53 protein-coding genes and 1 rRNA gene (1 of these 54 only partly in view) are annotated in these 53702 nt (G+C 41.5%); 18 read left to right on the top strand and 36 right to left on the bottom strand.

Annotated elements, in window-relative coordinates; genetic code table 11:
* From OFO10_RS07315 to nspC, 5 genes are all read right to left on the bottom strand, one after another.
* Positions 1-126: ribosomal RNA gene (locus OFO10_RS07315) — 16S ribosomal RNA — on the bottom strand; the annotation flags it as partial.
* Between the two features lie 300 nt (positions 127-426).
* Positions 427-1452, bottom strand: coding sequence for a selenide, water dikinase SelD (selD, locus tag OFO10_RS07310; RefSeq protein ID WP_270866679.1), 1026 nt, complete (start codon positions 1450-1452; stop codon positions 427-429).
* On the bottom strand, positions 1449-2045 hold the full coding sequence (yedF, locus tag OFO10_RS07305) for a sulfurtransferase-like selenium metabolism protein YedF (protein WP_270866678.1): 597 nt from the start codon (positions 2043-2045) through the stop codon (positions 1449-1451). The genes selD and yedF overlap by 4 nt, the downstream gene beginning before the upstream one ends.
* 64 nt (positions 2046-2109) lie before the next feature.
* Positions 2110-3063, bottom strand: a complete 954-nt coding sequence (locus OFO10_RS07300) for a formate dehydrogenase subunit gamma (protein WP_270865263.1) — start codon at positions 3061-3063, stop codon at positions 2110-2112.
* Between the two features lie 68 nt (positions 3064-3131).
* Entirely contained in the window at positions 3132-4289 is a 1158-nt protein-coding gene (gene nspC / locus OFO10_RS07295; RefSeq protein WP_270866677.1) for a carboxynorspermidine decarboxylase, read from the bottom strand.
* 86 nt (positions 4290-4375) lie between these two features.
* On the opposite strand from nspC, the gene OFO10_RS07290 reads away from it, so the two are divergent.
* A complete protein-coding gene (locus OFO10_RS07290) occupies positions 4376-4597 on the top strand; it encodes a MoaD/ThiS family protein (protein ID WP_270858133.1) in 222 nt (73 codons plus the stop codon).
* Between the two features lies 1 nt (position 4598).
* Positions 4599-5051: a molybdopterin synthase catalytic subunit gene (locus OFO10_RS07285; protein WP_270866676.1), complete on the top strand. Its 453-nt coding sequence runs from the start codon at positions 4599-4601 to the stop codon at positions 5049-5051.
* An 83-nt stretch (positions 5052-5134) separates the two neighbouring features.
* Here the strand turns inward: OFO10_RS07285 and OFO10_RS07280 are convergent, their stop codons facing one another.
* The 6 genes from OFO10_RS07280 to OFO10_RS07255 all read right to left on the bottom strand — a co-directional run bounded on the left by OFO10_RS07280 (position 5135) and on the right by OFO10_RS07255 (position 11886).
* On the bottom strand, positions 5135-6934 hold the full coding sequence (locus OFO10_RS07280) for a hypothetical protein (RefSeq protein ID WP_270866675.1): 1800 nt from the start codon (positions 6932-6934) through the stop codon (positions 5135-5137).
* A gap of 68 nt (positions 6935-7002) precedes the next feature.
* Complete coding sequence (locus OFO10_RS07275) at positions 7003-7638, bottom strand: protein-L-isoaspartate(D-aspartate) O-methyltransferase (RefSeq protein WP_270866674.1); 636 nt, start codon at positions 7636-7638, stop codon at positions 7003-7005.
* Between the two features lie 132 nt (positions 7639-7770).
* Positions 7771-8793 (bottom strand): ribonucleotide-diphosphate reductase subunit beta, encoded by a 1023-nt coding sequence (locus OFO10_RS07270; RefSeq protein WP_270862616.1) that lies wholly within the window; start codon positions 8791-8793, stop codon positions 7771-7773.
* A 49-nt stretch (positions 8794-8842) separates the two neighbouring features.
* A complete protein-coding gene (locus tag OFO10_RS07265; RefSeq protein ID WP_270866680.1) occupies positions 8843-9523 on the bottom strand; it encodes an anaerobic ribonucleoside-triphosphate reductase activating protein in 681 nt (226 codons plus the stop codon).
* A gap of 63 nt (positions 9524-9586) precedes the next feature.
* Complete coding sequence (nrdD, locus tag OFO10_RS07260) at positions 9587-9751, bottom strand: anaerobic ribonucleoside-triphosphate reductase (protein WP_270858139.1); 165 nt, start codon at positions 9749-9751, stop codon at positions 9587-9589.
* Positions 9752-9786: 35 nt separating this feature from the next.
* Positions 9787-11886 (bottom strand): ribonucleoside triphosphate reductase, encoded by a 2100-nt coding sequence (locus OFO10_RS07255; protein WP_270862615.1) that lies wholly within the window; start codon positions 11884-11886, stop codon positions 9787-9789.
* Between the two features lie 140 nt (positions 11887-12026).
* Between OFO10_RS07255 and OFO10_RS07250 the strand changes: the two genes are divergently transcribed.
* From OFO10_RS07250 to OFO10_RS07235, 4 genes are all read left to right on the top strand, one after another.
* Positions 12027-12560, top strand: coding sequence for a hypothetical protein (locus tag OFO10_RS07250; protein ID WP_270866673.1), 534 nt, complete (start codon positions 12027-12029; stop codon positions 12558-12560).
* Positions 12561-12625: 65 nt separating this feature from the next.
* Positions 12626-12838, top strand: coding sequence for a 30S ribosomal protein S21 (gene rpsU, locus OFO10_RS07245; protein ID WP_270858142.1), 213 nt, complete (start codon positions 12626-12628; stop codon positions 12836-12838).
* Between the two features lie 134 nt (positions 12839-12972).
* Positions 12973-14337, top strand: a complete 1365-nt coding sequence (locus OFO10_RS07240; RefSeq protein WP_270858143.1) for a sodium-dependent transporter — start codon at positions 12973-12975, stop codon at positions 14335-14337.
* Between the two features lie 8 nt (positions 14338-14345).
* Complete coding sequence (locus tag OFO10_RS07235; protein ID WP_270866672.1) at positions 14346-14729, top strand: hypothetical protein; 384 nt, start codon at positions 14346-14348, stop codon at positions 14727-14729.
* 219 nt (positions 14730-14948) lie between these two features.
* Here OFO10_RS07235 and OFO10_RS07230 read toward each other — a convergent pair whose 3' ends face one another.
* Together OFO10_RS07230 and OFO10_RS07225 are read right to left on the bottom strand one after the other, a co-directional pair.
* Positions 14949-15701 (bottom strand): sulfite exporter TauE/SafE family protein, encoded by a 753-nt coding sequence (locus OFO10_RS07230; protein ID WP_270862611.1) that lies wholly within the window; start codon positions 15699-15701, stop codon positions 14949-14951.
* A 9-nt stretch (positions 15702-15710) separates the two neighbouring features.
* Positions 15711-16463: a YaaA family protein gene (locus OFO10_RS07225; protein WP_270866671.1), complete on the bottom strand. Its 753-nt coding sequence runs from the start codon at positions 16461-16463 to the stop codon at positions 15711-15713.
* Positions 16464-16533: 70 nt separating this feature from the next.
* Between OFO10_RS07225 and OFO10_RS07220 the strand changes: the two genes are divergently transcribed.
* Together OFO10_RS07220 and trpD are read left to right on the top strand one after the other, a co-directional pair.
* Positions 16534-17796: an anthranilate synthase component I family protein gene (locus tag OFO10_RS07220; protein ID WP_270866670.1), complete on the top strand. Its 1263-nt coding sequence runs from the start codon at positions 16534-16536 to the stop codon at positions 17794-17796.
* Entirely contained in the window at positions 17793-19394 is a 1602-nt protein-coding gene (gene trpD, locus OFO10_RS07215) for an anthranilate phosphoribosyltransferase (RefSeq protein ID WP_270866669.1), read from the top strand. The genes OFO10_RS07220 and trpD overlap by 4 nt, the downstream gene beginning before the upstream one ends.
* Before the next feature lie 61 nt (positions 19395-19455).
* Here the strand turns inward: trpD and OFO10_RS07210 are convergent, their stop codons facing one another.
* Positions 19456-20202, bottom strand: coding sequence for a hypothetical protein (locus OFO10_RS07210; RefSeq protein WP_270866668.1), 747 nt, complete (start codon positions 20200-20202; stop codon positions 19456-19458).
* A gap of 9 nt (positions 20203-20211) precedes the next feature.
* Positions 20212-21627: an HsdM family class I SAM-dependent methyltransferase gene (locus OFO10_RS07205; protein ID WP_270866667.1), complete on the bottom strand. Its 1416-nt coding sequence runs from the start codon at positions 21625-21627 to the stop codon at positions 20212-20214.
* Positions 21628-21757: 130 nt separating this feature from the next.
* Here OFO10_RS07205 and OFO10_RS07200 point away from each other — a divergent pair, with 130 nt between their 5' ends.
* Both OFO10_RS07200 and OFO10_RS07195 read left to right on the top strand, forming a co-directional pair.
* Complete coding sequence (locus tag OFO10_RS07200) at positions 21758-22855, top strand: DNA adenine methylase (RefSeq protein ID WP_270866666.1); 1098 nt, start codon at positions 21758-21760, stop codon at positions 22853-22855.
* A gap of 2 nt (positions 22856-22857) precedes the next feature.
* Positions 22858-23484 carry a phosphoribosylanthranilate isomerase gene (locus OFO10_RS07195; RefSeq protein ID WP_270866665.1) on the top strand — a complete coding sequence of 209 codons (627 nt, stop codon included), beginning with the start codon at positions 22858-22860 and terminating at the stop codon, positions 23482-23484.
* 32 nt (positions 23485-23516) lie between these two features.
* Here OFO10_RS07195 and sodB read toward each other — a convergent pair whose 3' ends face one another.
* Positions 23517-24140, bottom strand: coding sequence for a superoxide dismutase [Fe] (sodB, locus tag OFO10_RS07190; RefSeq protein WP_270858153.1), 624 nt, complete (start codon positions 24138-24140; stop codon positions 23517-23519).
* A gap of 149 nt (positions 24141-24289) precedes the next feature.
* Here sodB and ribH point away from each other — a divergent pair, with 149 nt between their 5' ends.
* The 4 genes from ribH to OFO10_RS07170 are packed head-to-tail and all read left to right on the top strand — an operon-like array spanning position 24290 to position 26572.
* A complete protein-coding gene (gene ribH, locus OFO10_RS07185) occupies positions 24290-24760 on the top strand; it encodes a 6,7-dimethyl-8-ribityllumazine synthase (RefSeq protein WP_270865282.1) in 471 nt (156 codons plus the stop codon).
* Positions 24761-24762: 2 nt separating this feature from the next.
* The gene (gene nusB / locus OFO10_RS07180; protein WP_270866664.1) at positions 24763-25152 is read left to right on the top strand and encodes a transcription antitermination factor NusB; all 390 of its coding nucleotides are present in this window, start codon (positions 24763-24765) and stop codon (positions 25150-25152) included.
* Positions 25149-25835 (top strand): orotidine-5'-phosphate decarboxylase, encoded by a 687-nt coding sequence (gene pyrF / locus OFO10_RS07175; RefSeq protein ID WP_270866663.1) that lies wholly within the window; start codon positions 25149-25151, stop codon positions 25833-25835. Before nusB ends, pyrF begins: the two co-directional genes overlap by 4 nt.
* The gene (locus OFO10_RS07170; protein WP_270866662.1) at positions 25832-26572 is read left to right on the top strand and encodes a DUF3108 domain-containing protein; all 741 of its coding nucleotides are present in this window, start codon (positions 25832-25834) and stop codon (positions 26570-26572) included. The genes pyrF and OFO10_RS07170 overlap by 4 nt, the downstream gene beginning before the upstream one ends.
* A 1-nt stretch (position 26573) precedes the next feature.
* On the opposite strand, the gene OFO10_RS07165 is transcribed toward OFO10_RS07170, so the two are convergent.
* The 20 genes from OFO10_RS07165 to yajC all read right to left on the bottom strand — a co-directional run bounded on the left by OFO10_RS07165 (position 26574) and on the right by yajC (position 49719).
* A complete protein-coding gene (locus OFO10_RS07165) occupies positions 26574-27029 on the bottom strand; it encodes a hypothetical protein (protein WP_270866661.1) in 456 nt (151 codons plus the stop codon).
* Between the two features lie 9 nt (positions 27030-27038).
* Entirely contained in the window at positions 27039-27755 is a 717-nt protein-coding gene (locus OFO10_RS07160) for a DUF4230 domain-containing protein (RefSeq protein ID WP_270866660.1), read from the bottom strand.
* Between the two features lie 22 nt (positions 27756-27777).
* Entirely contained in the window at positions 27778-28989 is a 1212-nt protein-coding gene (ilvA, locus tag OFO10_RS07155; protein ID WP_270866659.1) for a threonine ammonia-lyase, read from the bottom strand.
* 2 nt (positions 28990-28991) lie between these two features.
* Positions 28992-29381: a CoA-binding protein gene (locus OFO10_RS07150; protein WP_270858161.1), complete on the bottom strand. Its 390-nt coding sequence runs from the start codon at positions 29379-29381 to the stop codon at positions 28992-28994.
* Complete coding sequence (gene trmA / locus OFO10_RS07145) at positions 29378-30487, bottom strand: tRNA (uridine(54)-C5)-methyltransferase TrmA (RefSeq protein WP_270866658.1); 1110 nt, start codon at positions 30485-30487, stop codon at positions 29378-29380. Before trmA ends, OFO10_RS07150 begins: the two co-directional genes overlap by 4 nt.
* On the bottom strand, positions 30474-32177 hold the full coding sequence (locus OFO10_RS07140; RefSeq protein ID WP_270866657.1) for a Na+/H+ antiporter NhaC family protein: 1704 nt from the start codon (positions 32175-32177) through the stop codon (positions 30474-30476). Before OFO10_RS07140 ends, trmA begins: the two co-directional genes overlap by 14 nt.
* A 21-nt stretch (positions 32178-32198) precedes the next feature.
* Positions 32199-33443 carry an ankyrin repeat domain-containing protein gene (locus OFO10_RS07135; protein WP_270866656.1) on the bottom strand — a complete coding sequence of 415 codons (1245 nt, stop codon included), beginning with the start codon at positions 33441-33443 and terminating at the stop codon, positions 32199-32201.
* An 85-nt stretch (positions 33444-33528) separates the two neighbouring features.
* Positions 33529-36078 (bottom strand): bifunctional aconitate hydratase 2/2-methylisocitrate dehydratase, encoded by a 2550-nt coding sequence (locus OFO10_RS07130; RefSeq protein ID WP_270866655.1) that lies wholly within the window; start codon positions 36076-36078, stop codon positions 33529-33531.
* A gap of 282 nt (positions 36079-36360) precedes the next feature.
* Complete coding sequence (locus OFO10_RS07125; protein WP_270866654.1) at positions 36361-36861, bottom strand: hypothetical protein; 501 nt, start codon at positions 36859-36861, stop codon at positions 36361-36363.
* A gap of 125 nt (positions 36862-36986) precedes the next feature.
* Positions 36987-37667 (bottom strand): 3-methyladenine DNA glycosylase, encoded by a 681-nt coding sequence (locus OFO10_RS07120; RefSeq protein WP_270866653.1) that lies wholly within the window; start codon positions 37665-37667, stop codon positions 36987-36989.
* Complete coding sequence (locus tag OFO10_RS07115; RefSeq protein ID WP_270866652.1) at positions 37654-38502, bottom strand: ATP-binding protein; 849 nt, start codon at positions 38500-38502, stop codon at positions 37654-37656. Before OFO10_RS07115 ends, OFO10_RS07120 begins: the two co-directional genes overlap by 14 nt.
* Positions 38495-41470, bottom strand: coding sequence for a DEAD/DEAH box helicase (locus OFO10_RS07110; protein ID WP_270866651.1), 2976 nt, complete (start codon positions 41468-41470; stop codon positions 38495-38497). The genes OFO10_RS07115 and OFO10_RS07110 overlap by 8 nt, the downstream gene beginning before the upstream one ends.
* Complete coding sequence (locus OFO10_RS07105; protein ID WP_270866650.1) at positions 41470-42360, bottom strand: M23 family metallopeptidase; 891 nt, start codon at positions 42358-42360, stop codon at positions 41470-41472. Before OFO10_RS07105 ends, OFO10_RS07110 begins: the two co-directional genes overlap by 1 nt.
* Positions 42347-43570 carry a Mur ligase family protein gene (locus OFO10_RS07100; protein ID WP_270866649.1) on the bottom strand — a complete coding sequence of 408 codons (1224 nt, stop codon included), beginning with the start codon at positions 43568-43570 and terminating at the stop codon, positions 42347-42349. The genes OFO10_RS07105 and OFO10_RS07100 overlap by 14 nt, the downstream gene beginning before the upstream one ends.
* Complete coding sequence (gene lptE, locus OFO10_RS07095) at positions 43551-44102, bottom strand: LPS assembly lipoprotein LptE (protein ID WP_270859283.1); 552 nt, start codon at positions 44100-44102, stop codon at positions 43551-43553. Before lptE ends, OFO10_RS07100 begins: the two co-directional genes overlap by 20 nt.
* Before the next feature lie 6 nt (positions 44103-44108).
* Positions 44109-46541 carry a leucine--tRNA ligase gene (gene leuS, locus OFO10_RS07090; RefSeq protein ID WP_270866648.1) on the bottom strand — a complete coding sequence of 811 codons (2433 nt, stop codon included), beginning with the start codon at positions 46539-46541 and terminating at the stop codon, positions 44109-44111.
* An 8-nt stretch (positions 46542-46549) separates the two neighbouring features.
* Positions 46550-46891 carry a DUF6394 family protein gene (locus tag OFO10_RS07085; protein WP_270859281.1) on the bottom strand — a complete coding sequence of 114 codons (342 nt, stop codon included), beginning with the start codon at positions 46889-46891 and terminating at the stop codon, positions 46550-46552.
* A 9-nt stretch (positions 46892-46900) separates the two neighbouring features.
* Positions 46901-47869 (bottom strand): protein translocase subunit SecF, encoded by a 969-nt coding sequence (gene secF, locus OFO10_RS07080; protein ID WP_270866647.1) that lies wholly within the window; start codon positions 47867-47869, stop codon positions 46901-46903.
* Positions 47856-49457: a protein translocase subunit SecD gene (gene secD / locus OFO10_RS07075; protein WP_270866646.1), complete on the bottom strand. Its 1602-nt coding sequence runs from the start codon at positions 49455-49457 to the stop codon at positions 47856-47858. Before secD ends, secF begins: the two co-directional genes overlap by 14 nt.
* The gene (gene yajC / locus OFO10_RS07070) at positions 49450-49719 is read right to left on the bottom strand and encodes a preprotein translocase subunit YajC (RefSeq protein ID WP_270862572.1); all 270 of its coding nucleotides are present in this window, start codon (positions 49717-49719) and stop codon (positions 49450-49452) included. The genes secD and yajC overlap by 8 nt, the downstream gene beginning before the upstream one ends.
* Here yajC and OFO10_RS07065 point away from each other — a divergent pair.
* The 4 genes in view from OFO10_RS07065 to OFO10_RS07050 are tightly spaced (at most 59 nt apart) and all read left to right on the top strand, a layout consistent with a single transcriptional unit that may run on beyond the window.
* Positions 49692-51029 (top strand): apolipoprotein N-acyltransferase, encoded by a 1338-nt coding sequence (locus OFO10_RS07065; protein WP_270866645.1) that lies wholly within the window; start codon positions 49692-49694, stop codon positions 51027-51029. The genes yajC and OFO10_RS07065 overlap by 28 nt on opposite strands.
* 59 nt (positions 51030-51088) lie before the next feature.
* Positions 51089-51808 (top strand): UMP kinase, encoded by a 720-nt coding sequence (pyrH, locus tag OFO10_RS07060; RefSeq protein WP_270859276.1) that lies wholly within the window; start codon positions 51089-51091, stop codon positions 51806-51808.
* A gap of 13 nt (positions 51809-51821) precedes the next feature.
* Positions 51822-52040 (top strand): DNA-directed RNA polymerase subunit omega, encoded by a 219-nt coding sequence (locus tag OFO10_RS07055; RefSeq protein ID WP_270859275.1) that lies wholly within the window; start codon positions 51822-51824, stop codon positions 52038-52040.
* On the top strand, positions 52018-53702 hold the 5' portion of the coding sequence (locus OFO10_RS07050) for a RelA/SpoT family protein (protein ID WP_270866644.1). It continues 508 nt past the right edge of the window; 1685 of the gene's 2193 nt are visible here — the first part of the coding sequence; it begins with the start codon at positions 52018-52020; the stop codon falls past the right edge of the window. The genes OFO10_RS07055 and OFO10_RS07050 overlap by 23 nt, the downstream gene beginning before the upstream one ends.

Here is a 53702-nt window from a genome sequence, read left to right as displayed (position 1 = left end):
TAACTATACATTACTCACCCGTGCGCCACTAACTCATAAGAGCAAGCTCTTACTTGTCCGTTCGACTTGCATGTATTAGGCACGCCGCCAGCGTTCACTCTGAGCCAGGATCAAACTCTCCATAAAAAACATATCAAAGATAAAAAGAAACTTTTTATCTTTTAAATTCAATTTATGAAGTTTTTAATCTAAAAACTTAATTGTTTGTAACTTTTAAATTTGACAATTATAAAAATTGTCCCCAGCTCAATCGATCACTTGTTTAGATTTCAAAGATTGACTAAAAGATAGTTTTTGACAATAATAAATAAAATAACACGCATTGGAAAATAACAGAAGTTAGATTTCAAAAACGGAAAGTGGATTATATTCAAGGGTTGCTTAAAAAGAGATTAAAACTAGAAAAAATTTTTGAAATTTTAAAATTTAATCTTTAATCAAAATTTTATTTTCTGCCCGTTTTACGATGCGACCCACGATAGTGGCACTTTCATATCCTGCATTTTTTAAATTTCGCACTGCCACGGCAACATCTTTTTCACTTATAGCGAGCAAAAGCCCGCCACTAGTTTGCGCATCGGCTAAAATCACTTGCGCTTCTTTATCACAAAACGGAGCGATAAATTTCAAATTTCTATAACTTCCGCCAGGGATTAGCCCCTCATCTAGGCACTTTTGCACGCTTGCAAAAAGCGGAATTTCACGCACAAAAATTTCAAAACTGATATTTTCATTTATCATTTCTAGCGCGTGTCCTAAAAGCCCAAAGCCGGTAATATCGGTCGCAGCGTGTATTTCTAGCCCACTAAGCGCACCCAGAGCGTATGAATTTAGCCTAATCATACTCTCGATTGCGTCGCGAAATTCAGCGAATTTTAAAAATTTCGCCTTTATCGCCGTCGAAATTATGCCAGTGCCAATAGCCTTTGTCAGCACGAGCAAATCGCCTTCACGCGCAGTGTTATTCGACCAAAATTTCCCCGGCTCAACCACGCCAGTAGCGCTTAATCCATAATAAATTTCTTTCGTTTTTATCGTGTGTCCGCCCACTAGCACGCCACCGCACTCGCTGATTTTGCTCTTGCCCCCAGCTAAAATTTCTTGCAAAATTTCATCACCAAAATGACAATCATCAAATCCAACGATATTTAGAGCGTTTATCACTTTTGCGCCCATTGCGAAGATGTCGCTGAGCGAATTTGCCGCGGCGATTTGGCCGAAAATATATGGATCATCGACAATCGGCGTGATGAAATCGAGCGTCTGCACGAGCGCCAAGCTCTCGCTTATGCGAAAGACGCTTGCGTCCTCATTACTATCAATCGACGATAGTAAATTTGCATCGGGCGCGATTAGGCTTCCAAGGTTTTTCGTTAGACCCGCCGGGTCCAGCTTGGCTGCTCAACCCGCTGCGCTGATAAATTTCGTAAGGTTAAAATCACGATAAATCATAGTTTTATAGCTTCGTATTTTGATAAAATTTCCATAATCTCATAAGCGTTTGAAATTTCGCCAATAGCTAACTTATCGACTAATTTATAGCTTTCCAAACAGCTTCCGCAGCTTAGTATTTCCACGCCCGCCTCGCTTAAATTTTTTAATGCTTCAAAGCTTGGGTGAGCGCGATTCGTGGTGATAAATACGGCGTTATTTACGCAAATGACTTTGGCTGGTTTTTGCTCTAAATTTAATAACGCGCCCAAAAATTTAGCCAAAAGCGCCTTGCCGACTGCGCCAGAACCGCAACTTTCTTCGTTTAAAAACACTACCTTTGGCTTAGCGAAATTTGGCGTATCACAAAAAATATCGTCCAAACTCTCATCTTTTAGCTCATCGGTTTTGGTAAGCGAAATCGTGGCTTCACCGCCATTTTCGCTGATTTGCGCGTCAAATCCGTTTTTTTGCAAAAATCGTTTTATGTTTTCTTTGGGTGCGATATCATTAACCAAAATTTCCAAATTTTCGCCGATTTTTAGCGAATTTAGGGCTTTTTTGGTAAGCAAAAGTGGCTCGGGGCACGATAAATTTCGACAATCTAGTTGCAAATTAAATCCTTAAAAAAATATCTTTGACACGCAAAGCTAGCGAGGAAAAATCCTCGCTCAAATTTTATAAACGAGGATATTTTTCCTCAAACTGCGATTTCGCCACGCTTCCTTTATCCAAAAGCTCGCGATACCAGTAGTGGTGGAGCACATAAACTTCTTCTTCTGGTTTGTGTCCATCAATCATAGAGTGGATTGCTCCGCTGATCGCAAACACAGCCATATAAATATGCACACACAAAAACACAGCACAAACTGCACCAAGCACATTATGCACGATGACACTAGCACGCAAAACTTCGATTTGGCTCACGCCACCCATTGCGCCATTTACAACAGGGGCATTAAAATCCAGAAAATACATAGCTGCGCCAGTAGCTATCATAACCATACCACCAAGTGTAGCGACCCAAAACCACGATTTTTGTCCAGCGTTAAATTTGCCAGCAGGGATTGTGCGTTTGTTTTTGCTCAAATATCCACCTACAATAAGCATCCATTTAATATCATAAAATCTAGGAAGCATACGCCAAAACCATGATAAAAACATCGGAATTACAGCAATTGCAAAAGCTATGGTAGCAATACCATGAGCGTTTTTACATAATCTCACAAAAGTTCCACCACCAAAACTCTCACCAAACATCATAATCAGTCCAGTTGGAACCAAAATCACCCACGAAATTGCTGCAATAAAATGAAATCCACGCTCAAATAAACTAAAAGCATAAACTGGCTTACCAGCGTGATGATCAAAGTGTTTTGCGCCTACAATCAAATAATGTCCAACAAACGCCACCAAAACACCAAGCACAGCCCCAAAAGCTAGCCATGCAAAAAATCCTGAACTTTGTAATTGCACAAAAAGCGGTGCTAGGCCGTCTTCGTATAAATTTATGTTTTCTAGTCGGGCTTTCCCCCACACATTATTCCCACTAGTTTGCACAACCTGTGCATATGGTCGGTCCTCGGCATACGCGCCCAAACAGGCGCAAAGCACACAAAAGAACTTCTTCATATATTTCCTTGACACAAAAATTTAGGGATTATAGCGTTTTAAGCCAAATTATGGCTTAGAAAATTTTATTAGTTTCTTCGCCTAAATTCCTCATAACCAAACTCTATCATATCCTCGACATTTCCGCTCTCATCTACCATTATTAAATTTGGCAATTTTATACCGTTAAAGGTCGTGTTTTTGACTATCGTGTAGTGAATTTGGTCTTCAAATATCACCCTATCGCCGATTTGTAAAGGTTTGTCAAATTTATACTCTGGCTCACCTGCTTCCAAGCCTACAATATCGCCAGCTAGGCAGGTATTTCCACCGAAACGATAGACGAATTTGCCCTCTTTGCTCTCATTACGCACCGCAGGACGATATGGCATAAGCACGGTATCTGGCATGTGCGCCTCAGCCGAAGTATCCAAAATCGCGATGTTTGCGTCGTTTTCAACGATATCAAGCACGCTAGCGACTAGATATCCGCACTCCCAGCCCACAGCCTCGCCCGGCTCTAAAAATACCTCCACGCCGTATTTTTCGCGGAATTTTTTGATTAAGCTAATTAGCAATTCGACATTGTATCCCTCGCGCGTGATATGGTGTCCGCCACCGAAATTTAGCCATTTAATCACACCAAAATATTTGCTAAATTTCGCCTCAAACGCCTCTAAAACGCGCTCTAAATTCTCCGCACCCTCCTCGCAAAGTGCATGAAAATGAAATCCACTAATCCCCTCTAAAAACCCGCTCTCTTCGCTAATAGCGCGGTTTAGTGCGTCCAGTGTCATACCCAAACGGCTAAATTTACCGCACGGATTGTAAGCGTCTTTGGGTGCAAAAGAAGTTTGCGGATTTAGGCGAAGCCCGCATTGCACGCCCGCACTCATCGCCTGCGCGCGGTATTTTCGCCACTGAGAGGCACTATTGAAAACCACATGATCGCTAAGGGATAAAATTTCAGCCATATCGCACTCTTTAAAAGCTGGCGAGTATGTATGCACCTGCGCGCCCGCTCCAAGCATTTGCCTAGCGAATTTCGCCTCGTGCAGACCACTGCAAGTAGCCCCTGAAAGGTATTTTTTCACCAAAGGCATACTAAGGCTAAACGCAAAGCCCTTTAACGCACACAAAACCACTGCCCCACTTCGCTCGCCCACGCTTTGCAAAAGGGCTAAATTTGCCCGCAATTTCGATTTTTCGCACACATACGCTGGGGTTTGAATTTCATCAATTTTCATAAAAATCCTTTTGTAAAATTTTTTAATTATATAAAATTTTATAAAATTTTGGCTAAAATCGCCGAATTTTAAATCAAAGGAAAGATATGGTAGAAGTGGAATTTTTAGGTCCAATCGGCAAAGAGCCGATGAAATTTGACGCCAAAACGCTAAGCGAAGTAAAAGAGATTTTAAGCAAAGATAGCTCGCTAAAAGAGTGGCTATCTAGCTGCGCCGTGGCTGTAAATGACAAAATGGTCTATGAACTAAATACCGCGCTTAAAGACGGCGATAAAATCAGCCTTTTGCCACCGGTTTGTGGGGGTTGAGATGAAATTTGCTGGCAATTTTTCTTTGCACGATGGCGCGCTTGATATCCCTGCGATTTCGAATTCATGGTATGAGCGTTACAAAGGCGCAAACTGCGGTGCGCTGATTACTTTTATCGGCATTGTGCGCGATGAAGACGGCATTAGCGGACTTAGTTTTGATATATACGAGCCGATTTTGCGCTCGTGGTTTCAATCGTGGCAAACAAAGGCGCAACAATCTGGCGCGCAGGTCTTTTTCGCGCACTCAAAAGGCGATGTGAGCGTGCATGAAAGCTCATATATCGCGGGCGTGCTAAGCCCACAGCGCAAGTTCGCTCTTGCTTTAATAAACGATTTTGTCGAGGATTTTAAGGCAAATGCGCCGATTTGGAAATACGATTTGATAAAGGGCGAGCGAATTTACGCTGCTTCTCGCTCGCAAAAACTGCGCGGCGCAGGTATTTTGGGGTGAAATTTATTTTGAAAATTTTGCTTTAAATTTAAACTACTAAATTTTATAAAAACACTCAAATTTACGGGTTTTACCCCGTAAATTTAAAATTTAAACACATCTTTTGCAGATGAAATTTGTTTTGCCATTGCAATATCGATTTTTTGATAACCGCATTTATAAATCGGCTCCAAAACCTCGGTAAAAAAGGCGTTTAAGCCCTCTTGGGTGATCTGCTCATTGCTCGCATACCTTGCTAGCCCCATGAAAATACCATGTCCGATTTCGTTGCCAAAGCGTGCTTCCTTGCCCATGAAATCGTTTAGCGCGTGGCACACAGCCACTGTGGCTTTGGCGTTAGCGACATGGTTGTCGTTTAAAAAGTCTTCGAGCACGCCATAATCGCACTCGCATTTGATCCAGCGAAATGCTTTCGCGCTGGACGGGGAAATTTGGGTGTCATTGACATTTGCTGCGCAGATGATAAAGAGGTTTTTTGGCACGGCGAAATAGGATTTATTGTCTTTAACGATCACGCTGAATTTTTCCATTTCCGCCTCATCAAGGGTGTCGATGAAGTGCGAGTTTTTGGTGCGGATGATAGAGAGCGGGTCGTTTTCGTCATATCTGCGCTCCAAAAGCGCAATGCTCTCGCCAAAAATTTCATCGAAATTTCCACTATCAATGGAATCGATTATCAAATAATACTCGCCTTTTGGATCTTTTAGCGCCTTTTTGCAAAGCGCCTTAAATTCGCCATTTACTAGCCTATCTCCCACGAAACCATCGATAAAATCGCTATATGAGAAGCTCTCATGGAAGCTAAGGTAGCAAAAATGGCTAGGGCTTAATTTTTTATCCTTGATTAATGCGCGAATTCTTCTAGTTTTTCCTGAGCCGATTGCGCCGAAAAATATAGTATTTTTGGCGACTTCCTCGCTTTTGTAATTTTGCAAATACTCGAAAAATAGCGAAGCATAGACCGGTTTGGCGTTATATGGAGCTTGGGCAGGGTATGGTTCGAACTCGCTCATAAATTTCGCGCTAGCCTCGTAAAAATCGGAGAAATTCTCGATTTGCATGGTGTAGAGCGAATTTAGCAAATTCACGCTTTCATTTGTGTATAAAAATGTCGGAAGCTCGTCGTTAGCCTGAGTGAAAATACTAGCTAGCAAGTAGAGTTTTTCTGGGCTTGCCTGCTCTAAGTCCGCGCCCGCACCCACGCCTAAATTCAGCGAACCCTCGTCGCCTAAATAATGCTCTAATAAGAAAAAATTGTCCGCCTTCATCGTGGCTTTTAAAAACTCAATTACGACAAAAGGCTGATTATGCAAGCAAATATCAAAAAATTCGCTGGCTAAATTCGCATCGATGCTGATAAATAGCCTATACATCGTGTCGTAAAAATTTATGATTTTTTGCTTAAATTCGTTTCGTTGAAGGCGTTCTTGCGTCGCCATATTGAAATTTTTGATTATATTTTCTATGAAAATGTAGAGTGAGACGACATCTTTATCCTCACCGCTAAGCACGCTCTCGACGCTAGTCGCGGCTGTTTTTGGGAAAAGGTCTTTTTTGGCTGCAATGCGATCTTTGAAAACAAAATCGTAATAAAACGCACCGATATTCGCGTCAAAAAACTGCTCCATAAAAAAATACTCAGCATGCGGGAATTTCTCACCGAAGCTTAAAATTTTGTCGCTTCTTAAATTTCCGTCGCTGAAATTTATGTATAAATTCGACAAAAAATCGCTCTCAAAATCATCGAAACTATTTAAATTGTGCTTTAAAGTTTGCAAATATTTTGAAATGGCTAGGTGTTTTTTGACCCAATACTGGTTTTTGCTATGATTTTTCCAATCGCTAGCAAGCGCGGTAATTTGCTCTTTTGTGAAATCTTGCATGGACTTTTCCTTTTAAGATAAATAAAACCTCGCAAGATACCTAAATTTAAATAAATAATAAATAAAACTTATTGTATGCCCGAAATCAGCGGGACAAATTCGCACGCACCCAAATTTTCTTGGCTTATCTCGCTAGGCGAAATTTTATGAAATTTAATGATATATTGCGCTCCGTCAATACTCATGGGAGCCACCAAAATACCGCCAATTTTAAGCTGAGCGAAGAGCCTGTCGCTAATTTTGGACGCGCAGGCTGAGAGCAGTATCCTATCATAAGGCGCAAACTCGCGCCAGCCCACATTGCCGTCATCGTGGCGGAGATTTATGTTGCGAATACCCAAATTTGCGAAGTGTTTTTTCGCCTCGCCCACTAGCCTCTCTACGCGCTCCACGGCAAAAACCCTACGCACCATATATGCCAAAATCGCAGACTGATACCCGCTCCCACAGCCGATTTCTAGGACATTTTCTACGCTCTCATCAATGTCAAGCGCCATACTCATTCTAGCCACAGTTAGCGGAGAGCTAATCCACTGAGACGCCAAAATCGGTTGCGCATTTAAGCTAAAAGCATGCGCGCTAAATGGGGCAAACTCGCTACGAGATACGCTTTTTAATGCGTCATAAAGCGCTGGCGAAATCGCGATTTTATCAGCGATTTCCTCCGCCATTTTTTCGCAACGAAGTTTTTCTAAACTATCCAAAATTTTCTCCATTATTTTAAAATGAACTACGAATGCCGACGATTTTTTGCGGGGCGGACGAAGGGCTAGACTAAGTCGTCTGCCCGAGTTCGCAACGCAAAAAAGCTAGGCTGGGTTCAACCGCCAAACTCCCTAGAAATCGTCGAAACTCAAACTTCCTTTTGAATAATTCGTAACCTTACTTTCAAAGAAATTTGACTTTTGATCGTTAAATTTAGAGAAATCATCGACCCATTTTATCGGGTGAGAGGCGCCGTATTTTTTCTCTAAACCAATCGCAAGCAATCGTTGATCGACTAGGTAGTGTATGTATTCTTCGATGATATCGTCTGTAAAGCCCATGATTTGGTTATCTGTGATATATTTGCCCCATTTGATTTCCAAATTTCCAGCTGTTTCAAACATTTCGTAAATTTTGCTGATATTTTTCTCGTGGAAAAGATCAGGTCGTTCCTTGCGCACAGAGTTTATCATGTTTTGGAAAAGTAGTAGGTGCGTGATTTCATCTCTTTGGATAAATCTAATCATCTGCGCTGAACCAAGCATTTTGCCAGCACGCGCCAAGGCATAAATCGAAGTAAATCCGCTGTAAAAATAAATGCCCTCTAAAATTTGATTCGCAACCATGGCTAAAAGCAGTTTATCGTCCGTAACCTCGCCTGCTAGCTCCTCATACACGCTCGAAATATAGGCGTTTTTCTCGCGCAAAACATCATCGTGTTTTTCCATTTCATAAATCAAATCAGTATTTTCGCAAATCGCCTCGACCATTACCGCGTAACTTTTGCTGTGATTTGCCTCTTCGTAGGCTTGGCGAGCTAGCACAGCGTTGATTTCAGGGGCTGTTATATAAGGATTTATGTTATCAGCTAGATTATTTGTCTGGAAGCTATCCATGGAGATTAGCTGACTCCATACCAAATCATACATGCGTTTTTCGGCGGTTGTGAGATTGAAGTTATAATCCCTCACATCATCAGTCGTATCAACCTCTTTTGGAAACCAGGTGTTTGCCTCCATAATGTCCCAGAGTTTGAGCGCCCATTGGTATTTTGCCTTGGTGAAATTTAGTATTCCGTGCGGATTGCCGTTGAAGACCTTGCGATTGGTGAGAGTTTCGTCTGAAAAAGGGTTGTAGATTTTTTTTCTATCCATAATTTTGCCTTTTTTTGAAATTTAACTCGCAATTCTAGCAAAATACAAATTAGAAATTTCTAAGAGAGATTTTTAGAGGCGAGATTATCTTAGAGGGGTCGAAATTTTGCTTTGGCGCGCCAAGACCGCCCAAATTTTCGCCAGTATCAAGGAAATTTTGCAAAAAATACTCGCCCGTGTATCCCTGCTCGTGCAAAATTTGCGCCATTTGCGAAATGTCGCTTGCGCTTAAAAGATCGCTATGCACAGTAGTTCGCACCTCAAAAGCAAAATTTGTGGATAATAAAAATTTCAAAGTTTGAAGGAAATTTTCGTAAAAATTTGATTTTGTGATAAAGCTAAATTTAGCCTCATGCGCCTTAAAATCGAGCGAGACAAAATCGACTAAGCCCAAATTTACGGCGTTTTGTATGATTTGTGGATTTGAGCCGTTTGTGTCGATTTTGACCTCAAAACCCAAATTTTTCGTTTTTTGCAAAATTTGCATAAATCCCTTAGCGCAGGTGCATTCGCCCCCGCTAAACACCACGGCTTCTAGCTTACCTACGCGCGAGCGCAAAAACGCGAATAGCTCATCTTCGCTGATTTTGCCCTCGCCACGCACGACGCTCGGGTTGTAGCAATACCGGCATCGCATATTACACCCCGCAAACCACACAATAGCCGAGAGCCGCTCAGGGAAATCTGTCATCGTAAATGGCGTGATATGGTAAATTTCAGAATTTTGCATAATTGTGAATTTTAAAATTTCGCCAAATTTAAACACGCTAAATTTGGCGAAATTTAGCAAATTTTATTTTTCTTCGAATTTTACCTTATTTTCGTCGAAAAACACTCTCTCTTTGTGTTCGCCCTTTTTGCCTACATTGAAGCTCTCCACAGGGCGCAAATACCCCATTACACGGGTATAAACTACACATTTTGTGCGTTTTTTTTCTAACTCTTTTGGGAATTCCATCTTTTGCTCCTTATTTAAATTTCAAATTTCAAATTTCAAGCACCCTTGCTCTCATACTCCGCCATTAACTCAGCGTCGCATTTCGGGCAGTATTCGTGCTCGCCTGCGATATATCCATGCTTCGTGCAGACGCTAAATACAGGCGAAATCGTAATGTATGGGAGTTTGTAGTTGCTAATAACATTTTTGATAAATTTCTTGCACGCTGTGCCTGAACTAATGCGCTCTTTCATATACAAATGAAGCACCGTGCCCCCTGTGTAGCTACTTTGTAGCTCGTCTTGCATATCCAGCGCCGCGAACGGATCGTCGCTAAAACTTGCTGGGACTTGGGTCGAGTTTGTGTAGTAGATATTTTCGCCAAAGCCCGCTTGTATGATATCTGGGTAGCGTTTTTTATCCTCTTTGGCGAAGCGATATGTGGTGCCTTCCGCTGGCGTTGCTTCGAGGTTGTATAGATTTCCTGTGTTTTCTTGGAAAAGGCGAATTTTATGGCGCAAATACTCGATCAATTCTAGCGCAAATTCACGGCCAAATTTGGTCGTAATATCCTCTTTATCATCTGTGAAATTTCTAATCATTTCGTTTGCGCCGTTAATGCCAATGGTGCTAAAATGGTTGTTAAAGCCCGGCAAATAGCGCTTGGTGTATGGATACAATCCGCGTTCGAACATCTCTTTTACAAACACACGCTTTTTCTCCAAAGTGCTTTTTGCTAACTGCAAAAGCGTTTCGAGCCTAGCGTAAAGCGCCTCTTTATCGCCTTTGTAAAGGTATCCAAGGCGGGCTAAATTTATCGTTACCACGCCGATACTTCCAGTCATCTCAGCACTGCCAAAAAGCCCGCCACCGCGCTTTAAAAGCTCTCTAAGATCTAGTTGCAGTCTGCAACACATCGAGCGAACTGCGCCCGGTTTGTAGGCTTTTGGATTTTCGACTTTGTTGCCGTTTTCGTCCGTGATATACTGGCTTCCGACGAAATTTTGAAAATAGCTTGATCCGATTTTGGCTGTGTTTTCAAACACTGCATTTGCTGCGTCGCTGTCCCAGTCGAAATCCTGGGTGATATTTACGGTAGGAATCGGGAAGGTAAATGGCTGACCGCATTTATCGCCAGCTGTCAAAACCTCGTAAAATGCGATAACAATGCGTCTCATCTCTGGCTCAAAATCGCCGTAAGTAAGCTCGATAAGTGAGTTTTTGCCACGCTCTTTTGCCCTTTGCAACAGCTCCTCATCATCGATTCCCTCAAAAAGGTGGTGTTGGTTTGAGGTAGGGATTTGCGCCTTTAAATCCTCTGGGCAGGTCATATCAATTGTAACATTTGTAAATGGGCTCTGACCCCAGCGCGCTGGGACATTTAGGTTATAAACGAAGCTTGTGATTGCCTTTTTGATCTCTTTGTCGCTTAATTTATCCTTAAAAACATAAGGGGCGAGATAGGTATCAAAGCTAGAAAACGCCTGCGCTCCCGCCCACTCGCTTTGCAAAATTCCTAAGAAATTCGCCATTTGATGAAGCGCCTCTCTAAAATGCTTCGGAGCCTTGCTCTCTACGCGACCCCTAACGCCGTTAAATCCCTCATCGAGCAATACCCTTAGGCTCCAACCAGCGCAGTATGCGGTTAGGCAGTCTAAATCGTGGATATGATAATCGCCGTTTCTATGCGCAGCGCCTTCTTCGCGCGAATACACCTTGTCTAGCCAGTAGTTTGCGATAACCTTGCCAGCGGTGTTGTTGATCAATCCTGCGTTTGAATAGCTTGTGTTTGAGTTGGCTAAAATTCGCCAATCTGATTTGCCGATATATTCATTAACGGTTTGGGTGCAGTTTATGTAGGTGGTGTCTTCTTCTAGCCCATAGACATGCTCTCTTTGCATTTTGTGCGTGTGGCGATAGATCATAAAGCTTTTTAAAACATCGAAATTTCCGCTTTCAAACAGCTTTTTTTCTATTATGTCTTGGACATCTTCGACGCTTAGGCTATCTTTGAAAACAATCGTTTTTAGGACATTTTCGAAGACTTTTTCATCAAAATTTGCGCCTACGCTTTCATAGGCTTTTTTGATAGCGTCTTTTATTTTGTAATCTTTGAATTCTTGAAAACTACCATCTCTTTTAATAATTTTTATCATTAACTCCCCCTAAAAAAGAAACGCGAAAGTATAGCAAGATATAGTTAAAATTTATTGAATTTTGTAGTTTTAAAAACAAAGTTAAATTTAACCAAGGCTTAGTATAATTTCGGATAAAATTTATTTTGTAGGACGAATTTATGAAGGGTTTGAAATTTGCGATTTTAGCTGTTTTTATAGCTATGTTTTTGGGTGGCTGTATCGCCAAAAAGTCCCCAACTAGCGCGCAAAGTAGCAGTAGCGAGCAAAATTTAAAAAGCGCTAAAATTTCAGAAGCTACGCTTAAAAAGCTAGCAAGCGATAGCACAAAAAAACTCCTTGCTTCCAAAAAAATTTCAAAGCAAAAAAACCGCTTCGCAATCGTGGGAATTAGCGAAATTTCATGCGAAAAAAAATGCGATTTCAACACCGATTTTTTGAGAAAAAAACTCAAAGTAGGTCTGATACACTCGGGCAAAGTCGTAGTCATCGACGCGCCTAGCACCGATGAGCTAGTTTTTAGCAATGACGGGCTTAAAAAATCCAACGCCTCGCACGCAAATTCGATTTATTCGCCAGATTTCCTTCTGCTTCCTAGCGTCAAATTTAGTGGCGAGAAAAATGGTATTTTCGAGGTTTCGCTAAAAGACGCAGAGAAAAAAAGCGAAATTTGGAGTTATAAAAACAAATTTTAATGCCAAATTTAAGCTTATTTTGGCTAAAATCACGGCTTAATTTTTTTCGAAAGGTGGTGAGGAGCGTGCCAGGAGTTAAGGTGCATCCGAACGAATCATTTGATGAAGCTTACAGACGCTTCAAAAAACAGACAGATCGTAACCTTATCGTTACCGAAGTCCGTGCTAGAAAGTATTTCGAGCCTATGACTGAGATCCGCAAAAAACAAAAAATTGCGGCTCGCAAAAAAATGCTTAAAAGACTTTACACACTTCGCAGATACGAATCTCGTTTGTAATTCTCGGGCGAATTTCGCCCGAATTTCTCTCTTAAATTTTCGCTTAACCGAATTTTAAATCTTAATCAAAATTTAAATTAATTAAATTTTAAATTTGCTATAATCCCTGAATTTTTCGCAAAAAGGAAACCATAATGAGCAAAAATAAAATTTTTTCATCTCGTTGGGCTTTTATTTTAGCCTGTGTCGGCTCGGCTGTGGGCATGGCCAATGTCTGGGGCTTCCCGTATAAACTCGGTGCCAACGGCGGTGGCGCGTTTTTACTCATTTACATTTTTTTCATCGCACTTTTTGCCTATGTCGCGCTCTCAGCCGAATACGCTATCGGCAGACGGGCCAAAACTGGCACTCTTGGCTCTTATGAGCTTGCGTGGAAATCGCGAAATTTAGGCTTCATTGGCAAAATTTTAGGCTGGCTTCCACTAGCAGGGTCGATGTGTATCGCTATCGGATACGCTGTCATCATTGCTTATGTGCTAAAAGCCCTATTTCAGGCGCTCAACGGATCACTTATGAGCGTGGATACATCGACTTGGTTTGGCTCGTTTGCCTTCACGCCATATTCTGTGGTGCCATTTCACTTCATCATCGTTGCCGGCACGCTTTTTAGCATATTTTTGGGCGCGAAAAGTATCGAGCGCACAAACAAAATCATGATGCCACTATTTTTCGTGCTTTTTGCCATTTTAGCGGTGCGCGTGGCACTTTTAGACGGAGCTGGGGCTGGGTATAAATTTATGTTTAGCGCGGATTGGAGCAAGCTAAGCGATGCCAATGTCTGGATCACGGCCATGGGACAAGCGCTCTTTTCGCTCTCTATCACAGGCTCAGGAATGCTCGTATATGGCGCGTATCTGCACAAGGACGAGGATATCGTCGATGCGGCGAAAAAAACCGCATTTTTCGACACAATCGCTGCTTTTGTGGCGGCTTTGGTAATGATACCTGCGCTTTTTGCTTACGGCGAGGACCAAACAGCGGGCCCTGGACTGCTTTTCGTAACACTGCCAAAAATTTTGCAAGACATGCCAGGTGGCGGAATTTTTGCGATTATTTTATTCACAGCAGTTATTTTTGGTGGAATTTCATCTTTGCAAAATATGTTCGAGGCCGTAACTGAGTCGCTTTTGCATAAATTTCCAAGCTTAAATAGGGCTTTGGTTTTGGTGATTTTGTGTGTGGTCTGCTTCGGAATCGGCGTAAATATGGAGACAATCGCGCCAAGCGACACAAACCCAGCGACCACATTTTACGAAGTTCATCTACACAACTGGGGTCCGTGGATGGATCTAGTATCTATCTATATAATCCCAATCGGCGCGGTTTTGGGCGCGATTTCGTGGTTTTGGATTTTGCGCAAGGACGAGCTTTTGGACGAAATCAACACAGGCTCGGCTAAAACATACTCAAACGCCTGGTATTATATCGGCAAATTTATCTATGTGCCAATCGTGCTTGTTTTGTGCGGTATCGCATTGATAAACAAAGTCGCGTTTTAAGTAAAATAATGTATAAACAATGCGAAGTTTGTAACGAAAAAGTAAATAAATTGCAAAATTTATTTACTTTTAAATTCGATGAGTATATAAAATGCAAAAATTGTGGAACAATATATGAAATATCAAATATAAAATTTTGCAATTTTTTATCAAATATAGTCGAAACTTTTTATGCTCTTTTTTGTATATTTTTTTCTATTGGATTTGCAATATATATAGATGAAAATTTTGATACATATTGGTTGATTTCCGTGTTTATTTTTGTATTTTCTTGGTTTTTATTATCTTTTATTTGTATGTTTTTGGAGTGGTTAATTTTACTTTTATTTGTCACTAAATTTGAAATTTCAAAAGATGATAAAAGAGATAAAAAAACGAAATATATTCACTAATTTGTTTGGCAAACAATTAGGTAAATTTAAAAATTGAAGTAATTTTATGAGAAATTTATTTTTACCACCAAAAGTAGCTATGAAATTTAAATTTCGCAGAATTTTGCCATTTACTCTGCTTTTAATTTGAGCTTTGTAGATTGCTTCGGAAGCCACTTCGCGCTTCCTCGCAATGACACTTAAAAGCAAAATTTCGCCAAATTTTAAAATTCCGAAATTTTACAAAATCCCAAAATCAACCCCGAGCGTCTTTTTAAGGGCCAACAAAAACATCACCACATACATCACCAAAAGGCATTTTTTCTGCGTGCTTTTAGCCACTTTGTGCGAAATCTTCGTGCCAAAATACACGCCCACAAGGCCACCAAGCCCCATTAACACGCCCTCTAAATACTGCACATTGCCATTATACGCCATGCTTAAAAATCCGCTAAACGAGCTAAAAATCACGAAAAATAGCCCCATTGATACGGCTTTTTTGATATCCACGCCTAAAAATCCCACCAAAATAGGCGTCAAAAAAATCGCCCCGCCAACGCCCATACTAATGGCGATTGCGCCGATTGCAAAGCCTACGGCAAAAAGCAAAATTTTGGCTGGTTCTTTGGGAGCTTGATTTTCGACATTTGTCATCAAAACCCTGCAAAACGCGATTGTCAAAGTCAGCAAAAGTCCGATTTCTAGGACGATTGAAGCCACATTTGCGACGATGAAGCCAGAAAGCGACGCGCCACAAAGTCCGCCAAGCCCCACAATCACGCCACTATCGAGGCGGAGTTTGCCTGCTTTGTAGTTTAGATATGACCCAAAAATCGCGCTAAAAAGCATTTGCAAAATCGAAATCCCCACGGCTTCTTTGATATCATATCCTAGCGCCATCATTATCGGCACGACGATTGTGCCGCCACCAATGCCGAAAAACCCGGAAATACAACCTACCAAAATCCCTAAAAATGGTATTATAAAAAGCATTTTCTCCCCTTAGTTTTCGCAAATTTCCAAAACTATCTCTTTTTTAAGCGAAATTTCTCTGATTTCGGCTAATTTTACACCACTAAAATTTAAATTTAAAATTTCTCGTTCGGTTTTGGCTAAATTTCGTGCGATTTCGCGTAATACTTTCCCGCGATACGCCTTGGCGTAGTGACTGAGCACCTTGCCATTTTTGATAAATTTAAAGCTTAGATGCGGGACTTTTAACTCGTAAAATTTCTCATAAAACCCAGCGCGCAGATCCACCACGCACTCGCCGTTCCCCACTTCGCTCTCCAAAATTTCATCAATTTTCGCGCTAAAATTTTCCCTATAAATTTTTGGCAAATCAAGCCCAGCGAATTTCTCGCCTTGTTTAAGCTTGTATTCAGGGAGCTGGTCGCGCCCCAAAATCGGCCCAAAAAGATTTGAAAAAATTATCACATTGGCGCCCAAAAATTCGCGCGCAGTATTTTCAAGCTTAGCGTAAGCTAGTGCCTCATACGCCACGCCAGTGTAACGCTCCAATGCGCTCACACAGCCTTTTTTAAAGATACTCTCCCGCAAACTTTCATCAATTTGTTTAAGCCCAAAAAGCTTAGCCAACTCCGCTTCACTAGCATTTGCGACAAATTTTGCATACTCTTTGACAGCGTTTTCTCGCACCCCACTCTCATCGCAAAATTCGAAATTTGACAAATCCAAAATTTTATCCGAGCCGATTTTCGACTTCATCTCGCTTGGCGAAAACAGAACTTTCATCACAATCCTTATACAAAATTTAAGCCCATTTTACTATAATTTAAGTTACAAAAAAATACAAAGAGGGCACATGTTTTTAAAAGATCCGATTTTTTATTTCAAAAATATTTTATCTAGGTTTCCAAATTCCTATCTCGCCGAAGACGGCGGGCAAATCATCATCGGCATTGACTGCGAATATTTGCAAGGCGATGACTTAGATAAGCTCAAATTTGCCCTACAAAACACCACGCAAATTTGCGAATTTGCAGGGCTTTTTGGAGTGCTAAGCTACGAAGCGGTTTATAAATTTGAACGACTTGGCGATATTAAGCCACGCCTTTATGATTTTCCGACATATTTTTACGCTAACGCAAGGGCGTATTTGCACTACGACAAACAAAGCAAAATTTACAGCTTTTATGGCGAAGGAAAATATTTTGAAAATTTGGAAAATTCCAGCGATACTGCGTCAAATTTTGAAAAACTCTATAAAATCAAAACCGATTTAAACGCCGAAAAAAGCGACGCCGAGCGTATTTTTAAAAAAGCAAAAGAGTATATCAAAAGTGGCGATATTTTTCAGGTCGTGCCGTCTCAAACACTGCAAATTTATTCGAATTTAGACCCTTTGGAGTTTTATGAAATTTTAAAACGCCAAAATCCAAGCCACTATATGTATTTTTTCCCGACACCTTACGGCGTGGTAGCTGGAAGCTCCCCTGAGCTCGTGCTTCAAATCAGAAATAACGAAATTTTTGTCGCTCCCATAGCAGGAACTAGACCTCGTGGCAAGGACGCAAACGAAGATGAAGCCCTAAAAAATGAGTTACTTGGCGATGAAAAAGAGATGAGCGAACATAAAATGCTAGTTGATTTGGCGCGAAACGACATTGGCAAATTTGCCAAAAAAGGAAGCGTGAAAGTGCGAAATTTAGCCCATGTGCAGTTTTTTGAAAGCGTTATGCATATCGTCAGCGATGTGCGTGGCGTAAAAGATGAAAGCAAGGATAATTTTGATGTTTTGGGTGTGGTTTTTCCTGCCGGCACACTTAGCGGAAGCCCAAAAATTCGCGCTATGCAAATTATAAACGAATTAGAAAGCCACGCGCGTGGGATTTACGGCGGCGGGATTGGGTTTTGGCATTTTAACGGTGATTTGCAAATGGCGATTTTAATCCGTTCTGCGATTTTCGTGCGCGACAGGGCAAACCCTGAATTTAGTGATATTTTCGTGGGCGCAGGATACGGGCAGGTGTTTGATAGCGTGTTTGAAAACGAATACGCCGAAATCTGCAACAAACGCAAATCTTGCCTAAAAATTTTTGAAAAAACCTGCAAGGAAATGCAATGATTTTAATGATTGATAATTACGATAGTTTCGTATTTAACATATATCAATATGTGCTTGAAACTACTGATGAAGAAATAGTTTGCAAACGAAATGATGAAATCACGCTTGAAGCGATTAAATTTTTATCGCCAAGCAAAATTATTTTAAGCCCTGGTCCAAAACACCCAAAAGACAGCGGAATTTGCCTAGAAATTTTAAAGGCAAATTTAGGCATTCCGATTCTTGGCGTGTGTCTTGGTCATCAAGCCATAGGATTAAGCTTTGGTGCGAAAATAAAAACGCTAGAAGTGCCAAAACACGGCAAAACTAGCGAAATTCGCGTAGTGGGCGAAAATGCTGTTTTAGCTGGACTTCCAGCTAAATTTGAAGTTATGCGTTATCACTCGCTTTATGTAGATGAATTGCCTGAGTGTTTGGAGATTTCAGCCGTGAGCGAAGATGGCGTCATAATGGCGATGAAGCACAAAGAGCGCGAAATTTACGGCATTCAGTTTCACCCTGAGAGCTATTTCACGCAGTATGGCAAAAAAATCATTGAAAATTTTGTAAATTTAAACAAACCAAAAACACAGGAGAAAAAAATGAGCAATTTCGCCCCATTTATGATAAAGCTACAAAAGGGCTATCCGCTTGAAAGTGGCGATTATGAAGAGATTTTTAGTGCCGTTATGGCAAAGGATTATGACATTGTCCAACTAGCTGGTTTGCTCGTGCTAATTAGCGAAAAATCGCTCTACCCTGATAGTCTAAGCGCGCTTGTGCGAAGCGTTTTGAAATACTCCAAAACTTACAGCGACGAAAGAGCTATGCTTGACATCGTAGGCACCGGCGGAGACGCGCTAAAAACGATAAATATCTCCACGACCTGCGCGTTTATACTCGCTTCTCTTGGCGTCAGGGTCGGCAAACACGGCAACAGCGCAGTATCAAGCAAGAGCGGATCGAGCAATATCTTTGAAGCCTTAGGAGTGCCGTTAAATAGCGATCTTGGCGAACTTAGAGCGCTTATGGATAAGACAAATTTGGCGTTTTTCCATGCGCCGTTTTTTCACAAGGTTACAGCCGAAGTCAAAGAAGCACGAACTCGCCTTAAAATCGGCACTTTCTTTAATATTTTAGGACCTTTGCTAAATCCAAATTTGACCCTTTCGAACCAAGTCGTAGGCAACTACCACGAAGAAGTAAATGAGCTTATAGCGCAAACTCTGCAAAAACTAGGTCGAAAGCACGCCCTAGTCGTGCATGGCATGGACGGCATGGACGAGATCACGCTGTGCGACGAGACGCTCGTGCATGAAGTGCGGGGCGAGAAAATCATCGAGTATAAAATCACGCCTGAGCAATTTGGCTTTAACCGCGCCTTTCACACCGACATCGAGGGCGGGGATAGTAAATTTAATGCTGAAATTTTTAAAAGCACGATTAAAGGCGAGTTAAAGGGATCTAAACGCGACATAGTCGTGCTAAATGCGATGTTTGCTTTGTATGCAGCTGACTTTGCCAAAAGCCCAACCGAGGCCAAAGAGATAATCGAAAACGCCATTGATAGCGGCAAAGTGTGGGAATTTTATCAAAATTATATTAAGAATTTTGGGTAAATTTCCAAAAAATAAATTTAAATTCTCGGATGAAATTTATAAAATCCGAGAATTTTATACACTATTTTAAACTTCCAGTAATCAGCGAACAAGTTCTTTCTAAGAAATTTTCGTAATCATTTAAAATTACGCCATTATCAAAATTATCTGATATTTTATTGCTATATTGCATTAAATTTTTATCATTAATTATGCTTTTGTAAAATTCAATATACTCATTTTTATCTTTGAATTTATAATTTTCTTCTTTTTCTTTTAATTTTACGACAACAAAAAGCATTTTATTTGGCGTATGAAAATAAATATCGGCATTATCTTGCGATAGTTTTATATATTTGTCTAAATTATGTTGTGAAATAATATCATAGTTTTTAAAGGCTTTCTTATCATCATAATGCGGAACTTTCTCAAAAATAATAAAAATTTGAAAATATGGAATTTTATTTGTCCTTATGTTTGCTGTTTCACCAAGCATATTTTCAAAGTAATTATTGCTATTTTGAGAATAATTTTGCATTACAAATTTTATACCATAACTTGCCACATCTTTTTTATTTTTTGTTATTGAAATATCAACGGTTTTTTCATAATATCTACCAAATATTTTACTCTCTTTTCCATTGCCATATCCGAGAGATTTTATTTTGAAAGTTTTGCCCAAATATTCTTGCAAATCTTTTGCTATTTGCCCATGTAAAGGTTTTAATTTTTCATTACTCCTAGAACCTTTCCCAAACTTTTCACTTTCTAAATTTAAAAAAATTTTAAAAGAATTTTTTATAATTTCCAAAAATTCCACATTATTCATCTAAAACTCCTAATTTGCAAATTTGTAATCCAAGTAAGCTTTTACATCTTTTGATGAAAAAGTATAATAACCGCCACTTTTATATTTCCCAAGTAATTCCACAAAATTTATAAAATCATTACTTGATAGCGTGTTTTGAATATCATCAAAATTTATTTTTTCGCTAGTTATATAAAGTCCGCCATATACGCCATATCCGCTAGGTGCAAGAGTAAATTTTATATCGTTTTTATTTCGTATCAACGAATTTATGGTTAATTTATCTTTGTAAGTATCATTTATCGCTTGGCTACGCCCAAAGGCAAACCAAAAATTTTCACTCTTTTTTTCGTTCGCTCTTTTTAACAATCTCTCTTTTTGTTCGGATAAATATCGATATATTTTATTATCTGATGAAAGTTCTTGTTCTGATATAAGTTTTCCTTTTTTATTATACGGATAAAAAATATATTGCATAATGCCTTTTGAAGCCTTGATAACTGGTATTATAAATTTATCAAATTTGGGACTATCGAAAATAAATACGCTATCGCATAGTGTAGCATAACCATTTTTTATACTAATATCACTCTGTTTTTTATTTGATAAAATTTGTTTGAAATTTTTCAATTTTTCTTTTTTTGAAAAATAAAAATTTTCAGATAAATAGCAATCCTGCAATGCGATATTATCTACAAATTTTGGTAGCAATTTTTTTTCATCATATTCATAATATTCTATTTTTTCGTTTTGATTTTTTTTATCCAAAATCATTATGGCTGTATAAGTCGTAGCATTAAAAGCCTGAAAATGCTTTAAATCAACTACTTTTGATATTAGTTTGTTTGAAGCTAAAAAACTGCGAATTTCCACACCAGCCGAGCTATTAAAAATAGAGCTTGGGGTAATATAGCCTAATACGCCACTATTATTTAGCATTTTGATACCAATTTCGTAAAATACGATAAATAAATCCGTCATACCCTTTTTAGCAAATTTAAATTCTTTGATTTCATTTAAGTTGTTTAAATTATGAATTCTAACATAAGGTGGATTTCCGACAACAAAATCCATTTTATTATCAAATTTTTCTATTTGCAAGGTATCGGCGCAGATTATGTCCCATTTGACATTTGATATACCGAATTTTTCCACTATATTATCAAGGTTACAGATACAAAATTTATAGTTATTTTTGTCTATTTCGATACCGTGAATATATTGTTCTAAATCATCTTTTATTTTTTTTGTATTTGTTTGATTTTTTATCGCTTCGTTGCAATATCTAAGAACTATTTCACATAAAAAAGCACCTTGTCCGCAACTATTATCTATAATATGCTTTTTTAAAATATCTTTGCCGTAATAATTACACAAATCTAATATATTTCTTACTATAAATTCTGGCGTGTATATTTGTCCGGTAGATTTTTCAATTTGTTTCATAAAGGCTCACTTTAATTACTTTGCAACTATAAAATGGACTTTAATTATACCTTAAATAGTCTGTAAAAATCTTTATATTTAAGCGATTTGCGTGTATAATACAATTTTAATATAGAAATGAGTTTATTAAATGCAAAAAGAAAACGAAAGCTATCTGGGCGAACAACTTATTAGCTATTTGGGAAACAAACGCTCACTTTTGGGGGCGATAAATGGCGTTATAACGGACATTAAGGCAAATTTGGGCGCCGAAAAAATCGCTTTTGCCGATGTTTTTAGTGGCAGCGGCGTGGTGGCGAGATTTGCCAAAGCGCACTCAAATTTGGTTTTGGCAAATGATTTGGAAAAATACTCGTTCATCATAAATTCGTGTTATTTGGAGAATTTAACGCCTGAATTGAAAGCAAATTTAGCTAAATTTCACAGCATGATTTTAACGAATTTTAAGCCGCGTGAAAGCTTTATCAGCGAACTTTATGCGCCAAAAGACGATGAAAAAATCAAAAAAGGCGAAAGGGTTTTTTACTCACGCCAAAACGCCCTTATTTTGGGGGGACTACGCACGGCGATTAGCCAAATTCCAAATGAGTTTCAAAAATATTTCATCGCTCCACTTCTAAGCGAAGCTTCTATCCACTCAAACACAGGCGGCGTTTTTAAGGGCTTTTACAAGGACAAAAACGGCGTGGGAAAATTTGGCGGCAGCGGCGAAAACGCGCTATCTCGCATTTTGGGCGAGATTTCACTTCCAATGCCAGTTTTTTCAAATTTCACAAGCGATTTTCAGGTTTTCCAAAATGATGCTTACGAGTTTAGCAAACTTGCTCCAAGCGTGGATATAGCGTATTTTGACCCGCCGTATAACCAGCACCCTTACGGCTCGAATTATTTTATGCTAAATTTAATCGCTGATTTTAAAGCTCCAAATTTAGGGGATTTAAGCGAAGTTAGCGGTATCCCAAACGGCTGGAACCGCTCAAACTACAACAAAAAATCTCGTGCCGCAGATGAATTTTTCACGCTTTTGGCTGAATTTAGAGCAAAATATTTGATAATCTCGTTCAACTCAGAAGGCTTCATCAGCGAAGATGAGTTTTTAAAAAACCTAGCTCTCATCGGTAAAGTGGGAAAAATCGAGATAAAATACCCTGCGTATCGTGCAAGTAGAAATTTGCGAAACCGAAATTTGCATGTAACAGAGTATCTGTATATCGTCAAAAAGGCGTGAAAATGGGCACTATAAAACCAAAAATCAAAATTTGCGGGATTAAAAATTTAGCCGAAGCAAAAAGCGTTTTAGAGTGCGATTTTAATGGCGTTAGAGTGGATTTTTTGGGTTTAATTTTTGCCCAGAGCAAGCGAAAAGTAACGCCCGAAATAGCAAAAGAAATTTCAAATTTGGTGAGTGAATTTGGTCGCAAAAGCGTCGGCGTTTTTACCGATACGAGCGATGATGAAATTTTGCAAATTTGCAAATTTGTAAATTTAAGCGTGGCGCAAATTTATAAAGAAATTTCGCCAAATTTAAAGCAAAATTTAGCAAATTTGGGTGTCGAAGCGTGGCAGGTCGTGCGCGTAAAAGATAAAATTCCAAATTTAAAAAATTTAAACTATGACAAAATTTTATTTGATTACAAAGGCGAAAAAATGGGCGGAAACGGCGAAAGCTTCGAGTGGAAAATGCTAAAAAATCTGCAAATTCCATTTATCCTAGCAGGCGGTATCGGCGCGCAAAACCTCGCAAACGCCCTAAAAATAAAGCCATTTTGCCTCGATATTAATAGTAAAGTAGAAAACGAAAACGGCATAAAAAACCCAGCAAAAATAATGGAAATTTTAAAGATTTGCGCGCAGTAAATCCACGCGCAAAATAAGAAGCGAAATCAAAATCAGTCGTTGCCGTGAAGCTCATCTATGTAGAATTTCACCGAGCCCATACCCTCTTTCAGAGCCCACTCGTAGGCACTTGATACGAACTCCCAGTTGATTCCAGCATAAAATTTCTCCAAATATGCTGGGCGCGCATTGCAAACATCGATATAGTATGCGTGCTCCCACACATCGACTACTAGAAGCGGCACAAGCCCATCGCGCGCAGGTGTGTCGGCGTTTTTCGTAGCGACAATCGAAAGCTTTTTAGTAGATGGATCGCACACTAGCCACACCCAGCCAGAGCCAAAGTGAGCCGTCGCTGCCGCGATAAACTCAGCTTTAAAATCAGCGAAATTTTCAGCCAATGCCGATTTTAGCGCCTCGCTTGGCTCGCTAACTTTTGCGATACAATCCCAATAAAAGTCGTGGTTATACACCTGCGCCGCGTTGTTAAAAACCCCGCCAGTAGCGTTCATTACGATATCATAAAGCCCCTTGCCCGCAAACTCGCCACTTTCGGTCATTTTATTCAAATTTGCCACATAAGTTGCGTGGTGTTTGCCATGGTGATACTCACAGGTTTTTGCGCTCACTACGGCGTTTTTCTCTGCCTCGAAAGGTAAATTTCTAAGTTTAAACATATTCTCTCCTTTAAAAAATTATCCTCTATGATACAAAACTCTCTTAAACAAAAGATAAATTTTATCCTTTAATTGAAATTTATAAATTTATTAAAAATTTTGCCTAATTTGGCTAAACTTAGCGAATTTTGAAATTTAAAGGATATAAAATGAACATTATCGAAGGAAATTTGACCCTAAACGGCGATGAAAAAATCCTAATCATCAACGCCAGATTTAACCACATCATCACAGATCGCCTAGTAGAAGGCGCTCACGACGCATTTTTGCGACATGGCGGCAAAGAGGAAAATTTAAGCCTAATGCTAGTCCCTGGCGCATTTGAAATCCCGCTCGCCCTAGAAAAGGCACTTTTATCGAAAAAATACGACGCCGTCGTCTGCGTAGGCGCAGTCATCAGAGGCAGCACACCGCATTTTGACTATGTCAGCGCAGAGGTCAGCAAGGGTATCGCAAACACCATGCTTCGCCACGGCGCGCCAGTTACCTTTGGCGTGCTCACCACAGATACTATCGAGCAAGCGATTGAGCGCGCAGGCTCAAAAGCCGGCAACAAGGGCTTTGAAGCGATGACAGGCGTAATCGAAATGCTAAGCTTATTTCGCGAAATAAAGGCGTAATCATGGCGACAAGACACCAAGCGCGATTGGCGGTGATTTCGCTACTTTACGCAAAAGATATGAACGAAGAAAAGCCCGAGTTTGAAAACGAGTATTTAGAAGAAAAAAAGATTAGAAACGAGCAGAGAAACTGGACGCTGGGCCTGCTTCACAGCGTGCGCGATAATACAGAGACAATTGACGCGCTTTTAAACGAGTATTTGAAGGAATTTAAACTGCATGAAATTTCGGCGGTTGAGCGCGCTATTTTGCGACTTGGCGCGTATGAGTTGCGTTTCAGTGATACAGACGCTGGTATCATCATAAACGAAGCCGTAACCGCAGCCAAGGAGCTTGGCGCGTCCTCGAAGCTAATAAACGGCGTTTTAGACGCTATTAAGGTCGTAAAATGAAGCTTTGCGTAGCCTTAGATATGGCTAGCAAAGAACAAAATTTAGCTTTGAGTGCGAATTTAGCGCAATTTGGGGATCAAATTTGGCTCAAAGTCGGCCTGCGCTCGTATCTGCGAGACGGGGCAAAATTTATCGAAGAACTCAAAAAAATCGCAAATTTTAAAATTTTCTTAGATCTTAAATTTTACGATATCCCAAACACCATGGCTGACGCCGCGCAGGTCGTCGCAGGTCTTGGCGTAGATATGATAAACCTGCACGCAAGCGCTGGAAAGCGCGCTATGAGCGAGGTTATGAACCGCTTAGACGCGCTAAATACCCGCCCGCTCGTGCTTGGCGTATCGGCTCTGACAAGCTTTAACGAGAGCGAATTTAGCGAAATTTACAACGATGAAATTGCGCCAAGCGTGGTGAAATTTTCGCGTTTTGCGCATGAGTGTGGGCTAGATGGCATGGTCTGCTCGGTTTTTGAATCAAACGCGATTAAAAATGCCACAAGCGACGAATTTATCACGCTTTGCCCTGGCGTACGACCTTTTGGCGAGAGCGCAAACGATCAAGCGCGCGTGGCAAATTTAAGCGACGCTAAAAGCGCAAACGCCGATTTTATCGTGGTTGGTCGCCCGATTTATCAAGCGCAAAATCCAGAACAAATCGTAAATCAAATTTTGGCTAGCTTATGAGAGTTTTAGCATTTCTTTTTTTCTTTTTCGGCGCAGTGTTTGGCGAAACTATCGAGGCGCACTACGATATTTCTTACGGCGTTTTTGGCGTCGTGGGGCATGCTGATGCTAAATTAGTCAAAACAGCTAAAACCTACGAAATCACGCTAAATGCGAGAGCTTATGGGATCGCTGGCTCGCTAAGCGGGGATAGAAGGGAGAAATTTTACTCCAAAGGAAGCGTTGTGGGCGAGATTTTAAAACCCAAAATTTATCGCCACGAAGTCGAGCGCAAAAAGGGCAAAAAAACCATAAACACGCGCCAAATTTTCACATTTGATTACAACAACAAACGCATTAGAGAGCAGAAATTTAAGGGCGAAAACGGCGATTTGCGTCCTAGTAGCGACAAAATTTTGCCATATTTTGCGACAAACGACCTGCTAAGCGTGTTTTTTAATTTTGGCAAAATTCCGCACAAAGGTGATATGTTTTTCATAACCGCAGCCGGAGCCAAAAACGAAACTGGGCGCATAGATGTGCAAATCCCGCGTGGCAAACACGCCAAAGCTATCCAAAATGCCTTGCAGACGAGCTCGAACCCATTTATCGTTTTTATAAATCAAAAGATTTTTTCTAGCAAAAAGGGCGAACTCTACCTCTCGCTAAATCGCCAAGAAATCGCAGAAAATGTGATTTTAAAAGATGTTTTGTTTTTCGGCGATATCCATGCTAAGCTAACTGAGGCCAAATTTTAGCCTAAAATTCATATCCGAAAATTTTAATGCCCTCTTCCAGCTTTTCGTAGCGAATTTGCGGAAATTTTGCTAGCAAATCTAGCACCATTTCCAAATCATTTTTTTTCGTTTTATCATAGCTTTGCGGTATGAAAATCCACGCTATCTCATCGTATGCAAAAACCCCGATTTTAAAGGCGATTTGCGCGTTTTGTATCTGCCATTTGGAGCTGTTTTTGATAGCGTAAAAATTCGGAAAAAGGATTTTTTTTATGATAAAGCATTTGCAAAAGCTAAATTCGCCAAAAAAGCCCGCCCAAAGCTCATCTGGCACGAAATAGCCCTTGGCTTTGAGCCGTTTTTTCTCCCTGCTTAGGCGAATCGGAGTGATAAATCGCTCGAATTTAGCGTAAATTTTGCGCTTAAAGCTCGTATAATACGAAAAATACAGCTTAAACAGCGCCTCGTAAGCCTGCAACGCTCGCCCTTATTTCTCTTCGATTTGCGATTTTAGCGAGCTTGCGATAGAAATATCGCTTGGATTGATATCGATTGTCTCTAATGCCTTGTCTTGGAAGACAAAGCCGATTTCTTTGGCGCCAAAACTTTTTGCTATGGTTTCAAGTGTGTCGGTTGCGGATTTGTGGATTTTGCCCCCTAAATCGTTTATGATTTTAAGCGAGAGTGCCTTAACCTCGTTTTTCGCGTCGTCGATTAGGCGGTTTTTGTCGCTCTCATCAAAGCTCGACCCAAAAATACCATTTAGCGAATCAGGCAGCAAAAACGGCAAAAGTTTTGAATTTTGCTCGTCGTAAATTTTCATATCCTTAATCGAATATTTGTATTTGCAAGGTGGCATTTTGATCTCGTATTTGTCCTCGCCACGCGGAATTATGCTAAATTCAGGACTTAGCAAATCATAGACGAAATCTATCTCAAACTCAAAAATTATGGCAATCTGTTTTTTCGTCATCAGTGGCGAAACTAGCGAGCCAAAGAAGCCGTCAGCGACATTTTCTTTGCGCGTAACAATCTCTTTGGAATAAATTTTAAACACGCTTAGCTCGCCTATGCTTTTTAGGCGCGTAATATCCGTGCTAATCTCCGTTTTAGGGGCGTTTGCGCCAGATTTTTTCATACGCAAAAACATATAAACCAAAATCACAAAAATTAAAAAATTTAAGATAAAAGCCAAATTTTCCAAATTTTATCCTTTCAAATTTCGCCTAAAACAGCTCTTTGAAATCATATCCTGCGCTTTTTAACGCCCACGCAATCTCCTCTTGGTGCGCCTTGCCCTTGGTTTCTAGCGTGATTGTAATTTGCGCGTCGCCGTATTCGATCTCGGTCGAGAAGCGATCATAGTCGATTTTGACGATGTTTGCGTTCGCATCACGCAAAACATTTGTAAGCTTGGTTAGCGAGCCCGGTTTATCCACGAGCGTAACATTTATCGTCATTTTGCGGTGAGATTTGATAAGACCTTTTTCGATGATGATGTTTAGCATTTGCACATCGATATTTCCACCACTTAAAATAATGCCGATTTTAGCGCCCTCTTTGAAGCTAAATTTATGGTTCATAAGAGCTGCTACACCCACAGCTCCTGCGCCCTCGACGATGATTTTTTGATTTTCTAGCAGATACAAAATCGCGCTTGCGACCTCCTCATCATCGACTTGGACGAACTCATCGACGCTTTCTAAAATATGTTTTAGCGTGATCTCGCTAGTATCACGCACCGCGATACCATCGGCGATAGTGCGCACGCTCTGAGAGTTTATCGCCTTTTTGGCTACGAAGCTATCGTGCATAGCAGGCGCGCCCTTTGCGCCAACGGCGATGATTTTTATATCAGGATTGATTTGTTTAGCACAGCTTGCCACGCCACTAATTAGTCCGCCACCGCCCACAGGCGCTATGATATAGTCGAGATCTGCGACATCTTCTAGCATTTCAAGCGCGATTGTGCCCTGTCCTGCTTGGACTAGCTCATCATCGAAAGGATGGACAAAGGTAAGGTTGTTTTCCTTGGCGTATTCAAGCGCATAAGCGTAAGCCTCGTCGAAATTATCGCCTTTTAGGATAATCTCAGCCCCCAAAGCTTTCGTCCCACTGACCTTTAAAAGCGGTGTCGCCTCTGGCATGACGATTACGGCGCGTACGCCAAATTTTTGCGCACTCATCGCCACGCCTTGCGCATGGTTGCCCGCACTCGCTGCGATTACGCCACGGCTCTTTTCATCTTCGCTAAGATGAGCGATTTTGTTGTATGCGCCACGAATTTTATACGCGCCCGTGCGTTGTAAATTCTCATTTTTTAGATAAATTTGCGCCCCATAAATTTCGCTTAGCTTTGGTGCGAAAGCGAAGGGTGTCTTATGCACAAAAGCCGCTATTGTGCGCTTTGCTTGAACTATTTTATTTAAATCTACCATTTTTAGCCTTTCAAATTTTTATGCTCTATCATTATGCACTTGTTTTGGATAAAATTTACTCCATTTTTTTGCGCGAGAAAAGCCACGCTGTCGTTAAAAATGCCAACTTGCAACCAAAGCGTTTTGGCTTTACACGCCAAAACATCGCTAAAAAGCGCATTTGCAAACTCGCCTTTTCGAAACATAACGACAATGTCGATTTTATCATTTATTTCTTTTAAATTTCTATAAACCTTCCTACCTAAAATTTCATCAAATTTAGGATAAATCGGAAAAATTTTAAAATTTTGCGCGGCTAAATACTGCCCCACGCGGTTGCTTGGCTTGCTCTGATTTGGGCTAAGCCCCACGATAGCGATATTTTTGGCATTTCTTAAAATTTCACTTATCACGCTAACGCCTTTAAAATCACGCCGCACTCGACATGCGCAGTATGCGCGAACTGATCGAAAATCGCGAATTTCTCCACCTTGTGCGTTTTGCAAAGATAGCTTAAATTTTGCTTTAAACTTTGCGGATTGCACGAAATGTAGATTATGTTTTTGTAATCTTTGATGAAATTTAGCACGCTTGCTTCAAGCCCTGCGCGTGGCGGATCTACCAAAATATGCGAGATTTCATAACCTTGCAAATCTACCCCCTCTAAGCGGGTAAATTCGCGCTCTCCCCCAAATGCGCTCATTAGCTCGTCTGCGCTTAGGCGCACAAATTTTATGTTTTTGGCGCCGTTTTTTTGCGCGTTTAAAAGTGCGTTTTTTATGCTATTTTTGCTAATCTCATTTGCCAAAATTTGGCGAAATTTAGCACTTAGCGGGATTGTGAAATTCCCATGTCCGCAATACATTTCAAGCAGATCTTTTTTAGGTGTTTTCTCATCGCCCACTGCGCCTAGCACCCACGAAATCATCTTTTCATTAACGCCTCTGTTTGGCTGCGAAAACGCCGTAGCTTCGAAAGTGTAGCGATAAATTTGCCCCTTTATTTCAAACTCGTCTTCTAAATTTTCCCTGCCAAAAACGAGCTTTTTCCCGCGCGATCTAGCGATTAAATTTAGCCCTAAATTTCTGGCTAAATTTGCCAAATTCGGCTCTATTTCTACGACATTTCGGTGATATAAAAGCACGCATAAAAAATCATTTTTCGTAGCGATAAACTCGCACCCAAAAAGCCTAAATTTCAAAACCTCATCGCCCCGCAAAATTGGCAAAACTCTATCCATAAAGCTTTGGATTTTTTCATCTACGATAGGGCAGTTTTGCACGAAAACACGCTCTTTATCCCTGCCTCGCATGCTAAAATGAAGCTTCTCGCCCTCGTGAAAAATCCCAAATTCAGCCCGCGAGCGAAATGCGCTTTCTTTGGAGGCAAAAACCTCGATTTCGCCAGTATAAAACGGCGCAAATTCCGCGCTTATGCGCTCTTTTTTTAAATTTAACTGCTCTTTGTAAGGCAAATCATAAACGCAACTTCCACAAATGCCAAATTTATCGCACTTCACCGCTTACCTTTTTGCCTAAAATTCGTATCGCAAGCACGGTTACGCCAAGTCCAAAGGCTAGGCACACCCAGACATTTACCCCAAAGCTAGCTGGCAAAAACCCGCAAAATGTGCTGATGATACCCACTACGATAGCGTAAGGTAGCTGAGTGCTGACATGCTCGATATGATCGCAACCTGCGCCCATTGAGGAGAGGATTGTGGTATCTGAAATCGGCGAGCAGTGATCGCCAAAAATCGCCCCTGTAAAAACCGAGCTAATATTTAAACACATAAAAGCATGAAATTCATCGCCGCTAAGGCCGTATTTCGCCCCCACAGAGGCAGCTAGTGGCACAGCGAGCGGGGTTACGATACCCATAGTGCCAAAGCTAGTGCCGGTCGAAAATGAAATAATCGAGCTTAGCACGAAAATCACGAGCGCAAGTAGCGCCATAGGGGTGCTCTCGCCTAGCAAATCCACAAGGTATTTTGAGGTGCCAAGCTCTTTTATCGTAGAGCTTAGTGACCACGCAAAAAGCAGGATTAAAACGGTTGTGAGCATGGTTTTCCAGCCCCCAATCCAAATTTCAATTCCCTCTTTGATACCATAAATTTTTTGCCACAGCCCCAAAACTATACCGATTATTGACGAAAACATAGCCGCTTGAAACAGCACCACAGAAGCGTCAGCCCCGCTAAATGCCGTTCTGATAGAAACGAAGGAAAACGGATCTGCTTGCACAGCCTTTAATTCCTCTTCGCCAAGCGCGCCAAGTCCGTTTGCATAAAACCCAATCACGCTTAGCACAATCATCGCTCCAAGCGGAATTAAAGCATTAATCTTGCGTGGTTCGATACCCTCTTTTGGGCTAAATGCTTGATCTTCTAAATTTGCGATTTTAAAGTCCCGTCCGCCATTTTTGCCAGCGCGAGACGCCATTTCGGCGCGATACATAGGGCCGAATTCCCTCATCATCACAGCACTTGCCACGACAAAGAAAAGCATGTAAATATTATAAAATCTATATGGGATTGTCTCCACAAAAATCGTAAATGCGTTGATATCCTCGACGCCGATTTGCGCATACGCTTCCTTAATCGCCGAAATCTCAACCCCGACCCAAGTCGAAATCAGCGCAATTCCAGTTATCGGCGCAGCTGTCGCGTCGATGATAAAGGCAAATTTCGCACGCGAAATTTTAAATCTATCCATCAAAGGACGCATGATAGGCCCCAAAATAAGGGCGTTTGCGTAATCGTCAAAGAAAATGATAATTCCCATAAACCAAGTGTAAATTTGCGCCCTAACCCCAGTATGCGCCCTAGCCCCAAGCCACATAGCAAGGGCTTTGGTGCCGCCACTTTTGGTAACTAGCGCGATAAGGCCTCCGATACACATAACTTGAAGCAAAATTCCCGCATTCCACGCATCAGCCATGGAAGCTACCATACGCGCACAAAGATCAGTAAATGCTACAACAAAGCCCGAAAGCACACCATTATCGTTCATACCGATGAGAAATGTCCCGCTTAACACGCCCAAAAACAGCGATAAAATGACATCTTTGGTGATAAATGCAAGAGCAATCGCCACAAGTGGCGGAATCAGCGTCAGTGCGCCATAAATGCTTGCATTTTTTTCAGCTGGGCTAAGCTCCGCGCCAAAGACAAAAAACGGAAGCAAAAAAATAAATAAAATCCTAAACATAAATTTCCCTTTTGTATTAGATTAGTTCGCTATATCTTCGAAATTTTCCTCTGCCATGCTTCCCATGAAATCCCCATTATTCGCGCTTACACTAGGTTTAAGTCCGATAGATTTGAGGTATTCTTGGATCTTTTCATCGCCACCAAAAATAGCGTAATCAAGCGCATTTAGCCCGGCCTCATCTACTCTTTTTTCATCTGCGCCAGATTTGACCAAAAGCTCGGTGATTTCTTTGTTTCCATGTAGCGCCGAATACATTAGCAAACTAGCACCCAAATCATTAAACGCACACGCGTCCGAATACCCGCCAAGCGAAGCTAGCGCGCCCTTTTCGGTAGAGCCGATTTGGCGGACATTTACGCTAGCGTGGTTATAGACCATGAAATTTACCATTTCGTAGTTTTTGCTAGCCACAGCGTAGAAAATCGGGGTTTGTCCAAGTTGATTTTTGTGCGATACTTGTGCGCCTTTGGAGATTAGAAATTTAGCATTTTGTAAATTTGACATAGCGTAAAATAGCGCGCTATCGTCCCCGTCGTTAATCTTCGCCCCGCGCGTAATAAGTGCGTCGATAAATTTCGTATCATATCCTAGCAAAAGTGCCAAATTTAGCGCACCGCTAAGGTCGTTTGTGCTGTAAGTATTGCTGCTTAAAAGCACATTAAACTCATCTATATTTACCCTGTTTTTAAGGGCTAATTCTAGCTTATTATACGCGTCGATACTGCGATTTTTAGCCGCATATAGGGCAAATTCGCTCAGCACCAAATCCGCAATCTCACTAGCCTCGTTTGGGGATAAATTTACGCTAAAATGGCTTTGTAATGCCGTTTTTGCCAAATTTATCTCGGAGATAAAATTTTTGAAATTTATGAAATTTATAAATTTTTGCTCAGAGTAAAATTCTAAAATTTCTAGCGCATTTGCATACGCTGCGCCTAAATTTTTCTGCTTAGCCTCGCGCAAAAATCCATCGCTATCCATGCCAGCCTGCGCTAAGATGCGTTCGAATTTTTTCTCATTTATGCTAGCTTCGTTTCCCACACACTCGATACTCTCACTCCTAATCGTCCTAGCTAAATTTTGCAAATTTCGCAAAAATGAAGCCTCCACAAGCGAGCCCTTGCAATCATAATCACTCAGCAAAAGTTCGCTAGGGCTTGGCGTAGTGGCAAAATAGGCTTTCGGATCTGCCTCGATATCGGCGCAGGTCGCGCCAAAAGCACAGATTGCGCCAAATATCCATAAAATCAAAATTCTTTGCATAACCAACCTTGTCAAATTTAACCCGCCATTTTAGCGAAATTTTGCTTATTTAAACTTATTAGCGCAAAACGCGCTAATTCGTGGCTTAGAGCGCGAAATTTTCTTCCTCGTTAAAATTTAAATAACGATAAATTTCGCCATTTTTGCCATTTAATTTCTCGCGCACTATCTCTTTGTATTCCCTCGCGCTAGGAATTCTGCCTAGCATCGCACAAACAGCGGCTAGTTCGGCACTTGCTAAATATACCTTAGCACCCATACCCATACGATTATCGAAATTTCTAGTCGAAGTTGAGACTACGACCGCATTATCTTTTACGCGCGCTTGATTTCCCATACATAGCGAGCACCCAGGCACCTCTGTGCGCGCTCCTACCGCGCCAAATACGCTATACACGCCCTCTTCTTTGAGTTTTGCCTCGTCCATTTTCGTAGGCGGTGCTATCCAAAGGCGGGCTGGTGTTTGCGCGCTACCCTTTAAAATCTGCGCTGCGGCGCGATAATGCCCGATATTTGTCATACAGCTTCCAATGAAAACCTCATCGATATTTTTCGCCCTTCTCTCATCGGCTAAAATTTCGCTTAGCGTTGCGACATCGTCAGGGTCATTAGGGCAGGCTAAAATCGGCTCTGTAATCTCACCCAAATCTATTTCAATCACTTCTGCGTATTTTGCGTTTTCATCGGCTTTTAAAAGTGTCGGATTTTCTAGCCATTTTTTCATTTTTTCGCCCCTTCTAGCTAGCGCGTCGCTGTTTTGATAACCAGCTTTTATCATAGCGTCGATTAGAGCGATATTTGAGCGTATGTATTCACACACACTCTCGGTATTTAGCGCGATTGCACACGCCGCTGCACTTCTCTCAGCACTAGCATCGCTTAGCTCGAAAGCCTGCTCGGCCTTTAAATTTTCAAGCCCTTCAATCTCTAAAATTTTGCCTGCAAATATATTTTTTTTGCCCTTTTTCTCGACGCTCAATAAGCCTTTTTTAATCGCATAGTAAGGAATCGCATTTACCAAATCGCGCAAAGTAATTCCCTCTTGCAACTTTCCTTTAAATCTCACAAGCACAGATTCTGGCATATTTAGCGGCATACTTCCAGTAACTGCCGCAAATGCCACTAGCCCGCTACCTGCTGGAAAGCTAATGCCGATTGGAAATCTCGTGTGGCTATCTCCGCCCGTGCCTACGCTATCAGGGAGCACCATACGATTTAGCCATGAGTGGATTACTCCGTCCCCTGGGCGCAGTGCCACGCCACCACGACTACTCATAAACGGCGGAAGTGTTCGGTGCGTGATAGTATCGCTTGGCTTAGGATAGGCTGCCGTGTGGCAAAAGCTCTGCAACACGAAATCTGCGCCAAATCCAAGGCTAGCAAGCTCTTTAATCTCATCGCGCGTCATAGGGCCTGTGGTGTCTTGCGAACCCACAGTTAGCGTAAGTGGCTCGACATACATACCAGCTCTCACGCCCGCCATGCCACAGGCTTTGCCGACGATTTTTTGCGCGAGAGTGTAACCTGCGCTCTCGTCAAATTTAGGTTGCTCTGGTCTAGTAAAAATCTCATCATCGCCTAAGCCTAGCTCTTTTCTAGCCTTAGCGCAAAGCCCTCTTGCGATGATTAGTGGGATTCGCCCGCCGGCTTTGTATTCATCGAAAATCGTATTTGGGCTCAGGCTAAATTTGCAAACGACCTCGCCGTTTTTAACAATCTCGCCCTTATATGGATAAATCTCGATTTCATCGCCCATTTCGAGGTTTTCGACACTCGCTTCGATTGGCAGAGCACCGCTATCTTGGGCTGTGTTGAAAAAAATCGGCGCGATGACAGAGCCTATGATTACACCGCCTGTTTTTTTGTTTGGGATACCATAAATTTCCTCGCCGATATGCCACTGCACGGAATTCACGCCACTTTTGCGACTACTTCCAGTGCCCACGACATCGCCCACATACACAACCTGCCTACCGCTTTTTTTAAGTTCTGCGATTTTTTCTAGGCTACCGGCTTGGCGTTTGCTAAGCATGCTTAGAGCGTGAAGCGGGATATCAGAACGCGTAAAAGCCTCGCTAGCAGGGCTTAAATCATCTGTGTTTGTCTCGCCAGCGACCTTAAAAACCACGCCTTTGATACACTCACTCAGAGGTTTTTTCGCCCTAAACCACTCTATATTCGCCCACGCTTGAAGCACAATTTTTGCGTGAGCGTTGCCCTCTTTTGCCAGCCTTGCGACCTCTACAAAATAATCATGCACAAAAATCGTCCTACCAAGAGCCGCTGCTGCGCCCTTTGCAGTGGCTTCATCTGCGCTTTGCAAGGCGCGGATTAGCTCGATCACGCTGTATCCGCCAAGCATGCGCTCCAACATCGCAAAAGCCTCATTTTTGCTAATGCCAGCCACGCTACAATCGCCGTTTATGATTTCGCCCAAAAACTCCGCCTTGATTTTAGCGGCATCATCGACGCCTGGGTTAATGCGTGTTTTTAAAATTTCGATTAATTTTTCGCTTGGATTGGTTTTTAGGATTTCGCATAGCTGCTTGGTTTGCTCGGCGCTAAGTGCAAGTGGCGGAATACCTAGCTTCGCGCGCTCATTTACGCTGGATTCGTAGTTTTGTAAAAAGTCCATATTTTGCCCCTTTTTGGTAAAATTTCGGACAATTTTACAATAAATTTGATTAAATAGTTAAATTCGCAGGAATTTTAAATTTGCGTTAGAAAAATTCAAAGCAATTTATGTGTAAATAGCCAGTTTATCACACTTTGGCACGACATAGTGGAGCTGAAATTTGAGAGTGAGAAAATCAAGCATTTGTGCGTGATTTAATCTCGCTTCGCAAATTCTAAACACTGCGCCGAAATTTTAAAATTTTCAAGGGGCAAAACCATTTAAAATTTTACCATTTTGGGTTTATTTATGCTTTTTTCGTTTATTCTTGCGCGGTTTTGACTTGCCAACTTTATCACCTACCAAAATTTCATTTTTATGTGCATATTTTTGTTTTAAATAGCGCTCATAATCCACCAAATCCCCAAAACATTGTTTGCACCTTAAATTTTTTACCTCATAAAAATAAAAAGTCTTTTGGCAATTTTTGCAGAAAAATAGTTTATTTTGATTGCTTTTTTTACCAAATAAAAAAGCAAAAAGCGAGGCAAAAGCCACAATAAAAGCAAAAATTTTGCCCCTTGTGCCAAGTCTTACCCAGCCTTGGTATTTGCTCCACACTTTATATCCGTTTAGCGAAGCAAACCCATCAAAAAAAGAGATTGCAGACAACACAAAAGTGCCAGGCTTATCAGAGCGAAAAGCATAGATAAAAAAGAGCATGACACAAATAAAAATAATGTCGAAATAATCCATGCCAACACTAGATAAAAGCCCATTTATAAGGCTGTTTTGCCTAAGCATTTCTATACTAATACAGACAAAAGACAAAAAAAGAAAAATTTGAAAATAGTTTTTATTTTTTATCTGGCTAGGTAGCGATAAAAGGGCGTAAATCACGAGAAAGATTGTTAGAAAAATTTGGATTTTTAACTGCATTTTAACTCATCAAATAAATTTATCGCAAATTCATCGAATTTTTTGCCTTTTAAGTGTGCTTTGCAAAATTCCACGATTAGTCCGTGAAATAGCGCAAATGCGCCGTTTTCGTCGTTTGAAAAATTATCATAGCGAGAATTTGCTAACTTAAAAACTTCGCCAAATTCTAGCGCGCCGAGCCACTCGCTAAGCTCGTCGTAACTCTCAAACTCATATCCAAGCGCGCCTAGAAAACGCACAGAGTAGCTATCTGCGACCATTACGGCTCTTCCGCACGCATAGCACAAAATCGCGTCGCAGGTTTCCGCGCCTATGCCTTTTTGGCTTATCAGCCACTCACGGCTTACGGCGTGCGCGAAATTTTCAAAATCGCCAAATTCTGCCGCAATCGCCCTGCAAAGCGAGTTTAGCCGTTTTGCTTTTTGGTTATAAAATCCGCTTGGTTTGATAATTTCGGCTAAATTTTCCACGCTTAAATTTGCTAAATTTTGCAAATCCAAAAGCCCGGATTTCCTCAAATTTTCAAGTGCAAGTTCAGCATTTTTCCAGTTTGTGTTTTGGATCAGTATCGCGCCGACAATCACTTCAAATTCGCCATATCTCGGCCACCAGCGAAAATCATCAAATTTAGTCGCGCCAAAAAGTGCGCGAAATAGCTCAGTCGCGCTCATTTTCGGGGCTAAATTTCGCAAAAAACTCGCTTGCATAGCTTAGCGCAAACTGCTTTGCAATCCGCCCGCTTCGGCTCGCCCTTAGCCTCGCAAACTCGCTAGCTTTGGCGCGTAACTCATCAAGTGCGTGCGCGAAACTCTGCCTAAACTCATCAACGCTCATAAATCTAAATGCCGCGAAATAGCTCTCCACCACGCCCAAATACTCGCTCATATTGCCACTATAAAAGCTAAGTTGCAAGCCAAATCGCTCACTAAGGCTAATGCGCTCGTTTTTGGCGTCGCTTAAATGAAGCTCGTCGGTGCCCACCTGCGCGCCCATGTTGTCGCTGGCTAGCTCGCTTAAAATGTGTCTGCGATTTGAGGTCGCATACATTAGCACATTTTTGGGCGCGCGCTCCATAGAGCCGTCAAGTAGCGGTTTTAGGTGCTTGTAGGCGTTTTCGCCAAGCTCAAAGCTTAAATCATCGCAAAAAATGATGAAATAATAATCCTGCCCCCTGATTTCATCGATTATATCGATGAGATACTCCAAATCATCTTTGCCGATTTCGACGATTTTAAGCCCGTCTTGCAAAAATTTCGTAAAAACTGCCTTTGCTAGGCTCGATTTACCACAGCCCGGCTCGCCCCAGAGCAAGGCGTGATTTGCCCCACGCCCGTGGATAAAATTTCGCGTATTTTCTACAAGCGCAGTTTTTTGCGCCTCCAAGCCACAAAGTGCGTTGATATCAACAAAATCAATATCCTCTATCGCCCGCAGTTTTAATCCGTGTCTGCGAAACTGCGCCACTTGCACGCTTTGCCAATCAATTTTCAAATTTAACTCAGACATTTTTGTTTTCCTTTCGCAAATACACTAAAATTTCCGCTAGCACATCATCATCGTCTTTCGAAGGCGATTTTAGGCGGATTTTCTCGCCATTTTTATCTGTGATTACGATATTTACATCTGCGCTCGAAATCGCGCGCACACCGATATTTTGGGCTAGCACCTTTATCATCATCATATCAATGAATTGTTTGGTATAAACATCAGCCTTGCCGAATCTATCCTCGATTTCAGCGTAAATTTCATTTATTTGCATAGCGTTTTCGCATTTGCTAAGCCTGCGATAAATGTCAAGCCTCAACCTATCCTCTGCGATATATTCGCTGTTTAAAAAGGCATTGACTGAAATTTTAAGCTCAACGCTTGAAATGATTGTTTTTTGGTTTAAAAGCTTGTTTATCTCATCTTCTAGCATACGCAAATACAGGCTGTATCCGATAGCCTCGATATGCCCGCTTTGCGCTTCACCGACAAGGTTTCCACCACCTCTGATTTCTAGGTCATGATACGCTAGCACTGAGCCCGAGCCTAGAAATGAGTTGCTCTCTAATGCCACGAGCCGTTTTAGCGCGTCGCTAGTAAGGCTGGTTTTATCGCTAATTAAATAGTAGCAAAATGCCTGTTTGTTGCTTCGCCCTACCCTGCCTCGTAGCTGGTGCAGGTCTGCTATGCCGAATTTATCGGCGTTGTCGATTAAAATCGTATTGACGCGCGGCATGTGAATTCCACTCTCGACTATGCTCGTGCATAGCATGAGATCATACTCCCCAGCGATAAATTTAGCTATCTCGTCCTCGGTGGTTTGCGCATCGATTTTAGAGTGTAAGATTACGATTTTTAAATTTGGCAAAATTTCAAGTAGCCGTTTTTTCACGCTAGGCATGCTTGCGATATGATTATGCACATAAAAAATCTGCCCGCCACGGCGAAGCTCGCGCGTAATCGCCTCTTTTACGATTTTTTCGTCCCACTCTTTGACCATTGTGCGCACATCGAGGCGATCAAGTGGCGGAGTTAGAAGCGTGCTATAACTCTTAATCTGGCTTAGCGCCATATTTAGCGAGCGTGGAATCGGCGTAGCAGACATGCTTAAAAGGTGCGAATTTTGCGATTTTTCCTTTAATTTCTCTTTTTGTTTCACGCCGAATTTATGCTCTTCATCGACGATTACGAGCCCTAAATTTGGCGCTTCGACATTTAGCAGGCTATGCGTGCCTACGCACACAATCGCTTCATTATTTTTAAGCCGTTTTAAAATTTCGCTTTTTTCCTTTGCCTTGCTAAATCTATCTAGCCTAAATACGGGGATTTCAAACTCATCAAATCTCGCTTTTAGCGTGGCGTAGTGCTGGGCGCAAAGAAGCGTTGTAGGCACGAAAAACAGCGCCGAAAAGCCACTTTTAATAGTGGCAAATATCGCGTTCATCGCTACTTCTGTCTTGCCAAAGCCCACATCGCCGCTTAATAGCCTATCCATGACCTTACCACTGCGCAAATCCTGCAAAATCGCGCTAATCGCGCTTTCTTGATCTGGCGTGTATGAAAACCCGCTAGAAGCGATAAATTTGGCGTAATTTGGGCCAGTATTTTCTATCATCACGCCACGAATTAGCTCGCGTTTAGCGGCGGTTTGGATTATTTTACTAGCGATGACAAAGAGCTTTTCGCGCACCTTTTCTTTGATTTTCGCAAAACTTGCTTTGCCTAGTCGGTCGCATGTTATCACGCTAGCACTTGCTATATATTTGTCGATTTTGTTTAGGTATTCCACAGGCAAAAGTAGCTTGTCGCCACCTTCGTATATCAGGGCGACAAACTCACGCGAATGCCCCAAAACGGTAGCTAGTTCAAGGCCAGCGAATTTAGCGATTCCGTAGTCTTCATGCACGACAAAATCGCCAGGATTTAGCTCGTCGAGCGCAAGGCTAGATTTGCGAACGCGCTTTTTAGGGATTAGCTTGTTTAATGAAACGATAATCTCGTCAGAGCTGATTAAATTTAGGATAAAATCCTCTTTTAAAATTTTCGCATTGCTTAAATTTGAGAGATCCAAATGCGCCAAAAGTGCGTCATTTCGCGCGATAATGGTGATTTTGTCATTTTTGTGAAATTCGAAAAATTCGCTATTTGGCGTGATTTGCAAATCCTTAAATTTACGCGCGGCAGGTATTAGCGGCAGTGTATCAAGGACGCTTAAATCCCTTTCGGCAAAAATTTCATCTTTTTTGATAGGACAGGCTAAAACTACGCTAAATTCTTGCAAATAATCCGCAAACCCATCTATAAACCAAAATCCAAGCGAAGTTAAATCGTTAATCAAAGCGTCGCTATCAAAGGCGTTAATTTTTTCGTTAGCACTCTCAAACTCGCCCTTGTTTAAATTCGCCAAAAACGGCTCAATCTCGACGCTTTCTAGCTCGATTTTTTCGGATTTTTGCGTATCAATGTCAAAATGCCTAATGCTCTCGATTTCATCATCATCGAGCAAAACCCTCACCCCGCACTCGCCTCCAAGCGGGAAAATATCGATAATCTCGCCACGAAAGCTAATCTCGCCTGCGCTTTCGACGACCTGCGTCACGCTGTATCCAAGGCGCAAAATTTCATCTTTAAATTCAGGCAAATTTAGCTTTTGGGCGAATTCGATTTTTATCCCTTTTAGTTGCGATTTTGTGGGGAGTTTGTTTAAAATCGTGCGAACTGGCGAGATTAAAATTTTGCGCCCTTCGCATTTGTAATACGCGCCAAGCGAGCGTGAAATGCCGATTAGCTCGTCATAATAACTCCTTAAATCCTCGCCAAAATGCGCCCTAAAATCAGGCAAAACAAAGGTTTTAAAACCCAAAAATTTCAGCACCTCAGCGCAAAGTGCGCTATCTTTTTCATCATCTGTGATTAAAATTTGAGGACAAATTTGCGCAGAATTTTGCGCTAAAATTTGCAAAAAATACTCATAAATTCTAGCTTGCATTATTTTTGCGCCCCACTTTGCAAGACGCGATTTATCTCATACCACGATACATTTGGTTCGACCGACCAGATATTTAAATTCGAGCTGTCCCACAGCATGAAATTTAGTGGATCTAGCGTCATACCCAAAAACCGCACCTCATAGTGCAAATGCGGCCCCGTGCTATATCCTGTATTGCCCGTGTAGCCGATAATCGTGCCTTTGCTAACCCACATGCCAGGAGCCACACTAACCGAGCTTAAATGACCATACCTTGTCGAAAATCCGTAATTGTGCGTGATTCGCACGAGTATGCCATATCCGTTTCCGCTCTCGCCGGCAAAATCGACAAATCCATCTGCTGTGGCGATTACCGGTGTGCCGACACTGGCGCGCAAATCTATGCCATGATGCATGCGTTTGACACCGGCTATCGGGTGCGTGCGCATGCCGTAATTATCGGTAATTCCGCGGTTTTTTATCGGATAGCGGTTTGGTATGTATTGAAACATCAATTTATAGGTGTTATCGTTTGCGCTGATTGTTTTGGAGTTTGATTTGTTTCGTTGGGCTAGTCTTTCGCTGAAATACTGCGCGATTTGCGCGTCGCTCTCATCGCCGTCAGGGCCCTCGTTTGCGATATCGAGTGTAGTTTGTTCGCGCATTTGATTTGCCTGAATTATCAAATTTTGGTTTTGTTTTTCTAGCTTTTCAATCTGCGCCATTAGCGTAGCATTGGTGGTTTTTAGATTTTTTTTGTCGTTATTTAGGCGAAAAAGCGCGAAAAACAAAACGAGCAAAAACACAATGATAAATGCAACTAAAATTTTAAGTTGAAAGCGAAAATTCTCGCCAAATTGCATAGTTTTCGAGCCGAAATTATCACTGATTGTGATTTTAGTTTTTGCCAAATTTCGCCCCGTTATTATAAAATTTCAAAAATTCCTCGACTAAATGAAACGAACCAAACACCAAATAAAGCTCATTTTCATAGGTTTCGCCCATAAATTCAGAGTGCGCGATACCAAGCTCGTCCAAAGCCTGCGTAATCATATCCCCGCCAAGCTCACGACCTGGGGCCTCATAAGGCAAAATTTGGACATTTTTGATAATCGGCGCAAGGGTAGCAAGAACCTTTTTGATATCCTTATCGGCAAAGGCGTTGTAAATCAGAGTAAATTTTTTGCCCGCAAATTCCTTGGCAAGTGCTGCGGCGGCTAGTTCGTTATGCCCCACATCGATAATGATATTTGGGGCGATTGCTTCGGCGCGCCCAGGCAAATCAAGTGGCAAAATTTCAGCAATTTTAAAATTTAAGCCCCAAAATTTCGCCCCAGCCACGGCTAATTTTAAATTTGAATATTGAAAATTTGCTAGATTGTGAGTTTTGATATATTCGGCTATTTCGCGCTTTTCATCTGCGCTTAAAAAATCGCTTGCAAACGCCAAATTTACCCCCTTTTGCGCTGCTATTTCACGCGCGATTTTCACGCTAGTCTCGTTCATTTCATCACTTAAAATCGCGTTTTGCGCCATTGCATTGAGCTTCGTGCGCGAAATTTGCTCCAAATTCTCTCCAAGCATGCCGATATGATCGGTGCCAATAGGGGTAAAAAGCGAAAGCTCTCTATCAAAACTGCTCGTAGCGTCAAACTCGCCACCCATACCAGCCTCGAATACGCAGTAATCGCACTCCCTAAAATGCACCGCAGCCGCCAAAGTCAGGTATTCGAAATACGAAAGATTATTTCTAAATTTTGCCGGCAAATTTGCTTGCAAAAACTCGTGCGCACCTTGCAACTCATCATCGCTAATCTCGCGCCCGTCGCGATAAATGCGCTCATTTAATCTCATAATATGCGGGCTAGTGTAGTGGCCGACGCTAAATTTAGGGCGCGAATTTTGCCCATTTGCGCCATTTGCACTCATAATAATCCTAGATAAAAACCTGCCAGTGCTTCCCTTGCCATTAGTGCCGATGATTTGGGTGATATTTTTTAGCGGAAGTTTGCCTCGCATAGCCTCAAAGGCGGCTGGAAAACGCTCGTAATCGATCTTTTTATAATAAATCGGACGAGCGTTTAAGAAGTCAAAAACCAAGCTAGTTTTTAGCGCGTTCAAGCTGTATGCCTTTGATCGCAAGCGCAGAAATAAACTCATCAAACGCCTGAGTAGAGGCATTTTCGATAGCGTCATAGCGCTCTTTGTCGCTGATGACTGAGATTGTGTCGTGTTTGTTTTTGACTAAGCGTGAGACCGAAAAATCATGGTCTCCTACGCAGTCTTTGCTAAAAATTTCGCCATTTTTAAGCTTTGTTTTGAAATTTAGCGTCAAATTTGCGCGATAACTCGTGATATAGCCGTATCTATCGTAAGTAAGGGCTGTGAAAGTTAGCCTTTTTATGCTAGCTACGATATAGGTTTGCGCGCTAGATTTATCGGCTAAATTTGAGCCTAAGCGCGCTACTATACCGCTTTTGACAGCGTCTTTGATAGCCACTGTGTTTTGAGGATCTGTTTTGCTCATCAGCACATCGACATACACGCTTTTTGACATAATCTGCGAAGTGATTTTAGATACTGGCTGATATCCGCAACCAACAACCAAAACCACAAACGCAAAAACGGCTAAATTTTTAATCAAATTTCTCATTTTTTCCTACTTTACGACCAAATTTACAAGTTTGTTTTTGACATAAATTTCTTTTATTAGCGTTTTATCCTCTAACCATTTTGCGACATTTTCTTTGGCAAGTGCTAAAATTTCCGCCTCGCTCGCGTCCGCATTGGCGTCGATTTCGGCGCGTTTTTTGCCATTTACGGTAACTGCAAGCGTGATAGTATCGCTCACAAAAACCTCAGGCAAAAGCGAAATTTTTGTGAAATTTTTGCGCCCAAAAAGTGTCTGGCTTAGCTCGCTTGCGATATGAGGCACGATTGGTTGAAGTAAATTTAGGATAATAAAATACCCCTCAGTGTAAATATCAGCGTTATCCTGCGCGTTTAGGGCATTTAGAGCCTCCATACACGCCGCGATTAGGGTATTAAAGGCGAAATTTTCCGTATAGACATCGTGCGATTTTTTTAACGCCTCATAGACTTTTAATCTCGCATATTTTTCATCTTTGCTTAAATTTGCGTGGTTAATGCTAGGAATTTTATCTGTTTTATACGCATTGCTTGAACGCTCATAAAGGCGGTTTAGAAACTTATAAGCGCCCTCTACTGCGCTATCGTTCCACTCTAACTCTTTTGCAGGAGGTGCTGCAAAAAGTATGAAAAGTCGCGCAGTATCAGCCCCATAAGTAGCGATGATATCATCAGGATCGACGGTGTTGCCCTTAGATTTGCTCATTTTTGCGCCGTCTTTTAGCACCATGCCTTGTGTCAAAAGTCTAGCAAACGGCTCGCTATCGCGCAAATAACCCAAATCTCTTAAAGCTTTTTGGAAAAATCTAGCGTAAAGCAGGTGCAAAATCGCATGCTCGATACCACCGATGTATTGATCTACGCTCATCCAGTAATTCACGCTCTGCTCGTCAAATGCCTTGCTCGTCCAAGTTTTCTCATCGCTTGCATATCGCGCGAAATACCAGCTACTCTCGAAAAATGTATCAAGCGTATCGGTCTCGCGAACGGCCTTTCCGCCACATTTTGGGCAGGTGCAGTGCTTCCAAGTAGGGTGTTTATCAAGCGGATTGCCAAGTCCTGTGATTTGCACATCATCAGGCAACGCAACTGGCAAATTTTCGATTTTTTCGCCAACTAAACCGCATTTTTCGCAGTGAATCATCGGAATCGGCGCACCCCAGTAGCGCTGGCGTGAAACGCCCCAGTCGCGGAGTTTGAAATTTACCACGCGAAAGCCTAAATTTCGCTCTTCAAAAATTTGCAAAATTTTCTCATTTGCCTCTTTGTATTTTAGGCCATTTAAAATTTCAGAATTTGCGTAAATTCCTGTTTTTTCGACATGCGGTAGGGTTTCGTTTTCGAAAATATTTATAATTTCAAGTCCAAATTTACTCGCAAACTCAAAGTCCCTCTCATCGCCTGCTGGCACAGCCATAACCGCGCCATCACCATAATCTGCTAAGACAAAATTTGCTATCCATACTGGGATTTTTTTGCCAGTTAGCGGGTGTAGGACATTTACGCCCAGATACGCTCCGTCTTTATCGGCGATTTGTCGCTCTCTTGGGCTTTGATTTAGGATCGCGCGGACCTTTTGCTCTACATCTTTTGGAAGTAAATTTTTCTCCAAAAGCTTCGCAATAACCGCGTGTTCAGGCGCAAGAGCCGAGTAGCTCATACCATAAATCGTATCAGGGCGAGTCGTAAATACATCAAATCCGTCGATTCCGTCTAGCATCTCACGGCTTTCATCGTCAAATTTAAAGCGGAATTTCAAACCCTCACTTCGCCCAATCCAGTTTTCTTGCATGGTTAGGACTTGATTTGGCCATTTTCCCTCCAAATCCTTCAAGCAATCAAGCAGTTCCTGCGCATAATCAGTGATTTTTAGGTAATATCCTTGCATTTGTTTTTGCACTACTTCATTGCCACAGCGCCAGCATTTGCCGTCTTCGACCTGCTCGTTTGCAAGCACGGTGCCGTCGTGTTCGCACCAGTTTAGCAGTGAGCTTTTGCGATAAATCAGCCCCTTTTCATACATTTTGATGAAAAATTCCTGCTCCCATTTTGTATAAAGCGGATCAGAAGTAGCTAATAATCTGCGTTTTGAAAAGCTAAAACCAAGCCTGTCTAGCTCGTTTTTCATATAATCAATATTTTCGTAAGTCCATTTTTTGGGGTGAATTTTATGCTTAATCGCTGCGTTTTCTGCTGGCATACCAAAGCTATCAAAGCCGATTGGTTGGAGCACATTGTATCCTTGCAAGCGGTAGTATCGCGATAGCGCGTCGCCGATAGCGTAGTTTCGCACATGTCCCATGTGGATACGCCCACTTGGGTATGGAAACATCGAAAGAATATATTTTTTAGGTAAGCTATAATCGTCCTTTGGCTCTGCTTCGCCCTCATCGTTCCAAATTTTTTGCCATTTTAACTCTATCTCTTTGCTATTATAAGCCATTATTACTCCTAAAATTCATCTTTTGATTTGGCTGATTCTACGGTGATTAGCACCAATGAGAAAATCACAGCAATCAGCGCGCCGATACAAAGCGCGGTTATAACCGAAAGATCACCTGGATGAACTATCATAAGCACAAACGCTGGGATTAGATGCAAATCAGCCACAAGCGAGCTTGCGAAAAGCTCGGCTGAGAGCATATTGCGCACACCGACTTTAAGTAGCGTAGAAACCGCATTAATACTAGCAGCGATAAAGAGCAAAAGCTCGTGTCTTTCGTAGATAAATCCAGCGATTGTAGTCGCACTCATCAAAGCAAAAAATATGTATGTTACTCTTCCCCAGTTCATTTTCTATCCTTATACAGTGCCTTTTTCATACATTGCGCGCATTTTTTCTTTTTCTTTGGCGCGTCGTTGTTTATCAGCCAAAAACGCGCGATATTTTTCCACATCGAATCCGAATAAAATCAAAAGCGGTGCAGCGATGAAAACCGAGCTAAATGTTCCAGCCACGACGCCAACAAGCATAACAAGGCTAAATCCATGTATCATAGCCCCACCCCAAACGAACAAAATCACAATTACGAGCAAGGTCGTAAATGATGTCAAAAATGTCCTTGAAAGCGTAGCTGAGATCGATTCGTTGATAACCTCGGTTAGCTTAATGGATTTGCTAGTGCGCACACCCTCTCTAATCCTATCGAAAACGACGATAGTATCGTTTAGCGAATAGCCCATAATCGTAAGAAGTGCGGCCAAAATTTCAAGGTTAAAATCGATTTTAAATAGTATCAGCGCACCACATGCGATGATGACATCGTGCAAATCCGAAATCACCGCCGCAATCGCAAATCTCCATTCAAAACGAAAAGTAATATATACTAAAATAAGTGCAAACGAAACACAAACAGCCATAATTCCCTTTGTGCGTAGCTCGCTACCGACCTTTGGACCCACCACATCGACCTTGCGAACCTCGAAATTTCCACTTCCTTTTAAAATTTCTTGCGCTGCTAAGGCTGGATTATCGCCCAGTGAATCGCTACTGCCAGAGTATCTAATGGTAACTTCCTCATCGCTTCCAAACTCAGTTACATTTATATTTCCCAAATTTGCCGCTTCAAAACGAGTTCGAATTTCATCAAGCGGGGCTTTTTGGTCGTATTTGACCTGGATTAGCGTTCCACCGCTAAAATCTATACCATAGTTAAAGCCCTTAATCAAAAATAGCCCAATCGAGCCAATTATCAAAATCGCAGATATCACAAATGCGATATGTCTAAATTTCATAAAATCATAAATTTTATCACTATCAAATACCTGCATTTTGCGCCTTTCTAACTTTGTAACCTAGCCAAAATTTCGTATTTTTGCTCTTTTCCATTTTGCCCATTACCACCTCAAACATACCATGAGTGCCCAAAATCGCTGTAATCATCGACGCGATGATACCTATACTCATAGTTACCGCAAAGCCCTTAACAGGGCCTGTGCCATACGCATACAAGGCAGCCGAAGTTATCAGCGTAGTGATATTTGCATCTACAATCGCACTCATAGCGTTTTCGTAGCCTTTGGTGATACTTTGGCTAATGGAGCCACCAGATTTTAGCACTTCCCTTATGCGCTCATTTATGATGACATTAGCATCGACTGCCATACCCACGGTAAGCACGATTCCAGCCATACCAGGCAGGGTCAGTGTCGCCCCAAACAGCGCCATAAATGCTATCAAAAATAAAATATTTACAATCAAAGCGATATCTGCAAACACACCCGCCATACCATAGTATAAAACCATAAAAATCAAAATTACAATCGCCGCGAAAGTTAGGGCTTTCACGCTTTGATCTATGCTATCTTGACCTAGGCTTGGTCCGATACTGCGTGATTCGCTCACGCTAACAGGAGCCAAAAGCGCACCAGAGCGCAGTGCAATCGCCACATCGTGTGCTTCTTGCACGCTAAATCCGCCACTGATTTGTCCGCTTCCGCCACCGATTCGCTCGTTAATGCGTGGAGCTGAATAGACCTTGCCGTCAAGCACAATCGCAAGGCGTCTGCCGACATTTTCGCCTGTAAAATCGCCGAAAATTTGCGCGCCTTGTGAATTAAGCGTGAAATTTATGATTGGCTGATTTGTATTTTGATCAAAAGCCACCCTAGCATCGACTAGCATTGCTCCGTCTAAAACCGGAATTTCGTTGATTAGGTATTTATACTCTGGATTTTTCGCATCAGGGTAAATTACATCGCCGTAGCTTTTGGCCTCATCTTCGCTCATTGTTAAGGCTCTGTCTTGGCGAATCTCATCAAGTGCCATGAGCTGTAAATGCGCTGCTTTGGCAATCAAATCTTTGGCTCGTTGCTCCTCTTCTGAGCTCTTAATTCCAGGAAGCTCGACTAGGATATAGCTCTCGCCCTGTTTGGCGACTGTTGGCTCAGCAAGGCCGAATTGATCCAAGCGGTTGCGTATGGTATCCACAGCCTGAGCAATCGCGTATTCTTTGGTGCTAGCGATCTCCTCTGGTGTCAGGCTTACGCGGTATTTCTCGCCAGTTTTGGCGATTTCAAGCCCACTAGCAGCAGAGTGAAGCAAAGCGTCAAATTTAGGCGCTTCATCGGGGTCTAAAATTTCAAATTCGAAAAAATCGCTATCAAGCTTCAAGCCGTCCATTAGCAAATCATCGCGCTTAGCAGCGTAATTTACGCTAGCTGCGATTGATTTGATTTTCGAAGTTATCGCCTCGTCGCTTTGGACTTCGAGCAGCATGTGAAGACCGCCCTGCAAATCAAGTCCGAGGTTGATTTTATCGCCCTTTTCGCTCTGCAAAATCGAAGGCATAGCAAAAATCAAACTAAAAATTGCCGCTACTAAAAAGGCAATCAAACGATATGTAATCTTACTACGCATCTAACCTTCTTGCGATATAAAGTTTGTCTAGTTCGACGATAACATCATCATTAAGCTTAACTGTGATAAAATCCTCACTTGTTTTTACGACTGTGCATTTTAGTCCGCCACTTGTGACGATTTTATCGCCCTTAGCGAGCGCATCAACCATAGCTTTATGCTCTTTTGCTTGTTTTTGTTGCGGTCTGATTAGCAAAAAGTAAAAAATCCCAACAAAGACAATTAGAGGTAATAATGTTCCAAAAAGACTTCCTTGTTCCATCGTTTTCCTTTGTAAAAAATTTAAAAAGAGAGTATTTTACATTAAATAAAATAAATAACGGCTTTTTTCTTGCGCTTGGAGTTTCAAATTTTATATTTGTTGAAATTTTAAGCCAAAATTTAAGTGGAATTTTACCACTTTTGGCTGAATTTTTATCGCCACTAATCGCGATTTTTGCGCTATTTGTCCTTTTAAAAAGCAAAAGGCAAATTTGGTTTTGGTTTGGGTTTTTTATCGGCGCGATTTGGTTTTATTGGATTAGTTTTAGCCTGATTTATTTTGGACTTTCGTTTTTAATCCCAGTTGAAATTTTAGGAATTTGCCTGATTGCGGGGGCGATTTTTCGTATTTTTGCCATTTTTGATGAGCCGATAGCGCGCGCGCTCTGTTTGGTGGGGCTGAAATTTATCCACCCATTTGGCTTTGATTGGCTAAATTTCGAGCTTTTGTTTTCACACGGAATTTTCAGAGCCGAAATTTTCGCATTTTGCGCGATTTTGGCTGGAATTTGCATTTTAATAAAATTTAGGCACAAAGCCAAAATTTTGCTTTTTTGCGCTTGCTTGATTTGCGCGTTAGAATTTAAAGAAAAACAAGCCGAATTTTTACCACTTAAAATCAAGCTTGAAAACTCGCAAATTTCACAATTTGACATCTGGGACAATGACAAAATTTTAGACGCGATTAGAGAAAATTTAGCCAAAATCGACGAGGCGATAGAAAGTGGCTACGAGGCGATAGTATTGCCAGAAAGCGCATTTGCACTCTATCTAAACCGCGAGGAAGCCTTAAAGGAAATTTTGCTAGAAAAATCGCATAAAATTTCGATTGTAGCTGGTGCTGAGGCGTATGAAGAGTCTAAATTTTACAACAGCGCGTATGTTTTTGAAAACGGAAATTTGCGCAGATTTGACAAGCACATTTTGGTGCCTTTTGGCGAGCAAGTGCCCCTGCCTGCGCCGATTAGAGATTTTATAAATAACACATTTTTAGGCGGGGCTAGCGATTTTTCCATTGCGCCAAATTTTAGTTTTTATACAATCAAAGAAATCCCCGTAAAAAGCGCGATTTGCTACGAGGCGACGAGGGGTGAGTTTTACAGCGATAATCCAAAATTTGTCGTGGCGATTTCAAACAACGGCTGGTTTATTCCTAGCTACGAACCGCACCTGCAACGCCTGATAATCCGCTATTACGCCACGCTAAGCGGGGCAAGTGTGTATCACGCCATAAACGCAAGTCCTAGCGAGATAATCACGCCCAAAAAACTATGGGTGAATAAATTTTTGGCATTATTTAAAACGGCGTAAAAAGCTATTTTTAAACGAGTTTTAGATAACATAATCAAATTTTTTCAAGGAGCATTAAAATGGCAAAATTTAATCGTGTGCTCGTTAAATTTTCAGGCGAGGCACTGGCTGGAAAAGATGGTTTTGGAATAGATAGCGAAATTTTAAAATTTATAGCCAGAGAGATTAAACAGCTCGTCGATAACGGTATCGAGGTAGGTATCGTAATCGGTGGCGGAAACATAATCAGAGGCGTAAGCGCGGCAGCTGGCGGTATCATCAAACGCACAAGTGGCGATCACATGGGCATGCTAGCAACCGTAATCAACGCAATCGCTATGCGCGAGGCACTCGAATACAACGGCATAGATGTGCGCGTGCAAAGCGCGATAAAAATGGAAGCAATCTGCGAAACCTTCATCATCGGCAGAGCCAAAAGACATTTGGAGAAAAAACGGGTCGTAATCTTTGCAGCAGGCACTGGAAATCCATTTTTTACCACTGATACTGCTGGCACTTTGCGCGCGGTCGAAATCAGCGCAGACGCAATTATCAAAGCGACAAAGGTAAATGGAATTTATGACAAAGATCCGCATAAATTCGATGACGCAGTGCTTTTAAATACCATTACCTACGATCAAGCCTTGCACGATAATATCAAGGTCATGGACGATACCGCAATCGCCCTAGCCAAGGACAACAAACTTCCAATCATCGTATGTAATATGTTTGAGAGCGGAAATTTACACAAAATCATCAATAACGGCGATTTAAGCCAATGTTCAATCGTAAAAAACTAAAAAAGGAGAATTAATGAGAACAGAACAAATCATAGCAAAAGCGTTGAAAGTCACAGGAGGCGATCGCTACAAGCTATCACTAATGACTACTAAACGCACAGAAGAGCTTGCCGCTGGGGCAACTCCGCTTGTCGAAAACATTGACACACGCAATATGAAATTTGCAGATATTGCGATTTTAGAATTAGCAGAAGGTAAGATTACCCTAGATGGAATCATTGACAAGGATTAGTGACGGCTATTTAGAAAGCCTTATCGAAGATATTGTCGAAACAAAAGAGATCGAGGACGCCAAACGGCTACTTTACAGCCTAAAAGAGCCTACCCCAGTGCTTGTAGATGCGATAAATTTATGCGTTACACAGCATGAAGGGCAATTTCGCAAAAGTGGCGAACCATACGCAATCCACCCGATTTTGGTAGCGTGTTTCGTCGCATTTATGGGCGGTGATGACGCTATGGTCATTTCTGCGCTTTTGCACGATGTGGTCGAGGATACGGATTTTAGCACCGAGCAAGTCGGGGATAGATTTGGCGAAGATGTCGCAAAAATCGTAGAGGGTATGACAAAAATCGTAAATATCCGCGAGGATAAACTAGCCCCCTCTGGCGATAAAAACGCTAAACTTCGCACCACAGCTCTGACATTTCGCAAAATGCTGATGATTTCGATAGAAGATCAACGAGTTTTAGTCGTCAAACTCTGTGATAGGCTCCATAACATGCTAACCCTAGAAGCACTCCGCCCAGATAAGCAAAAACGCATAGGCGAAGAGACGCTTCTAGTTTATGCGCCAATCGCGCACAGGCTTGGAATTTCATCGATTAAAAATATCTTAGAAGATCTAAGCTTCAAATATGTAATGCCAAAAGAATACGCCACAATCGCAAACTATGTCGAGGAGCACAAACAACAGCTCCAAATAAATTTAAGCAAATTTAGCGAAACGATTAGCGAGTATCTGCTTACAAACGGATTTAGCGAAAACAGCTTTGAAATTCAAAAGCGTATGAAGCATTACTATTCAATTTACCTAAAAATGCAAAGAAAGGGCATTTCGATTGAAGAGGTTTTGGATTTGCTAGCTATTCGTATAATCGTGCAAAAACCGATGGATTGTTACCTAGCACTTGGCGTAATTCACACCAAATTTAACCCTTTGATTTCGAGATTTAAAGACTATATCGCCCTACCTAAACAAAACGGCTACCAGACGATTCACACTACCGTTTTTAACGACAGCATGATAGTCGAAGTTCAAATTCGCACCACAGAGATGCACAACACAGCCGAGCTTGGCGTGGCTGCACACTGGAAATACAAATACTCTGGCTCGCTAAATCCTAAGCTTGATTGGATTAGCGATATTGGCTTGCAAGAAGCCGATGATTCAAACGCCGATGATTTATACGAATATGCCAAAGATAGCCTATATATCGAGGATATCGCAGTATATTCGCCAAAGGGTGGAATTTTCACACTCCCACGAGGTGCGACTGCGCTTGATTACGCTTATGAAATACACTCACAAGTCGGTCTTAAAGCCGTCGAAGCCTTTGTCAATCGCATAAAAGTGCCACTTCTAACCGAGCTTCAAAACGGCGATATCGTCCATATCATCACAGGAAACAACCCACACTATCGTTGTAGCTGGCTAAATTCTGTCAAAACCGGCAAGGCAAGAGCCACAATCAAGGCATTTTGCAAACAAAAAATTCGCGATGTAAATCAAGAAGTAGCGATTAAAATTTTAAGTGCGATTTTCGCCACAACCGAAGAGAGCGTGATAAGCTGGGTAGAAAAAGAAAATTTAATCAAAAAAGTCGGCAAAGCAAGCTATGATTCGGTATTTTTGAAAGATGTCGTAAATGCGCTAAAAAAATACCCGCTCAA

Origin of the sequence: Campylobacter sp. VBCF_06 NA8 (genome assembly GCF_027737825.1) — a bacterium.
Taxonomy (GTDB): domain Bacteria; phylum Campylobacterota; class Campylobacteria; order Campylobacterales; family Campylobacteraceae; genus Campylobacter_B.
This window is presented reverse-complemented; position numbering and strand designations above follow the sequence as displayed.

Coding starts and splice junctions, on each gene's coding strand:
- OFO10_RS07300 (WP_270865263.1), bottom strand. CDS start 3,063: ATGAAGAAGTTCTTTTGTGTGCTTTGCGCCTGTTTGGGCGCGTATGCC.
- nspC (WP_270866677.1), bottom strand. CDS start 4,289: ATGAAAATTGATGAAATTCAAACCCCAGCGTATGTGTGCGAAAAATCG.
- OFO10_RS07290 (WP_270858133.1), top strand. CDS start 4,376: ATGGTAGAAGTGGAATTTTTAGGTCCAATCGGCAAAGAGCCGATGAAA.
- OFO10_RS07285 (WP_270866676.1), top strand. CDS start 4,599: ATGAAATTTGCTGGCAATTTTTCTTTGCACGATGGCGCGCTTGATATC.
- OFO10_RS07280 (WP_270866675.1), bottom strand. CDS start 6,934: ATGCAAGATTTCACAAAAGAGCAAATTACCGCGCTTGCTAGCGATTGG.
- OFO10_RS07270 (WP_270862616.1), bottom strand. CDS start 8,793: ATGGATAGAAAAAAAATCTACAACCCTTTTTCAGACGAAACTCTCACC.
- OFO10_RS07265 (WP_270866680.1), bottom strand. CDS start 9,523: ATGCAAAATTCTGAAATTTACCATATCACGCCATTTACGATGACAGAT.
- nrdD (WP_270858139.1), bottom strand. CDS start 9,751: ATGGAATTCCCAAAAGAGTTAGAAAAAAAACGCACAAAATGTGTAGTT.
- OFO10_RS07255 (WP_270862615.1), bottom strand. CDS start 11,886: ATGATAAAAATTATTAAAAGAGATGGTAGTTTTCAAGAATTCAAAGAT.
- OFO10_RS07250 (WP_270866673.1), top strand. CDS start 12,027: ATGAAGGGTTTGAAATTTGCGATTTTAGCTGTTTTTATAGCTATGTTT.
- OFO10_RS07240 (WP_270858143.1), top strand. CDS start 12,973: ATGAGCAAAAATAAAATTTTTTCATCTCGTTGGGCTTTTATTTTAGCC.
- OFO10_RS07235 (WP_270866672.1), top strand. CDS start 14,346: ATGTATAAACAATGCGAAGTTTGTAACGAAAAAGTAAATAAATTGCAA.
- OFO10_RS07230 (WP_270862611.1), bottom strand. CDS start 15,701: ATGCTTTTTATAATACCATTTTTAGGGATTTTGGTAGGTTGTATTTCC.
- OFO10_RS07225 (WP_270866671.1), bottom strand. CDS start 16,463: ATGAAAGTTCTGTTTTCGCCAAGCGAGATGAAGTCGAAAATCGGCTCG.
- OFO10_RS07220 (WP_270866670.1), top strand. CDS start 16,534: ATGTTTTTAAAAGATCCGATTTTTTATTTCAAAAATATTTTATCTAGG.
- trpD (WP_270866669.1), top strand. CDS start 17,793: ATGATTTTAATGATTGATAATTACGATAGTTTCGTATTTAACATATAT.
- OFO10_RS07210 (WP_270866668.1), bottom strand. CDS start 20,202: ATGAATAATGTGGAATTTTTGGAAATTATAAAAAATTCTTTTAAAATT.
- OFO10_RS07205 (WP_270866667.1), bottom strand. CDS start 21,627: ATGAAACAAATTGAAAAATCTACCGGACAAATATACACGCCAGAATTT.
- OFO10_RS07200 (WP_270866666.1), top strand. CDS start 21,758: ATGCAAAAAGAAAACGAAAGCTATCTGGGCGAACAACTTATTAGCTAT.
- OFO10_RS07195 (WP_270866665.1), top strand. CDS start 22,858: ATGGGCACTATAAAACCAAAAATCAAAATTTGCGGGATTAAAAATTTA.
- sodB (WP_270858153.1), bottom strand. CDS start 24,140: ATGTTTAAACTTAGAAATTTACCTTTCGAGGCAGAGAAAAACGCCGTA.
- ribH (WP_270865282.1), top strand. CDS start 24,290: ATGAACATTATCGAAGGAAATTTGACCCTAAACGGCGATGAAAAAATC.
- nusB (WP_270866664.1), top strand. CDS start 24,763: ATGGCGACAAGACACCAAGCGCGATTGGCGGTGATTTCGCTACTTTAC.
- pyrF (WP_270866663.1), top strand. CDS start 25,149: ATGAAGCTTTGCGTAGCCTTAGATATGGCTAGCAAAGAACAAAATTTA.
- OFO10_RS07170 (WP_270866662.1), top strand. CDS start 25,832: ATGAGAGTTTTAGCATTTCTTTTTTTCTTTTTCGGCGCAGTGTTTGGC.
- ilvA (WP_270866659.1), bottom strand. CDS start 28,989: ATGGTAGATTTAAATAAAATAGTTCAAGCAAAGCGCACAATAGCGGCT.
- OFO10_RS07140 (WP_270866657.1), bottom strand. CDS start 32,177: ATGTTTAGGATTTTATTTATTTTTTTGCTTCCGTTTTTTGTCTTTGGC.
- OFO10_RS07135 (WP_270866656.1), bottom strand. CDS start 33,443: ATGCAAAGAATTTTGATTTTATGGATATTTGGCGCAATCTGTGCTTTT.
- OFO10_RS07130 (WP_270866655.1), bottom strand. CDS start 36,078: ATGGACTTTTTACAAAACTACGAATCCAGCGTAAATGAGCGCGCGAAG.
- OFO10_RS07125 (WP_270866654.1), bottom strand. CDS start 36,861: ATGCTTAGGCAAAACAGCCTTATAAATGGGCTTTTATCTAGTGTTGGC.
- OFO10_RS07120 (WP_270866653.1), bottom strand. CDS start 37,667: ATGAGCGCGACTGAGCTATTTCGCGCACTTTTTGGCGCGACTAAATTT.
- OFO10_RS07115 (WP_270866652.1), bottom strand. CDS start 38,502: ATGTCTGAGTTAAATTTGAAAATTGATTGGCAAAGCGTGCAAGTGGCG.
- OFO10_RS07110 (WP_270866651.1), bottom strand. CDS start 41,470: ATGCAAGCTAGAATTTATGAGTATTTTTTGCAAATTTTAGCGCAAAAT.
- lptE (WP_270859283.1), bottom strand. CDS start 44,102: ATGAGAAATTTGATTAAAAATTTAGCCGTTTTTGCGTTTGTGGTTTTG.
- leuS (WP_270866648.1), bottom strand. CDS start 46,541: ATGGCTTATAATAGCAAAGAGATAGAGTTAAAATGGCAAAAAATTTGG.
- OFO10_RS07085 (WP_270859281.1), bottom strand. CDS start 46,891: ATGAACTGGGGAAGAGTAACATACATATTTTTTGCTTTGATGAGTGCG.
- secF (WP_270866647.1), bottom strand. CDS start 47,869: ATGCAGGTATTTGATAGTGATAAAATTTATGATTTTATGAAATTTAGA.
- secD (WP_270866646.1), bottom strand. CDS start 49,457: ATGCGTAGTAAGATTACATATCGTTTGATTGCCTTTTTAGTAGCGGCA.
- OFO10_RS07065 (WP_270866645.1), top strand. CDS start 49,692: ATGTTCCAAAAAGACTTCCTTGTTCCATCGTTTTCCTTTGTAAAAAAT.
- yajC (WP_270862572.1), bottom strand. CDS start 49,719: ATGGAACAAGGAAGTCTTTTTGGAACATTATTACCTCTAATTGTCTTT.
- pyrH (WP_270859276.1), top strand. CDS start 51,089: ATGGCAAAATTTAATCGTGTGCTCGTTAAATTTTCAGGCGAGGCACTG.
- OFO10_RS07055 (WP_270859275.1), top strand. CDS start 51,822: ATGAGAACAGAACAAATCATAGCAAAAGCGTTGAAAGTCACAGGAGGC.